This window comes from Paenibacillus sp. YN15 (assembly GCF_003285005.1).
Lineage (GTDB): Bacteria > Bacillota > Bacilli > Paenibacillales > NBRC-103111 > Paenibacillus_AR.
This window is the reverse complement of sequence record NZ_QMFA01000003.1, coordinates 115,343-173,013: the sequence shown is the minus strand read 5'-3', so window position 1 is coordinate 173,013 and position 57,671 is coordinate 115,343. Positions and strand designations below refer to the sequence as shown.

At 53.1% G+C, this 57,671-nt stretch carries 43 protein-coding genes, 2 pseudogenes and 1 riboswitch (2 of these 46 running past the window's edge); of the genes and pseudogenes, 11 read left to right on the top strand and 34 right to left on the bottom strand.

Annotated elements, in window-relative coordinates; all coding sequences use genetic code 11:
* On the bottom strand, positions 1-746 hold the 5' portion of the coding sequence (locus DQG13_RS04085) for an ABC transporter permease (protein ID WP_113018574.1). The gene continues 121 nt to the left of window position 1, outside the view; 746 of the gene's 867 nt are visible here — the first part of the coding sequence; the start codon lies at positions 744-746; its stop codon lies off the left edge, out of view.
* 470 nt (positions 747-1,216) lie between these two features.
* On the opposite strand from DQG13_RS04085, the gene DQG13_RS04080 reads away from it, so the two are divergent.
* Positions 1,217-3,472 carry an AraC family transcriptional regulator gene (locus tag DQG13_RS04080; protein WP_258525463.1) on the top strand — a complete coding sequence of 752 codons (2,256 nt, stop codon included), beginning with the start codon at positions 1,217-1,219 and terminating at the stop codon, positions 3,470-3,472.
* Here the strand turns inward: DQG13_RS04080 and DQG13_RS04075 are convergent.
* Positions 3,423-4,805, bottom strand: coding sequence for an MATE family efflux transporter (locus tag DQG13_RS04075; RefSeq protein ID WP_113018471.1), 1,383 nt, complete (start codon positions 4,803-4,805; stop codon positions 3,423-3,425). The genes DQG13_RS04080 and DQG13_RS04075 overlap by 50 nt on opposite strands.
* Before the next feature lie 121 nt (positions 4,806-4,926).
* Between DQG13_RS04075 and DQG13_RS04070 the strand changes: the two genes are divergently transcribed.
* Positions 4,927-5,799, top strand: a complete 873-nt coding sequence (locus DQG13_RS04070; protein ID WP_113018470.1) for a helix-turn-helix transcriptional regulator — start codon at positions 4,927-4,929, stop codon at positions 5,797-5,799.
* A gap of 36 nt (positions 5,800-5,835) precedes the next feature.
* Here DQG13_RS04070 and DQG13_RS04065 read toward each other — a convergent pair whose 3' ends face one another.
* Entirely contained in the window at positions 5,836-6,720 is an 885-nt protein-coding gene (locus DQG13_RS04065) for an AraC family transcriptional regulator (protein ID WP_113018469.1), read from the bottom strand.
* 166 nt (positions 6,721-6,886) lie between these two features.
* Between DQG13_RS04065 and DQG13_RS04060 the strand changes: the two genes are divergently transcribed.
* Complete coding sequence (locus DQG13_RS04060; RefSeq protein WP_258525446.1) at positions 6,887-9,532, top strand: alpha-L-rhamnosidase; 2,646 nt, start codon at positions 6,887-6,889, stop codon at positions 9,530-9,532.
* A 50-nt stretch (positions 9,533-9,582) separates the two neighbouring features.
* Here the strand turns inward: DQG13_RS04060 and DQG13_RS04055 are convergent, their stop codons facing one another.
* Positions 9,583-11,913 carry a glycoside hydrolase family 2 TIM barrel-domain containing protein gene (locus tag DQG13_RS04055; protein ID WP_258525444.1) on the bottom strand — a complete coding sequence of 777 codons (2,331 nt, stop codon included), beginning with the start codon at positions 11,911-11,913 and terminating at the stop codon, positions 9,583-9,585.
* Between the two features lie 115 nt (positions 11,914-12,028).
* On the opposite strand from DQG13_RS04055, the gene DQG13_RS04050 reads away from it, so the two are divergent.
* Both DQG13_RS04050 and DQG13_RS04045 read left to right on the top strand, forming a co-directional pair.
* The gene (locus DQG13_RS04050; RefSeq protein WP_113018466.1) at positions 12,029-12,853 is read left to right on the top strand and encodes an AraC family transcriptional regulator; all 825 of its coding nucleotides are present in this window, start codon (positions 12,029-12,031) and stop codon (positions 12,851-12,853) included.
* 91 nt (positions 12,854-12,944) lie between these two features.
* Complete coding sequence (locus tag DQG13_RS04045; protein ID WP_146767098.1) at positions 12,945-13,484, top strand: hypothetical protein; 540 nt, start codon at positions 12,945-12,947, stop codon at positions 13,482-13,484.
* A gap of 25 nt (positions 13,485-13,509) precedes the next feature.
* Here the strand turns inward: DQG13_RS04045 and DQG13_RS04040 are convergent, their stop codons facing one another.
* Complete coding sequence (locus DQG13_RS04040; RefSeq protein WP_258525462.1) at positions 13,510-15,798, bottom strand: GH36-type glycosyl hydrolase domain-containing protein; 2,289 nt, start codon at positions 15,796-15,798, stop codon at positions 13,510-13,512.
* Between the two features lie 155 nt (positions 15,799-15,953).
* Between DQG13_RS04040 and DQG13_RS04035 the strand changes: the two genes are divergently transcribed.
* From DQG13_RS04035 to DQG13_RS04025, 3 genes are all read left to right on the top strand, one after another.
* Positions 15,954-16,838 (top strand): helix-turn-helix transcriptional regulator, encoded by an 885-nt coding sequence (locus DQG13_RS04035; RefSeq protein ID WP_113018463.1) that lies wholly within the window; start codon positions 15,954-15,956, stop codon positions 16,836-16,838.
* 78 nt (positions 16,839-16,916) lie between these two features.
* A complete protein-coding gene (locus DQG13_RS04030; protein WP_113018462.1) occupies positions 16,917-17,951 on the top strand; it encodes an NADH:flavin oxidoreductase/NADH oxidase in 1,035 nt (344 codons plus the stop codon).
* Entirely contained in the window at positions 17,923-18,411 is a 489-nt protein-coding gene (locus DQG13_RS04025) for a MarR family winged helix-turn-helix transcriptional regulator (protein WP_113018461.1), read from the top strand. Before DQG13_RS04030 ends, DQG13_RS04025 begins: the two co-directional genes overlap by 29 nt.
* Before the next feature lie 113 nt (positions 18,412-18,524).
* Here DQG13_RS04025 and DQG13_RS04020 read toward each other — a convergent pair.
* The 3 genes and pseudogenes from DQG13_RS04020 to DQG13_RS04010 form a co-directional block, all read right to left on the bottom strand.
* A pseudogene (locus tag DQG13_RS04020) lies at positions 18,525-19,604 on the bottom strand (transposase); the annotation flags it as partial.
* Positions 19,605-19,822: 218 nt separating this feature from the next.
* On the bottom strand, positions 19,823-21,838 hold the full coding sequence (locus DQG13_RS04015; protein ID WP_181592560.1) for a discoidin domain-containing protein: 2,016 nt from the start codon (positions 21,836-21,838) through the stop codon (positions 19,823-19,825).
* A gap of 90 nt (positions 21,839-21,928) precedes the next feature.
* Positions 21,929-26,353, bottom strand: coding sequence for an S-layer homology domain-containing protein (locus DQG13_RS04010; protein WP_113018458.1), 4,425 nt, complete (start codon positions 26,351-26,353; stop codon positions 21,929-21,931).
* Between the two features lie 533 nt (positions 26,354-26,886).
* Here DQG13_RS04010 and DQG13_RS04000 point away from each other — a divergent pair.
* Positions 26,887-27,381 (top strand): annotated as a pseudogene (locus DQG13_RS04000) (aldo/keto reductase); the annotation flags it as partial.
* A 183-nt stretch (positions 27,382-27,564) separates the two neighbouring features.
* Here the strand turns inward: DQG13_RS04000 and DQG13_RS03995 are convergent.
* The 5 genes from DQG13_RS03995 to DQG13_RS03975 all read right to left on the bottom strand — a co-directional run bounded on the left by DQG13_RS03995 (position 27,565) and on the right by DQG13_RS03975 (position 31,569).
* Positions 27,565-28,341, bottom strand: a complete 777-nt coding sequence (locus tag DQG13_RS03995; protein ID WP_113018457.1) for an alpha/beta fold hydrolase — start codon at positions 28,339-28,341, stop codon at positions 27,565-27,567.
* Between the two features lie 26 nt (positions 28,342-28,367).
* The gene (locus DQG13_RS03990) at positions 28,368-28,883 is read right to left on the bottom strand and encodes a nitroreductase family protein (RefSeq protein ID WP_113018456.1); all 516 of its coding nucleotides are present in this window, start codon (positions 28,881-28,883) and stop codon (positions 28,368-28,370) included.
* A complete protein-coding gene (locus tag DQG13_RS03985) occupies positions 28,880-29,554 on the bottom strand; it encodes a nitroreductase family protein (protein ID WP_181592559.1) in 675 nt (224 codons plus the stop codon). The genes DQG13_RS03990 and DQG13_RS03985 overlap by 4 nt, the downstream gene beginning before the upstream one ends.
* A gap of 160 nt (positions 29,555-29,714) precedes the next feature.
* Positions 29,715-30,716: a hydroxyacid dehydrogenase gene (locus DQG13_RS03980; RefSeq protein ID WP_181592558.1), complete on the bottom strand. Its 1,002-nt coding sequence runs from the start codon at positions 30,714-30,716 to the stop codon at positions 29,715-29,717.
* Between the two features lie 22 nt (positions 30,717-30,738).
* Positions 30,739-31,569 (bottom strand): sugar phosphate isomerase/epimerase family protein, encoded by an 831-nt coding sequence (locus DQG13_RS03975; RefSeq protein ID WP_113018453.1) that lies wholly within the window; start codon positions 31,567-31,569, stop codon positions 30,739-30,741.
* Between the two features lie 174 nt (positions 31,570-31,743).
* On the opposite strand from DQG13_RS03975, the gene DQG13_RS03970 reads away from it, so the two are divergent.
* Complete coding sequence (locus DQG13_RS03970; protein ID WP_113018452.1) at positions 31,744-32,688, top strand: AraC family transcriptional regulator; 945 nt, start codon at positions 31,744-31,746, stop codon at positions 32,686-32,688.
* Between the two features lie 215 nt (positions 32,689-32,903).
* Here DQG13_RS03970 and DQG13_RS03965 read toward each other — a convergent pair whose 3' ends face one another.
* From DQG13_RS03965 to DQG13_RS03880, 19 genes are all read right to left on the bottom strand, one after another.
* On the bottom strand, positions 32,904-33,803 hold the full coding sequence (locus DQG13_RS03965; RefSeq protein WP_181592557.1) for an RpnC/YadD family protein: 900 nt from the start codon (positions 33,801-33,803) through the stop codon (positions 32,904-32,906).
* 114 nt (positions 33,804-33,917) lie between these two features.
* Positions 33,918-34,094 (bottom strand): hypothetical protein, encoded by a 177-nt coding sequence (locus tag DQG13_RS30650; RefSeq protein ID WP_181592556.1) that lies wholly within the window; start codon positions 34,092-34,094, stop codon positions 33,918-33,920.
* Between the two features lie 30 nt (positions 34,095-34,124).
* On the bottom strand, positions 34,125-34,751 hold the full coding sequence (locus DQG13_RS03960) for a TetR/AcrR family transcriptional regulator (RefSeq protein WP_113018450.1): 627 nt from the start codon (positions 34,749-34,751) through the stop codon (positions 34,125-34,127).
* A gap of 83 nt (positions 34,752-34,834) precedes the next feature.
* Positions 34,835-36,466: an ABC transporter permease gene (locus DQG13_RS03955; protein WP_113018449.1), complete on the bottom strand. Its 1,632-nt coding sequence runs from the start codon at positions 36,464-36,466 to the stop codon at positions 34,835-34,837.
* Positions 36,463-37,392: an ABC transporter ATP-binding protein gene (locus DQG13_RS03950; RefSeq protein ID WP_113018448.1), complete on the bottom strand. Its 930-nt coding sequence runs from the start codon at positions 37,390-37,392 to the stop codon at positions 36,463-36,465. Before DQG13_RS03950 ends, DQG13_RS03955 begins: the two co-directional genes overlap by 4 nt.
* A 203-nt stretch (positions 37,393-37,595) precedes the next feature.
* Complete coding sequence (locus DQG13_RS03945) at positions 37,596-38,870, bottom strand: voltage-gated chloride channel family protein (protein WP_397333928.1); 1,275 nt, start codon at positions 38,868-38,870, stop codon at positions 37,596-37,598.
* 121 nt (positions 38,871-38,991) lie between these two features.
* A riboswitch (Fluoride riboswitch) is annotated at positions 38,992-39,051 on the bottom strand.
* 155 nt (positions 39,052-39,206) lie between these two features.
* Positions 39,207-39,464: a hypothetical protein gene (locus DQG13_RS03940; RefSeq protein WP_113018446.1), complete on the bottom strand. Its 258-nt coding sequence runs from the start codon at positions 39,462-39,464 to the stop codon at positions 39,207-39,209.
* A gap of 235 nt (positions 39,465-39,699) precedes the next feature.
* A complete protein-coding gene (locus DQG13_RS03935; protein WP_113018445.1) occupies positions 39,700-41,925 on the bottom strand; it encodes an FAD-dependent oxidoreductase in 2,226 nt (741 codons plus the stop codon).
* A gap of 118 nt (positions 41,926-42,043) precedes the next feature.
* Positions 42,044-42,892, bottom strand: coding sequence for an AraC family transcriptional regulator (locus DQG13_RS03930; RefSeq protein ID WP_113018444.1), 849 nt, complete (start codon positions 42,890-42,892; stop codon positions 42,044-42,046).
* Between the two features lie 96 nt (positions 42,893-42,988).
* Complete coding sequence (locus DQG13_RS03925) at positions 42,989-43,960, bottom strand: alginate lyase family protein (RefSeq protein ID WP_113018443.1); 972 nt, start codon at positions 43,958-43,960, stop codon at positions 42,989-42,991.
* Between the two features lie 4 nt (positions 43,961-43,964).
* The gene (locus tag DQG13_RS03920; protein WP_113018442.1) at positions 43,965-44,174 is read right to left on the bottom strand and encodes a hypothetical protein; all 210 of its coding nucleotides are present in this window, start codon (positions 44,172-44,174) and stop codon (positions 43,965-43,967) included.
* Between the two features lie 27 nt (positions 44,175-44,201).
* Entirely contained in the window at positions 44,202-45,113 is a 912-nt protein-coding gene (locus DQG13_RS03915; protein WP_181592555.1) for an RpnC/YadD family protein, read from the bottom strand.
* Between the two features lie 197 nt (positions 45,114-45,310).
* Positions 45,311-46,072, bottom strand: a complete 762-nt coding sequence (locus DQG13_RS03910; protein WP_113018440.1) for a Cof-type HAD-IIB family hydrolase — start codon at positions 46,070-46,072, stop codon at positions 45,311-45,313.
* Between the two features lie 13 nt (positions 46,073-46,085).
* Entirely contained in the window at positions 46,086-46,778 is a 693-nt protein-coding gene (locus DQG13_RS03905; RefSeq protein ID WP_113018439.1) for an MgtC/SapB family protein, read from the bottom strand.
* Positions 46,779-46,795: 17 nt separating this feature from the next.
* The gene (locus DQG13_RS03900) at positions 46,796-47,746 is read right to left on the bottom strand and encodes an MTP-1 family protein (RefSeq protein WP_113018438.1); all 951 of its coding nucleotides are present in this window, start codon (positions 47,744-47,746) and stop codon (positions 46,796-46,798) included.
* Positions 47,747-47,794: 48 nt separating this feature from the next.
* A complete protein-coding gene (locus DQG13_RS03895; protein ID WP_113018437.1) occupies positions 47,795-49,366 on the bottom strand; it encodes an extracellular solute-binding protein in 1,572 nt (523 codons plus the stop codon).
* Positions 49,367-49,418: 52 nt separating this feature from the next.
* Positions 49,419-50,291, bottom strand: coding sequence for a carbohydrate ABC transporter permease (locus DQG13_RS03890; protein ID WP_397333924.1), 873 nt, complete (start codon positions 50,289-50,291; stop codon positions 49,419-49,421).
* Positions 50,292-50,304: 13 nt separating this feature from the next.
* Positions 50,305-51,240, bottom strand: a complete 936-nt coding sequence (locus DQG13_RS03885; protein ID WP_258525441.1) for an ABC transporter permease — start codon at positions 51,238-51,240, stop codon at positions 50,305-50,307.
* Positions 51,241-51,346: 106 nt separating this feature from the next.
* Positions 51,347-52,171 carry an endonuclease/exonuclease/phosphatase family protein gene (locus DQG13_RS03880; RefSeq protein WP_113018434.1) on the bottom strand — a complete coding sequence of 275 codons (825 nt, stop codon included), beginning with the start codon at positions 52,169-52,171 and terminating at the stop codon, positions 51,347-51,349.
* A 212-nt stretch (positions 52,172-52,383) separates the two neighbouring features.
* Between DQG13_RS03880 and DQG13_RS03875 the strand changes: the two genes are divergently transcribed.
* Positions 52,384-54,714 carry a helix-turn-helix domain-containing protein gene (locus tag DQG13_RS03875; RefSeq protein ID WP_181592554.1) on the top strand — a complete coding sequence of 777 codons (2,331 nt, stop codon included), beginning with the start codon at positions 52,384-52,386 and terminating at the stop codon, positions 54,712-54,714.
* Between the two features lie 75 nt (positions 54,715-54,789).
* Here DQG13_RS03875 and DQG13_RS03870 read toward each other — a convergent pair whose 3' ends face one another.
* Both DQG13_RS03870 and DQG13_RS03865 read right to left on the bottom strand, forming a co-directional pair.
* A complete protein-coding gene (locus DQG13_RS03870; protein WP_113018432.1) occupies positions 54,790-57,279 on the bottom strand; it encodes a hypothetical protein in 2,490 nt (829 codons plus the stop codon).
* A 36-nt stretch (positions 57,280-57,315) separates the two neighbouring features.
* Positions 57,316-57,671 carry the 3' portion of an ABC transporter permease gene (locus DQG13_RS03865; RefSeq protein ID WP_113018431.1) on the bottom strand. It continues 829 nt past the right edge of the window, so 356 of the gene's 1,185 nt are visible here — the last part of the coding sequence; the start codon falls outside the window, past its right edge — the gene reads right to left on this strand; its stop codon occupies positions 57,316-57,318.

Here is a 57,671-nt window from a genome sequence, read left to right as displayed (position 1 = left end):
ACCTTCAGCGAGCGGAACACATACGTATCCAGAATATCGGTGGTGTTGTACAGAAGCCCGTTGTTTCCGATGAGCTGGTAGAAAAGATCGAACTGCCCCTTCATAATGCTGCCCAAGGCAAACAGGAGAAGCAGCACAAAGGTGGATTTCAGCATGGGCACCGTGATGTACCAGATGCGCTGAAAGATGTTGGCCCCGTCAATTTTCGCCGCTTCATAATATTCGTCGCTGATGCCGGTAATCGCCGCCAGATAAATCACCATGCTGTAGCCGATGTTTTTCCACAAATAAAAGATAATGATCAGAAAAATCCAGACCACCGGCTTGCTGTATACATCCACCGGCTCCATCCCGAAGGATTTCAGCAGCGTGTTCCATACCCCGGTCTCATAATTGAAGATGTTGTAAACAATAACGCTCAGGATAACAAAGGAAATGAAATACGGCAGGAACATAATCGATTGGGTCAGCTTCTTGAACCACTTGATTCTTAGCTCGCTGATCATGATGGCAATGGCGACGGCAAAGGTGTTGACAAGAACGATAAAGGCTACGTTGTAGCTCAGCGTATTCAACGTCAGACGCGCCAGAATGCCCGATTTCCATAGGAACTCAAAGTTCTTAAGCCCAACAAAATCGCTTTCAAATAAGCTTTTGTTAAAATCGAATTTGGTAAACGCATAATAGATGCCTACCATTGGAAAATAGCTGTTGATCAGAAAAAAGACCAACGCGGGTAAAATCATGAAAAATAAAATCCGGTTCTTCACCAGTTCATGCCAGAAGCCCCGTCTCTTCTTGATCCCCGCGGCAGCTTGAATATGCTCTCCTCCATTTTGTTGCCCTGCAACCGTTGTGGTTCCTCCTGTGGCGCTCAAGCTCCATCACCTTCCTGGTTTTCTGTGTTTTCAGCGTTTCCGCTTGTAATTCAGATTATAGGGACGGCCTGGCGGGCCGGGTAGTGAAACATTGCGCAGTTTATGCAATCGGCAAACTTTCGGCATGTAGACATTTCATCACAGATTGCACAAAGGCATACTCCGCAAAAAAGCCGGGGCTCTATAACCGCTCCCCGGCGCGTGTTCACAAAAGTATGATTTGTACACTCACATCTTGTTTTTCTACTAGCGAAACCGGAAGCCTCTGTAGTATGATGTGCACTGTACCGCCTCCGGCAGGCAGAGCGACCATAGAGAGGAGACAAGATCCTTTGAAGATGCCGAGAATCCGAAAACCGATGAAGCTCTATACCGCGTTTGTGATGAGCATTACCCTAAGCATCGTTGCAACCGTGCTGATTTCTTCATATATTTATTACCGCAACTACACCCATGCCGCCCTGAACCAAACCTTTCTTGGCGACCTCGACCTTCTGACTCGCACCAGCAAGGATGTAAACAGCATGAAGGACAGCGCCCAATCCCTGTCCTTCCAGATCTACCGCAACAGCGCCATCTCCAAGCTGCTCAATTATTCGTCCCCCGATGTGTATGATGTGGCGGCCGGCATGAATGAGCTGTCCAATACGTTAAACTCCATGCCCTTTATCGATTCCATCATGGTGTACAATTCGGCGTCCAATACCTTCTACATCGCCGCCATGTCCGGCCAGAACGGAATCTACGCCAAGGAGGAGCTGGTGGACAGGGACATTATCCGCACCCTGGACCGCTTCAAAGACTATAAGCCGTTCACCCCCATACCACGGGTGTATAATAATCATCCTGACACGGTAACGCCGGTAAGCGTATACACATATCTTTGTTACGACGCCATCAACACCAGCCAAACCATCAACTCCGCTGTTGCCGTCAATATATCCGCCTCCTGGATCAACCGGAGCATTGCCTTGAAGGAAGGCCAGCTGCCTGGACAAACCTTCATTATCGATGACCAGGACCGGATTCTATCCACGGAAACTCTGCTGCCCGCCGAATTGACCAAAGCCGAGGAGCAGCTTATCCGCCAATCGGTGATGAATCAGGAAACCGGCTATCTGATCCGCGATTTTCACAATGTGAAATCCTTAATCACCTTTACCCGGAAGGATTCGCTCGGTTGGCAATATGTCAAGATTACCCCGTACCATACTCTGGTGGACAGCGTGGGGGCCATCCGCAACACCTCTCTGACCATTGCAGGCGCCATTCTGGCGGCGGGCCTTATTATTTCGTGGCTTCTGTCCGGTTTCCTGTACCGCCCGGTGCGCCGGATTTCCGCCAAGCTGAATGTGCTGGAAACGGAAAGGCGGAACAATTCCCAAACCATCCGGCAAAATACGCTGCGGGATCTTCTGCTTGGCGTCCGCACCCTCACCAGCGAGCAGAAGCTGGAAAGGCTGAAGCACGCGGGGATAACCTTTCAGTTTCAACAGGATTACCGGGTCATTCTGCTCCGGATTGACCGTTTCCAGGAGTTTCTTGCCAAACGCGGCAGCGATCTGGCCACCTACAAATATGCCATCCTGAACATCAGCTCGGAGATTATGTCCCAGACCTATCCGGTGGAAGCCGTAACCATGGATGACGACAGTCTGGTGCTCCTTGTCAATAGCGGATCGACCGAAGCGCCGGAGACGGCCGATGATGAGACCGTCTTCCTGGAGCGGCTGGAGCAGGTGAAGCAGGCCATCCTTGATTTTCTGTCCATCAGTATTTCGGTGACATACAGTCCGGTGACCAACCATCCCCTCCATCTGCATCCTCTGTACGAGCAGGTGAAGGAGGCCTCCCTCCACCGGATGTTTTACGGGCACGGCTCCACTATTGATTCCGACGCCATTCTTGCCCTGAAGTCCAAGGAATACATTTACCCCATGGACAAGGAAAAGCGGTTATCCGAAGCGGTCAAGCTGGGGAGAACCCCGGAGGTGATGGACATTCTCCATGAGATTCTTGGGGAAACGGCGCAATATCCCATCCAGGTATTGCGGCTGGCCATTTCCCATCTTACGATGACCATCAATAATCTGATCTACAGCATCCAGAAGAACAGCGCCATGGATTTGTCCGGCAGCGCCAGTGTGTATATGCCGTCCCTGGACAGTGTGGAAACTCTGGAGGAGTTTATTGCAGCCTTCCGCTTATTTCTGGAGGAGGTCCAAAGCAAGCTGACGGAGAAACGGAGCATGAAACAGGGAGATTTGGTAAGAAGCATCAGCAGCCTGATTGAAAAGCACTACGCCGATCCGGACCTGAGCGTGAACTGGATTGCCGACCAATTTGATATGTCTTCGTTATATATCAGCAGAATCTATAAGCAGCAGACCCTCCGCGCCTTGGGGGACGCCATCAGCGAATACCGGATGGAGCAGGCCAAGCAGCTGCTGGAGCAAACGCAAATTCCCATTGCCCAAATCGCCGACCGGGTAGGCTACACCAGCAGCACCTACTTCCACCGGATTTTCAAAAAGCATTACGGCGTTACGCCGACGGAATTCCGCAAGGCCGTGACCCGTCAGCCGAATGAGTAGCTTCCGCCCGGAGCAGCCTTTGCCCCCGCCAGCGCCACAGCACCAGTATGCCGCGGACCAACTCGTCGGCAATCATGCACAGATAAATGCCAAGCAATCCATAGCCCAGGGCGATGCCCGCCAGATAGGCGCCGCCCACTCCAATAAGAGACATGGATATCAGAGAGGTGGCCATGGTATAGGCGGTATCGCCGATGGCATTAAGGGAATTGCCTATGGCCATGTTGATCATTTTGGCAGGCTGCAAAAGCAGATTGAGGCCCAAGAGGGAGTAGGCCAGCTTCAGAATCCCCTCATCCGCGGTAAACAAGCCGAGAAGCTGCCGCCCGCACAAATAAATGACCAGCATGTTGGCTGTCACCACGGCAAGGCCGATCCCCATGGTGCGGTAAGCTCCCGTATACGCCTCCCGCATCCTTCCCGCCCCAAAAAGATGGGCTGTCCGGATCTGTCCCGCCATGGCAATGGCATAGCCCAGGGTGAAACAGAAGGATTCCAGGGTATTCAAATAGGTGCGGGCCGCCAGCGCTTCCCCGCCCAGCCGGGCCAGGAAGGTATAAACCAGCAGCTGGGAGAACACCCAGCTGAAGGAATTGATGCCAAGGGGCCAGGCAATCCGCAGAATTCCCCTAAGCAGCTTGCCGTCAAAGGAGATGAAATCCTTTGGAGTGATGGAGGGAACAAAGGATTTGCGGAACAGGAAAAGCAGAATGATGACGCCGAAAACCCGGCTGATGCCCGTGGACAGCGCAACTCCCGGCAATCCCATTTCGGGGAAGCCCAACGCGCCGAAGATAAAGACATAGTTAAGCAGGATGTGAAGCACATTGACGGCAACCCCTGTATACATAGGGCCTTTCGTATTGCCCATGTTGCGTATGGCTGTGCCGAGGGCGATGCTTAGGCCAACCAGAAACAGGCTGCCGCCGGCATATCCGATATAGATTCCCCCAAGCTCCTTAAGCTCCGGGGGAATCCCCAGCATACGCCCGAATATGTCCGGGACCGCCAACAGAACCGCGCTGACGGAAACCCCCAGAAGCAAGCTTACGGACACCCCCTGAACGGCCAGCTCCCTTGCTTCCTCCGTTTTGCCGGAGCCCATGCGTTGGGCAATCAGAATGCCCGCGCCGCCTGCAAAAGCGGTGAACAGCGTGATCAGGGCGCCAAAAAGCTGGTTGGATATCCCGACCACAGCTACAGCTCCATCGGAAATCCGGCTTACCATCAGGGTATCCACCATTCCCAGAAGGGTTTGAAGCAGCAGCTCCAGAAAAATCGGCCATGCCAGCGGCCACAGACTGATGGGGGAATATGCTTTTGATGCTGTCATAGATATGTTTCCTCTCCAGTTGTATTCTGTTGAGGAAAGTATAGAGGATTGCAGAGGGAGAAAATATCATATTTCCAACCTGAATTTATTTATTCCCAACTTATCGACCAGAAGGAGCGCCATGAACATTCTGCATCTTGCCGCACCTCCCATGCCCTATTACATTGCCAGCGGCTGCCACTTTTTCGCCCCGGGCCAACGGCATGTAAGCCGCAAACGCATCCGGGTATTCGATCTGCTGCATGTCAGCACCGGCTGCCTTTATATTGGAGAAGAAACCCAAAGCTTTACGGTTAAGGCGGGGGAAACCCTTATTCTGCTGCCTGACCGCCATCATTCCGGCCTTCGGGACTGCACCGAGGAAACCCGCTATCACTGGCTCCATTTTGCAACCCAGGGAGCCTGGCATGTGACAAGCAGGGACTCCGTTTATCCCGATGAAGCCAACGGACGGGATCTCCTGTCGCCCGAGTTTGACGCCCATCCCTTTTACATCAGCCTTCTGCAGCAGAGCAGCGTCCTTCCCGCCTCCAAGCTGGAGGCCCTCCTGCTCCAACTGGAGGGTCTGCTCCCCCAGGCCCATCTTCCCGCAACACCGCTGCACCAGCAGATGCTGTTCCAGCAGATTCTCCTGCTCTTGAGCAGCTCCCTGAACAACAGCAGGCTTTCCCCCTCCACGGAATGCGCCGAGAAGGCAGCCTCCTACCTGCGGATTCATTACCGCGAGCCGGTTACCGCCGCCTTGCTGGGAGAAGCCCTCCGCTTTCATCCGGTTTACATCGCCCGCTGCATGCAGCGGGAATACGGCTCTTCTCCCATGGGTTATCTTCAACGGTACCGGATTGAGCAAAGCAAGCTTCTGCTGATGCAGACCGGCGCTTCCGTCGCCAGGATCGCAGAAGAGGTGGGGTTTCATAGCGTTCCTTATTTCAGTTCAATCTTCTGCAGGCTTGAAGGAATGACTCCCAGCCAGTACCGCAAGCAATTCTTGTAAACGTGCGGATTGGGCCACGGCGGCACAGACTGTCCGTCACCGCCGCAGCTTCTCCCCTTCCCCCGCCGCTGCGGCGCGGTATTGGCCAGGGGTTAATCCGGTGGTCCGTTTGAACAGCCGGTGGAAGAACTTCATATCCGTATACCCCACGGATGATGCAATGGATGAAACCGTATCGGCGGAGGCCTTCAGCAGACGGCAGGCGGCCTCTATCCGCAGATGGTGCAGATAAGCCAGATAGCTCATCCCCGTCTGCTTCTGAAACAGGCGGCTGAACTGGCGTTCGCTGAGCTTGGACACCTCCGCCAGCTTCTCCAGGGAAAGCTCCTTGGAGCGGTAATGGGCCTCCATGTGGGCAATAGCCTGATGAACCGGACTCCAAGCCCCGCCCTCCGCGCCGTCTGTGCTGGCCCTGCGGTACAAGCCGATGAAAATCCGCACCACCAGCACCGTCAATAAGGAGCGGTAGCCCGGCGGTTTGCCTGCGTATTCCCGGTACAGCTCCATAAACAGCGGCAGAAAATCCCCTGTATCCCGGGCTTGCAGCCAAGTGGCGGAGGAGCCGGAGAACATGGCCAGAATATCTGCCGACTCGGGGAAGGCTCCCGGCAGCCCGGCCATAAACCTGACATCCAGCACACAATTGTACACGATCAGCTGCCGCTCCTTCCGAAGGGTGGACGGACGGAACACATGGGACACCCCCACGGGAAGAAAAAACACATCCCCCCGCGAGACGGCAATGGCCTCCCCGTTGATATAATGCACCCCGCTGCCTTCAAAGACATAGGTCAGCTCCACAAAGTCATGGCGGTGCTCCACCACCTCGAAGGTTTCCACGGCGCGGTTCACGTAAATCAAGCTGTCCGGCTCAAAGAAATAAGACCCGTAAAGCTCTCCGATAGACCGTTTTACAGTCATGGTCTCCCCCCTCACTTCTCTTGATTCAATTCTAGTTCATCCCTCTGTAAAATGTCCAGATCAGCCTATTATCTTGTCTATTCCGGCCGATAAAAAATGTCCCGTTCCCTTATATACTGAAGGTGCCGGGTGAACCGCAAACCGGAAATTGATAAAGGACGGGATCATGATGAAAATCGGCAATATGACATGCAACCGGATTGAGAATCCGCTTGGGTTTTTCTTGGGCAAGCCGCGTTTGAGCTGGATTACGGAGGGTGAGGAAGCGACCGTCCAAACCGCCTGCCAGGTGCAGGTTGCCTATGATGAGGCTTTCCTGGACATCCTCCATGACAGCGGCAAACGCGAGGATATTGACAGCATCGGTTATACCCTGGATCTCCGCCTTAAGCCCCGCACCCGGTATTACTGGAGAGTCCGGGTGTGGACGGAATGCGGCGAGGTCATGAGCCCTGCCGCCTGGTTTGAAACCTCCAAGCTGGAGGAGCCCTGGTCCGGCATGTGGATCACACCCGGCTGGGAGGACAAGAGCGTTCATCCCCTGCTGAGAAAAAGCTTTACCCTGGACCGGGAGATTGCCCAAGCCCGGCTTTATATCTGCGGGCTGGGGCTTTATATGGCGGAGATTAACGGCGCGCGGGTAGGAGACGAGTACCTGACTCCCTACTGCAACAGCTATAACCACTGGCTGCAATATCAGACCTTTGATGTGACAGACCTGGTGGGCAAAGGCGAGAATGCCCTTGGCGTGATGCTGGGCAACGGGTGGTACAAGGGGCGCTTCGGCTTCCAGGGCCGTCCGGACGGGTATTACGGCGACGATTTCACATTGCTGTGCGAGCTTGCGGTAACCTTTGCCGACGGCAGCACGGCAACGGTCTCCTCTGACGGCAGCTGGAAAGCGCTCCCCGCCCCTGTGCTGGAGAGCAATATTTACGACGGCGAGGTCCAGGATGCCAACCGGACAGTGGACGGATGGTCGTCCTCCGGGCTGGATGACGGCGGCTGGTCGGAGGTGCTCCCCTTTGAAGTGGACTTCAAGCTGCTGGAGCCCCGCAGAAGCATTCCGGTGCGGATCAAGGAAACCTTAACACCTGTGCGGGTCATTCATACCCCCAAGGGGGAAACGGTTCTGGACATGGGCCAGAACATGGTGGGCTGGCTCCGCTTCCAGGCGTCCGCCCCCAAGGGCAGCCATATCCGGCTGCAATACGGCGAGGAGCTGCAGGACGGCTGCTTCTACCGGGAGAATCTGCGCACCGCCAAGGCGGAATTCACCTATATCTCCGACGGCAAGCCGACCCTGGTGCAGCCTTATTTCACCTTCTACGGCTTCCGCTATGTGAAGGTGGAGGGCTGGACCGGAGAGCTCAATGTCGCAGATTTCACCGGCTGTGTTGTCTACTCCGACATGCGGCGGACGGGAAATATTGAAACCTCCAGCCCCTTAGTCAACCGGCTGTTCCAAAATGCCCTGTGGGGGCAAAAGGGCAATTTCCTGGATGTGCCCACGGACTGCCCGCAGCGCGACGAGCGGATGGGCTGGACCGGGGATGCGCAGATGTTCTCCGGGACCGCCTGCTTCAATATGGATGCCGATGCCTTCTTCCACAAATATCTGTATGATCTGGCCAAGGATCAGGCCGCCTTGGACGGAGTCGTCCCCCATGTAGTGCCGGCCTTCGGCGCAGGTCAAGCCGGCGACGAAAACGGAAAAGGCTCCAGCGCCTGGTCGGAAGCGGCCACGGTCATTCCCTGGAATCTGTATCTCCATTATGGCGACCGGGCTATTCTGGAGCAGCAGCTGGACAGCATGAAGGCTTATGTGGATTCCATCCGCAGGCAGGATGACGGCAGCAGGCTGTGGAATACGGGCTTCCACTATGGAGATTGGCTGGCTCTGGACGGACAAGGGGAATTTGCCGTTTTCGGAGGCACGCCCACGGATTTGATTTCCACCGCTTATTACGCCTATTCCGCGGAATTGGTGGCGAAGGCCGCCAAGGTGCTGGGACGGGAGGAAGTGGCTGAGGAGTACGGCCGGCTGGCCGCCGAGGTGCGGAAGGCGTTTACGGAGGAGTTCATTTCGCCCCGGGGACGGCTGGCCGTGGATACCCAAACCGCCTATATTCTGGCGCTGTTTATGGACCTGGCGCCGGAGGAGTTCCGCCTCCGAATTCTTGATTCCCTGAAGCAAAATTTAGAGAAGAACAAAAACTACTTAAAAACGGGCTTTGTCGGCACCCCCTACTTCTGCCGGGTGCTCTCGGAAAACGGCTGCAACGATCTGGCCTACAAGCTCCTCCTGAACGAGGAATTTCCAAGCTGGCTGTATGCCGTGAAGCTGGGAGCCACCACCATCTGGGAGCGGTGGAATTCCCTTCTGCCCGACGGAAAGTTCGGGGAGCTGGGCATGAACTCCCTGAACCACTATACCTACGGCTCCATTGCGGAGTGGATGTACCGGAACATGTGCGGCATTCAGCCCCTGGAGGATTGCCCGGGCTTCCGGAGAATCCGGCTGGCTCCCCAGCCCAATCGGCAGTTGGAATATGCCAAGGCGGTTTTGGACACCGCCGCGGGCCGCTATGAAAGCGGCTGGAGCTATGAGGGGAATAGCCTGCGCTACCATTTCCGCATTCCGTTCCACGCCCAAGCCGAGCTGGCGCTTCCTGATGCGGCTGCGGAGGACATTACGGTAAACGGAGCAGCGCTGGCAGACTCCAAGCTTGAATACAAGGAGGCCGACGGCAAGCTGACCATCCGGCTGACAACTGGCCGTTACGAGCTTACCCATCCGGCGCAGGGGTAACCCTTCCGCAAAAACGGCAAAAGAGGCCCGGTGCGGGCCTCTTTTGTTGTTTATTTCACATGGATGATCAGTTGGGCCGGATACATACCCTCCGCTTCCGCCGACAGGACCACCCGCCCCGTCTCTCCCGTAAACCGCAGAACCGTGCTGACCTGTCCGCGGTACAGATGCATCCATGTTCTGTCATACGGCTCGCTGGAGGACAGGTCGCCATTGTCCACACCGGCAATTCCGGCCGGCCCGGCCACGCGGAACGTGACCTTGGCGCTTTCCCGGAACACGGGAACCCCTTCCGCATCCTTGGCCCGGGCGGTAAACAGCTTATGGACCACATCCGCGGCATTGACACTGATTTCCTCCGCATCAAACGCCAGCTGCACCGCCGGTCCCGCCGTCTGCAGCGTATAGCGGCATACCTCCTGTCCCCCGATCCATCCCTTGACCACCACCGTTCCCGGCAGATAAGGAAGATAGCCGGTAATCATCCGGTTGGGGAAATCGGAGGGTTTCTTGATGTGAAGCAGCTTGCCGTTCAGCTCCATCGTCGCTTCCTCACAATTGGTGGCGATCATATAAGGAAGCACCGTTTTGTGGAATTGCGGGAAATTCCAGTGGCTGGCATAACGCGGCGCATCCCAATGCTCCTTCACGCCTTCATCGGCCAGAGAATAGTCCAGCACCGCCATATAGACCATGGGCTTGTCGGACCAGTAGCTTTCGTAGAGATAGGACAGAGGCTTGCGCTCATTGTTGGTCCAGAACAAGGAACCCGCCCAGCCCTTGGCCGGGTACCCCATGGATTCCCCCAGGTAATCGATTCCCGTCCACAGCATCCCCCCGATGACGTAATCATGCTTCTCCACATCCATCCAGGGAACATCCTCGCTGAAGTTCTGCATCTGGTCGGGATGCCCCCGGAAATACTGGTAGGTTTCCGTCCCCAGAATCAATTTGCCGGGAACGGCCTCATGGATGGCGGGATACCATTGCTCCTGGTAATTGCAGCTGATCACATCGACAATTTCGGCAATGCGCCGGATGCGCTCGATCCGGTCCTCCAGCTTATAAATTTCCGTATCGCTGACCTCGTCCACAAACTGCTGGATATCCTTCACCTTGGACAAATCCGCATTGCTCTCATACTTGAAATGCGGGTTCATGGCGTACGAAACCGGCCGGGTATCATCCAGAGTAAGCAAATGTTCTTTAAGCATCCGCAGAATGGCCAGCATGGATTCCTGCCCCTGGTTCTCAACCTCATTGCCTACACCCCACATGAAGATACAAGCGCGGTTCCGGTCCCGTTTCACCATACATTCCAGGTCCTTTTGCCATTCCGTCTCAAAATACCTGCGGTACAGGCCGCCGACCCACTTGTCAAACGGCTCCTCGTACACCAGCAGCCCCAGCTCATCGCAGATATCGAGAATTTCCGGAGCGAACATGTGATGGGCGGTGCGGATGGCATTGCAGCCGATCTCCTTGAACTTGACCAGCCGGTCTCTCCAGATTTCCGGCGTGACGGCAACGCCCAGACAGCCTGCATCCTGATGAATACACAGGCCCTTAATCTTCACCGGCTTGCCGTTGATGAACATTCCCTTGTCCGGAATCAGCTCAATCTCGCGGATGCCGATCTGCAAGCTGTACGTGTCCGCGATTTTCCCTCCCTCATAGAGGGACAACTCCACCCGGTATAAATGGGGCGTTTCAGGACTCCACAGCTTCACGTCCGGGATTTCCACCCGGATCACGCCGTTGTCGGCTTCCCCGGCGAAACAGACCTGTTCATTTGACACCGTTGCCTTTACCAAGGATGCCACCCCTGTGGCAATGGTCACAGTGGCATGATTGCCCTCAATGGCCGTTTTCACCTGAATCTCCTCCGGCTTCAGATGGCTGCGGTTTAATTCAACCAGCTTCACCGTCCGGTAGATGCCCGCTCCGGAATACCAGCGGTCCGCCGGGAACGAGGTATTGTCCACCTTCACCAGAATCAGATTCTCCCCTTCATGAATCAGGTCGGTAATATCCAGTGTAAACGGGGAATAGCCGTATTTGCGGCCGCCGGCCTCCACGCCGTTCACCCAGACGGTGCTGTTTTCATATACGCCGTCAAAGTGCAGATGGTACACATGCCCTTCCGTAATCGCCGGAATCGCAAGCCTCTTCCGGTACCAGCCGACTCCCCATCTGTCCCGGAAACCTTGCGCCTCTCCCTGCTTCATATCTTTATTAATAGGCGCGTAAATCGCCCAATCATGGGGCAAATGGACAGGCGAAAAATGCTGGTCCAGCGGCTCCTTTAACGTAAATTCCCAATCCGTCATAATGGCGGTTTCCCTGCGGGTCATCCCCGATCCCTTCCTCTCGCGCTCCATTTTTCCCATCCCCTTGCGTCCTCATTAACTTTGTTATATTTTGATTATATACAAAGCTTAATTAGCCAACAATCTGAGGATATTAAGCATAATATTAAAATATTAAGGGGTAATCATGATGAAAAGATACATACCTGTGATTACCGAATCCGACAGGGAGCTTCCTTATTATCTGGTGGATGCGGGACATCAATGGAACCAGGAGCATATTGTCCGGCCCAACGGATATTTGTACCAATGGATTCAATGCGTCCAGGGCGAGGGAGAGCTGATTACCGGAGGCAAAACCTACCGGGTGAAGGAAGGCACGGGAATGCTTTTGTTCAAGGGGGCTCCTCATGAGTATTACGCCATTACTTCCACATGGATTACGGACTGGATTGTCTTCGACGGGCATCAGGCAGGCCCCTTCCTGCAGCACACGGCAGGCTTTCCCGGCTCGGCCGTATTATATGTGTCCAGACCGGAGATTCTGCTGGCCCGGGTCCGGCAGCTTCTGGACATCGGCCACTCCGACGCCGCCCTCAAAAGCCTCAAAAGCTCCGCCGTGATCTATTCCCTTCTCACCGATATCATGCAGCATACATCCGTCCATCCCAACAGCAGCGCCACCCATCTCAACTACAAGCTGAAGCCGCTGTTTCAATATATTGAGGATAACCTCCACAGCCCGCTTACCCTGGAGGCCATGGCGGACATTGCGGGAATGACGCCGCAGCATCTGTGCACCGTTTTCAAAAAAACAACCGGCATCCGGATTTTCCAATACATCAATTCCGTCCGGATCAAAAAAAGCAAGGAGCTTCTGCTCCAGCACCCCCACCTGCAAGTAAAAGAAATTGCCGGCTTGTCCGGCTTCGAGGACGCCAATTACTTCTGCTCCGTCTTTAAGAAGCAGGAGCAGCTCACCCCCAACCAATTCAGGAGGATACATCATTAAGACGCGTTGGAAAGCAGTTTGCTTTTATTGGCGGAATATTGCCCGGAGTAATAATTACAGAATAAGGTTATATTAAGGAAAAAGTCCGAGGGTGATGCAAATGGAATATTGGTCGCAAGTTGTACAACGCCTGGACCTTCCAGCCAAGGGAGCTTGGCTGGTATACGGCCTGGGAACATTACTGGTTCTGCTTGCCCTTCTCCTGAGAAGAAAGCTTACCTGGAGGGAGTATTACGTAACCTTCGGAATTATGGCTACGGCGGGGTGGCTGGGGAATATCGTCTTATTCTTTCAGTTGGACCTGCTGGACTCCGGCGACCCTTCCATCGGAGGGATTGCCGATATTATTGTGTTTACCCTGGCTCCGTCGAGTATCGCGTTGCTTTATTTGAATTTTTACAAACCGAATATAAAATGGATCATCAGTCTTATCTTCACGGGGATGGCCTTTGTAATGGAATACTGCCTGACAGCACTTGGCTTTTTTACCCAGAAGGGCTGGCATGTATGGTATTCCATCCCCTTGTATTTTGTGCTTTTCTTCTTCTTTCTGCCGTGGCACTTGCGTTATGTGCGGGGCAAAACCGAAGTCCACGTGAATTACGTAGCCAAGCCCCCGCGGGGAAAATAAGGCGGGGGCAGGGCGGCTTCCGGAGCTATTCCAGCCAAACCTTTACTTCATACTGCCCGTTCTCCTCGTAAGGCAATAGCGGGGACGGGTGCGGCTTTCCGTTTACGATAATCTCGGCTATCTTCAGGCAGCCGTTTCCGTGCCGCTGCTCGTAGGAGATTCGGTATTCCGCGCTCCTGAAGCGTTTGCGGATCGAACATGTCTTCCATGACGGCGGCAAGCAGGGGTCAAGCCGCAAGCCGTCCATTTCAGGCTGGAGCCCGAAGATATATTGAACGAGTGATTTGGCCAGCCATGCGCCCGTTGCCGTTCTCCAGCTCTGTCCCGGAGTTGCGTAGCGGTAGCCGGTTTCCTCGGAAAAGTAAGAATTGCACATGATATAGGGCTCGCACTTCTTTTCCACCCATGTATGATCAAATGGAAGGATCTTCTCCAGACCGGTCTGAATTTTGCCGGGACGCTTCAGCATGCTGTCCACCGCAAGCTTCCAAACGGAAGGATGCAGGTAAACCCCTCCGTTTTCATGGACACCGGGAGGCTTTTGGGTCATGGAGCCGATAGACGGGTTATTCCGGGTAAAAGCCGGCCAGGAAACCAGTGTCCCCAGCTCCCGTTCCAGATACCGGTCAATGGCGTCCATGGCTTGAAGCTCCTTGCCATCCTTGGAAATTCCGGACAGCACCGCCCACAGCTGCGGAAGAACAAATATTTTCCCCTCCTCATTCTCCTTGGAGCCAAGCCGCACTCCCTCATCCGTATAAGCGGTGATATAGTATTCCCCATCCCACCCGTATCGGTCCACCAGCTCCTTCATTTCCTCTGCCTGACGGTCAGCCTCTTCCGCATCGGCAGTCGCCCCCTTCAGGCGGGCAATTTCGGCAAACTGGCGGTTGGCTCTGTACCAGGCAATGGAGAGCCATACACTGACGCCCTGCCCCTTCAGTCCGGCGGCGTTCAGGCAATCGTTCCAATCGCCGCCCCACAGCTTAATGAGCCCATGCTGGCTGCGGAAATTCCAGAGGAACCGGATGGAGCGCTGAATATGCTCGTATACGGTGCCCTCAGTGCCATCGTTAAAAGGAACGGTCTCCTCCAGCAGCTCCAGGCGGCCAAGCTCCTTCAGCGCATGATAAACGGCAAAGGTCAGCCACACGGTATTATCGGCAAAATTATGGTCGAGGATGGAACCGTTCAGGAATGTGCGCGGAGCGTACCCGTTGCTGTATTGATAGGAAAGCACCCGCTTGATCCTTGTCCAGGCCAGCTCCGGATTAATGGAGCCCAAACATTCGGAATCGCTGGTCATATCCCGGTAGCCATTGTGGCGGACACGGGCCCAGCGGCTGCCAAGATTGGTCTGGTGCTTCAGCCACGTGTTGAACAGGCAGTTCAAGTTTTCATCCGGGGTATCTATGGCAACACCGTCAATTTGGGAGCGGAACCGGGAGACCGCATTTTCCCATTCGCTGTCAATTGCGCCCGGCGTGAAGAAACGGGCCCGCTCGCGGCCCAACTCCTCCGTGCTGAAGGCAATACCGGCGACAAAATGAAGCTCCAGCTTTTGGCCCCTTTCAAGCTCCACTGTATTTTCCAGCGCAAAAACCAGCTTTTCCGCCACGCAATCGCTATTGGTGCAGCCTCCTCCGGCGCTCAGTGAGGCGGGTCTTTCCTCATGGCCATAGGTGCCGATAAATGCCGTTTTCCGGCTGTCGTAGCCGGTGGCCGGCAACTGCGAGGTTAAATATGCGAAGATCTCCTTGGAAACCGGCGAATCGAATGCGGCGAAGCTTCTTCCAATCACGGCCTGCTGCTCCGGGAGAAAATATCCGGTGGCGGTATTGTAGCCCTGCGGCTTATAATGACCGTCCAAATCCGTTCCAAAATAGGGTATAACCTTTACACGGCATTTTTCGGGGCGGAGATTTTGCAGCGTAACGGTCCATATCTCGCATAAACCATCCTCGGGTATAAACACCCGGTATGAAGAGGCGATCTGGTTGCAGGCCAGCGAGATTTGGCTGTATCCCAAGCCGTGACGGCATGAATAATCCGTGTAGCTCCGCTCTGAAGGAAGTCCGTTGGCATGCCAAAAATCGCCTGTTTCGCAATCCGCTACATACACCTGCCGGCTGGCTGCAAGCGGTATGCGGCGGCCCAGGTCATCCTGGGCAAAGCTTTCGCCGAAGCCCACCTGGGAGGCAAACCCGATAAAGCGGTCATTCCAGAAATAGTTATACCAGTGCCGCGGAGGATCGGATCTTGTTACAACAAACTCCTCCCCTTCCCCCGAGAAATGGCCGTAAGGACTGACCATTAAAATCACAACCCTTCCATTCTTATTAAAGCCCGGTATAAAAGCGGAACCCATTGAGTGTTTTCAAGGCATAGTATAAAATATTGGGAGAGTGATTACGATTCAGTATCTTGCCCTCCTCTATCAAAATCTTGCTTTAAAGCAAAGGATCTCCCATGGATAAAATTTCTCCTGTCGTTATCCGCAGCTCGGTCCTGCTGAATGGTATGAGCTATCCCCCCGGCCACAGGTTTACGCATCGGGTGGTTCAGGATTACGAGTTGGAATTGTATACGGAAAGCAGCGGCTTTATGATGCTGGACGATCACCTCTATCCCCTCCGGAAAGGGGATATTGCCTTCCGCAGACCGGGGCAGGTTACTCAAGGAATCCTGCCGTATAATTGTTTTTTAATCTGTTTGGACCTGCTGGGGAATACAGGAAAAAAGCCGAAGGGATATAACTTTCTGGCTCCCCAGGACCTTCAGGCCCATTATCCAAATCCGGTATTGGACAGCATTCCTTCGGTTATCCATCCGCCTTCTCCGGAACAGTATGAGCGGCTGTTTTCCCTGGTTCTCCGGGAATTTATCCGCTCCTCGCCCCCCTCTCCCCTTCTCTTGAAATCCTATGTGCTCCAGATTCTGGCGCATTTGAGCGAAGACGCCGCCCGGATGCCCAGTCAGGGAAAGAGAGACGCCACTGTCCAGGAGCGGCTGATTGAGAAGCTTTGCGATCACATGCAGCTTCATCTGAATAAAAGGCTGACTCTGGAAGCTCTTGGCCACATAGCCAATATGAGCCCCTATTATCTGCACCGGATATTTACCAAGCTGAAAGGAGCAACCCCCGCAGAGCATCTGGCAAAGCTCCGCATTGACAAAGCCAAAGAGCTGCTGGTGACCACTGGGCTGCCCGTTAAGGCGGTGGCGCTGGAATGCGGCTTTGAGCAGATCCCCTATTTCAGCCAGGTGTTTAAGAAACGCGAGGGATGTACGCCAAGCGAATTCCGGAGAAAGCACGGTTATGCAAATGCCTCCTATTTCTCCGCGCCTTACTGAGGAGTTGCACAAGCAAAAGCAAAGGACTATAATACATGCATGTGCATACATATTTCAAAGATGGAGGAGAGAATCGACATGTTAGATCTGTTTACACCTTACAAATTAAAGAACCTGGAGCTGAAGAACCGGGTCGTGATGCCGCCGATGTGCCAATACTCGGTACCGGCAAAGGATGGCATCGCTACCGAATGGCATTACCTGCATTATGTTAGCCGTGCTGTAGGCGGCGCCGGTCTGATCATTATCGAGATGACCGACGTGGAGCCGGACGGCCGTATTACGGATTACGACCTTGGATTATGGTCGGATGAGCAGATAGCCCCGCTCGCCCGCATTGTTGATGCTTGCCACTCTTACGGAGCAAAAGTCGGCATCCAGATTGCCCATGCCGGCCGGAAAGCGGAAGACGCGCCGGTTCCAGTGGCTCCGTCACCGCTTGCCTTCAGTGACCAGTCCAAGACGCCGCGTGAACTGACCACCGAAGAGGTTAAGGGGCTGGTCGAGAAATTCCGGCTTGCTGTTCGCCGGGCCGTTCAAGCCGGTTTCGACACGATTGAGCTGCACGGGGCGCACGGCTATCTGATCCATCAGTTTCATTCACCGCTCACCAACCGGAGAATGGACGAGTATGGCCAGGAGCTAACCCGTTTCGGCGTAGAAGTGATTCGGGCAGCCAAAGCAGAAATGCCCTCCGACATGCCGCTTATCCTGCGCATCTCCGCCCAGGAATATGTCGACGGCGGATACGGCATTGCGGATGCCATCGCCTTCTCCCGGGTGTACCGGGACGCCGGTGTTGATCTGTTCCATGTTTCTTCCGGCGGCGAGGGACCGATTGGCGGATCAGGCCGCCCCGGCACACATGTCGGTTATCAAGTTCCGCTGGCCCGCAAGCTGAAGGAAGCATTGGACGTTCCGGTCATCGCCGTTGGCCGTCTGGATGATGCTGCTTTGGCCAATGCTGTTATCGGCAATGAAGACGCCGCTCTCGTCGCTGTGGGCCGCGGTATGCTGAAGGATGCCTATTGGACGCTGGCTGCGGCAAAAATCTTAAACAAGAACGCTGAGGTGCCTAAACAATATGAATTCGGGTTTGCCCTTCGAAAATAATATAAACACATGGACAAACGGGCTGCTGGATGGCTGGATGGCCCTCTCCCAGCTCCAGTCGGAAGTGGCGGCCAAATTGGAGCAGGAGTTGAAAGCACGCCACAATTGGTCGCTGAACGATTTTTACCTGCTCTATTTCCTGTCCGTCGCACCGGAAAAAAAGCTGCGGCTGCAGCAGCTCGAAGCAATGCTGGGGCTCAGCCAAAGCGCTGTATCCCGGTTGGTCAGCCGGTTCGAGGCGAGAGGATGCGGGGCGCTGCGCCGGCATATCTGTGAGGAGGACCGCCGCAGCATCTATACCGGCTTAACCGAGCTGGGCGAGGGCAAGGTGCAGGAGGCGCTGGCTACATTCCTCGCGGTACTGGGAGAGACGTTATCTGCGGAAACCCTTATGCAAGCTGTCGCGCTGCTGAAACCAAACGGCCAACTTAACGAAGGAGGAAAATCCAATGACCTTTAAAAGTCTGGTGAAAAATTAGCTTTTGGCCAAATCCAACGGTTACAGAAATCCCTACATCCGCGGCTTAACCTGCCAATTGAGATCGTTGTCCGTTCTTGGGCAGTATCCGCAACCGGATTCGCGCATATTAAACTACCGGCTACAGGCCGATTTTTCTTAAATCGGCAGAGTCGTTTCAAATTCTGGACAATGCCTGTCCACGTTGCCTGTTCTTGCATGCGATCCAATCCACGACTATTGGCGCGGTCCATCCCATGGACATTCTTCGCCTCTGCAAATCCATGTTCACAACGGACCCTCATCCTCTGAACGTGACGGTATCCGCCATGGATTTGCTTCGCCGCGTTAGAGATTTGGATCAGTCGGATCTTGTTTGCCCGTTGGGCTTGGATTCTGGGGTTGTGGCTCTTCCGCTTGTACACCGGTTCATCGTCCAACTCCAGACTCTTCAAACTAACAAGCGGCGTGATGCCCAAATCCTTCAGGCTGGCCAAATATTCCTTGCTGCCGTATGCTTTGTCCGCAGATAAGGTGCGGATGGTAATGGACGGATGCCGAAATCGAATCGCGGCCAATTGTTGCAGACTGACTTCTCGTTCTGCGGTACCCGAAGCTCGACTCGCACGACGATCCAGAATCACACCCGTTCGAACATCCACAAGATCATGGACAAGGAACCGAGGATGGGCCTCTTGTCCGGCACTCTTTTTGTAAAGACGGGAATCCGGATCGCTGGTGCTTCGGTGACTTTCGTTTGAGAAGGTTTTTCCATGAAAGTCCTCATGGACTGCCTGTTCCATCAAGCCGGACGCGCCACGTGCTGAAGGTGGGGGCGGATCTGGGTCATCCTTGGATGACGATTCCTGCTCGTGGCCTTTATCTTCGACGGCTTGCCGAGCCAGATAGGCCTCGATGGATTCCACGGGAGCCAATTGGATTTCTTCCAAGCCATGAATCGAAACGTTCGCTCGAACCTGGGTGCCATCAACAGCGGCATCGACAGCGGCATCGACATTCGTTTTCACAAGGCCGGCAGCCAGGCATTGATCCACAACGTGTTTCATGAGCTTGTCGAGAACGCCGTGTTCCCGCCAGAGCTTGCGTGTCTTCACAAGGGTCGTTCGATCAGGTAATCAAAGGTCGGCCGTATCCGGGTGCTGAACAGACTCAAAGTCCAAGCCGCAGAACCAGAGGTTGTTTGTATTAGTTTACCATATTCGCGTCAGGTCTCTTCATAGAGATTGACTTTTTCACCAGACTTTTAAGCCATATCGGCGCATTTTTGTATTTCGAAAACTGTCATTTGCTTTCACAATTCATCCATTCGACTTATAAAAGCGATAAAAAACATTCATTTTATAGGAAAGAGGGCTCCAAATGAGTGGAACCCTCCCGCCTGATTTCATATTTGTTAATAAATACGTAAGGAAGATGTTTTGTCGTTCCAGCCATATGGACTTAGCGATGTCTGGTCCGCAGTCAATGTCAGCTTGGAACCTTGAAAATTATTATCCCAATATAGTTCTACCGTCGCTCCTCCGTATATTCTCAAGGAGGTAATATCGTCGTTCCGGATCCCGGCCTCCTGGAGCTCGGCAAGCGTATATTTCCCTTTGGGCAGGCTGACCGCATATCCGCCATAGCTTCCGTCCTTGTAGAATGTCGCGCCCTGTTGCTGCCCGTATACCCCAAGTTCGTAGATGCGGGCCGAGTTATCCCCGTTCCTGGCTGTACTATCCGTAACGAGCAATCGAACATATCTACCGAATGTGTTCACTTGGTGCGTGGTTGCATTGGCCTTGTTGTTCGCGACATTCACTTCGCTGGTCCAATCGGTGCCATTGTCGCTTACTTGAATTTGGTAGGCCACCGTATTGTAATCAGCATTCTCACCGCCCGCTGCGGCATGCAGTATGACAAATTGTGTGAAGTTGTGACGGACACCCAAATCCAATTGCAACCAATGTGGCTCGGACCCGACAGAGCACCATTTGCTATTTCCAACGGTTGTTCCATCCACGGCTTTTTCCGGCGTTTCCCCGCTGCGATAGCCGTCCGCACTTACGGCTGCATTTCGAGCGACATTCACGTAATCAAACAATTGCAGCTCAGACAGTTGTAGAGCAGAGCCGCCGTTGCTCGTTATCTCTAGCCGGATATATTCGAAGCCGGTAGCATTGTTGAACGTATATTCCTTCGTCTGAAAACGCAATTCAAAACTTTGATTGGATCTGGTGTCGAGAGTGACCCAATTCACGCCGTCATTCGAACCCTTGACCGTCCAATTTTTCGGATCACGAGTCGTCTGGTTGTCATTCGCTGAGGAGATGCGATACCGATTCACGACAAACTGGCTTTCGTTCGCGAATCGAAACTGAATCCACGCTGTGCCGTGCGGCGTGTAGTATTTAGTTAATTTGTTGTGATCGAACGCCTTTGTTATATCCTCGCCGGCCGGACTGTCTGTATATTGTGACGACGGGCTTCCGAAGTTCGTACGATCCGGGGCCGGGTCTCCTGTCAGCGGTATGTCTACCACCAATTGAACCGGGTAATGATCGGAAGGATAATGCCCGTTCTCGTTGTATCTGTTAATTTGGATCGATTGGATCTGGCGAACATTTCGTTGGAAAATCCAATCGATATGACCTGTCGTCGTAGACCCGTCGAAGTTGCTATAGGTTCCATCATCATCCGTATAAGAGTGACCCGCATCCGCCCACGTATCATTCAGGTCTGAATTCTGAAGCGCAAGGAAGGCGTTGCTTGTTTCCTGTACGTTCAGATCTCCTCCGAGAAGTACCGGCGCGTTAGGTGAAATCGCATATTTAGCGATCCGATCCAAGATAACGTAAGCTGCCTGCTCTTGTGCGCCTTCCGTCAATCCAAAATGAGTGTTGAAGTAATAAAACTCGGCTTTATTGTTATCCTTGGACCTAAACTTGGCCCAGGTGCAAATGCGAGGCCAAGCCGTATCATACGGACTCTTGCTGCCGACGATATCCGGCGTATCGCTTAACCAGAATTGTCCCGATTCTACCACTTCGAACTTGTCCGATCGATACATGATGTTGTTGTATTCATTGGTTGTATTGCCGAAGCGCGAGATTCCAATCGAAGCGTACGGTCCGTTCAAGTGACCCAACAAGTAGTCAATCTGAAATTGATAGCCTTCCTGCATTCCCAATACGTCAGGGCCGAACGAATCGATCGCGTTGACGACCCTGTCTTTACGAACGTCCCAGGCTTGGTCGCCACTTCCCGATCCCCCGTTGCGAATATTGAAAGTCATAATCTTAAGGTTGTACGGGCTCAATTCCGCGGCTGTTGCTCTTGAGACTGGTTGTACGCCAAGGCCGAATCCGGTAAAGGCGACCACGATTGCCAGTATCATAATAAAGCGCTTTCTTATATTTGCAAACATCATTATCACTCCTTGCTTTATAATGCAAACATAACGCAGAAGCATCATAATGAGTTTTCTGCGTTATGTTTGTCAAACTATTAAATTGAGAATCTATTTGTCAAGCATATTCAGCAGCAAGGTCACGGCTTCCGCGCGGGTCGCCGAATCGTTCGGAGCGAATATATCCCCTCCTCGTCCGCTGATGATGCCGAGCCCTGTGAGAGCCTTGACCGCCGATTTGGCCCATTGCGGAATCTTCTCGTCGTCGACGAAACCCGTATCCGTTGCCTGATCCGCTGGCAACTGAAGCGCCTTGGCGATCATGACTGCCATCTCCGATCGCGTGATGATTGTATTCGGGCGGAAATTGCCGTCCTCATAACCGCTGACGATACCAGCTTCGACGGCTTGGGCGACCGCTTTTGCCGCCCACTCACCGATCTTATCGCGGTCCTTGAACGTTAGCACTGTGTCAGTAGTCTCCTTCTTCAGCGCATTCATCAGCATGATCGTAAACTCGGCGCGTGTGACAGACTTGTTCGGCTTGAACGTGCCATCAGGATAACCGACAACCAGCTTCTTGGCCACTGCGCTGATGATGGAGCTATTCGCCCAATGCCCTTCAATATCCGAAAATGTCGGCAATGACGGGCTCGGTTCGCCATCGGCCTGCTCTACCGCCAGTACCGCGAATTTAGTGAAGTGGTTTACCTCGGCTGTGATACGATCTCCTTCAATCTTGCCGCCAATTTCAACCCAAACTTTTTTGGCTTCGTCATAGTAGAAGATCGCAGCTCTTTGACCTGCCTTCATCGCAGTCTGATCGAACTTCAGCGAGATCGTGACCGGTTTTTTGAAGTTGCCGGAGACATTCTTCAGCATCTCGAACACATGGCTGACGATGTCACCCTGATCCGTCTTCCATGGCGTCGCGTCAAGCAGCTTCTCTATTGTGATGCGCAACTCTTGTTCGGCTGCGCCTGCGGGAACCTTGACGAGAGCTGCATCTTCAAGGCCAACCTCACCGGCTTTCCCGGCAGGTATGACGATGCTGCCGCTGGTCGATTTGACAGGGTTGTCGGTGACTGGGGTATTACCGTTATCCGAGGGTGTCGACGGTTCTGACGGTTCAGATGGTAACACGACAGCCGGTTCTACCCGTAGTTCGCTAACTTTGAGCGATTTACCCACACCGATTGCGAACACCTTGATGATGAAATCTTTATTGCCGTCCCAACTTGTTATTTTCCTCAAGTCGAAGGTGAATACACCCGTTTCATCAGTGTCACCTTGTATTGTGATATCTCCTCCACTTTGATGAGGTTCCGTATGAAGCTTGAGCGCCCATTTCGCCCCATCGTCCAGGCTATCAATTTTGACTCGAAGAATGGGAAGATCGGTAAGATTGTAAGACACAGGAATCCCTGCATATCCGAAACTTCTATCCTTATAAATAGTTCCGTCATAGTTCATTTCATTTACGCTAATCGTACCGACACCGTCAGTCGCTGTTACTTTGCCGTATCTTAAGTCCGTCCAATCCGAAACATCGGAAAAATCCTCGATTTGCAAAGGTTGAACACCAGCTGTCGGCAACACGTCCTTGGAGTACGCTGTGGATTGGAACCCGAGAATCCGGGTGTACACGAGGATCGCTGCCGCTCCACTTGGTACCGTTTTTTTGTCAAAAGTGTAATTTACGTCTTCCATGTTGCCCACCGGAATTGTTGCGATTGGAACCTCTGACAGTTTCCCGCTTGCATTTCCCCAAAACAGGGCGTATTCCTGGTCGTCAACCGGGTTATTCGTTGGCGTGATGGTTATTTTGCCGCTTACCAAATGGTCCGACGAAACAGCAGCTGCCAGATACGGCAAGCCAAGTTCCTCATTCGCCAATTCGTAGATCGGCTTGGAAGGATTCGATTGGGCGGATTCGCCGACCGCATTTACAGCCGACACTGTAAACGTGTATTCGCCATCCTTATCCAGCCCTGTGACGGAAATTGGGCTTGCGTCCCCTTTCACCGTCTTGACGGGAATGCCGCCCTGCAATACCGTAACCTTATAATTCAGAACCTCACTGCCTCCATCGTCTCTAGATGGAACGAAGAGCACTTTGGCCGATCCCTCATCAGAGGCGGCATATACATCGTGAGGCGCACCAGGAACAGTTGCCCCCACGCGGCCGGTTAATGGAATTTCCACGACCAATTCAACTGGATAATGATCGGAAGGATAGACACCACCTTCATTGTAATGATTGATCTTGATCGATTGAATTTTGTTTACATTGCGTTCGAAAATCCAATCAATGTGTCCCTCGTTAAGCAAGCCTTCAAAATTGCCGTAGGTGCCATCATCCGTATAGGAATGTCCCGCTTCTGTCCAGGTATCGTTGAGGCTGGAATTCTCAAGCAATTTAAAAGCGGCATTGTCTGTGTCGGCATTTAAATCGCCCCCCAGAAATACGGGTACATCTGGCGAGTATACAATTTGGTCCATCTGATCCAGAATAACAGAGGAACCTTGCTTCTTGGCCTCATCTTTCGTTGAAAAATGGGTGTTAAAGTAATAAAACTCGGCTTGCGGGTTATCGATTACCTTGAACTTAGCCCAGGTGGCTATACGAGGATATTGCGGATCAAATAAGCTCTTACTTCCCACAAGATTCGGTGTATCGCTTAACCAGAATGTTCCCGAATCCACCACTTCGAATTTGTCAGAGCGATACAAGATGTTATTATATTCTTCTTCCGTATTGCCATAGCGCGAGACTCCAATTGAGGCGTACTGTTCGTCCAAGTTATCAATCAAATAATTAATAAGCTCGTTATGGGCTTCCTGCATGCCAAACACGTCTGGAGCAAAATCATTAATGATTTTGGTAAATATTCTTTTGCGAGTGTTCCATAATTCTGCATCAACACCTGATCCATCCTTGATATTGAACGTCATTAAATTCAGTTTGTATGTTGGAATCGGTGCCGCGATTGCCACCGCTGAATAATCACTCTCCCCTTCAGCGTTCTTAGCCTTTACCGCAAATGCGTATTCCTTACCGATCGTTAGGCCTGTCGCCGTGAACGTAGCGTCCGGTACGTCTGTTCCTACGCGCTCCCAATCAGCAGGATTTTCCGGTGCAGTCGAACCCTCATATTGGTATATATCGTAACGATCCTCTACCCCGTAACCACTCGCATCTACTATATCATTCCATGATAAGGTCGCCCATGAATTCCCGACTGTTGCAACGAGATCGTTTGGTGCCGCTGGTGCTGCTGCCGGCTCCGCCCACAGTTCGCTGATTCTGAAGGATTTGTTCCCAGTGCCGCTCGGGTACACGAGTCTGATTGTGAAGTTCTTTAAACCAGCCATCCCCCATGACTTATCTGCCTTACGCAGATCGAAGGCAAATTCGCCAGTTTTGACAGTGTCAGTTACTACTGTTAATTCCCCATCACTTGTTTTAAGTTTTAATGCCCATGTTATTCCTTCGTCAACGCCGTCAATCTTGATACGAAGGATGGGAAGATCTGTGACGTTGTAAGTCACCGGAATGCCTACATTTCCCCATTTATCTTCAGTATGAGTGATCACCCCAGCACCGTTGATTTCTTCTATCGTCCCCCTTACCAAGTCTGTCCAATTCGAAACATCGCCATCGCTGAAGTCTTCAAGCCGCAGCGGTTCAATCTCATGTTTGGAACCATCCGCTTCGGGCCTTGCGATTGCAGTTCCTGAATAATCACTCGCGCCTAGTGCGTTCGTTGCCTTTACCGCGAATGTGTAGCTTGTACCATTCGTAAGTCCTTTCACGGTGTACGCAGGATCTGTCACAACTTCTCCCACAAGCTTCCAGTCTGCAGGATTCACCGGTGCAACCATGCCCTCATATTGGTATACATTGTAACTGACCGTCCCTGCCGAAGCATTCCACATCAAGGTCGCCGATGAATCGCCGGCCGATGCTACAAGACCGCTTGGCGTCGATGGCGCTCCTGGCTCCGCCCATAGTTCGCTGATTCTGTATGACTTATTTTTCGTGTTACTCCCGAACATCAATCTGAGTTCAAATTTTTTTACACCGCTCCAGTTCTTTGTATTCTCATTTTTCCTCAAATCAAAGGCAACTTCTCCAGTTACATTCGTATCTCCTTGTATCGTTTTATCTCCGTCGCCTGCATTCAGCTTTAACGCCCACAGACCTCCCTCGTCAACGCTGTCTATCTTTAGGTGTAGAATCGGCAGCTCGGAAACATTGTAGGTCACTGATTTCCCTACATATCCATAACTGTCACTATTTGAAGTCATCACCCCAACGCCTTCGATTGCTTCAAACGTACCGCGGCTTTTGTAGACGTCCGTCCAATCTGAAACATCGATGAAGTCCTCAAGCAGCAAAGGCGCAATATCACCTGAGGAACCAACCGCCGCTTCTGCCCTAGGGACTGTCTGTGTACCAAGACCCAATCCCGCAAAGACCAACAAGCCTGTTAGAAACAAGATAAAGCGCTTTCTTATTTTTAAACCGGCCATTATTCCATTCACTCCCTTAACACAATTATTGTTTGCCTTATAAGGTTAGCAAGCGCTTGCAATATACGTCTATTTCGAAAACTGGATACGGCTTTAAATGTGCCGTATCCTGCTTTCAAAATCCGGCATTCGCCTTCACTTTTAAGCATTTCTATACTCAATAAGGGTCATCTGCTTTATAGTGAAACAAATAGGGCAACAAGAGCCTTCGTCAAACAGCGGGAGGAATTCATTCATGAAGGGCACTTTAAGCCGACTCATCCGATATAAAGCATGAGTTCTGTTAACCGAATATAGCGTTGAACTTGCCTTCCACTTTCACCGGCGTCTCGCCCTACAACTTCTGCGCTTTCCGACTCCCGACAACTTGTCGGGAAATTAGATCTGTTCGTTAACCCTGCCGATTTATCGCCGCCAGCTTCATCCGATAGGCAAACGCTTTTTCGCTCGGTGAGATATATTCCCGTTGCAGGTTGCTATCCACCATGATAATCGTAGCTTGGTCGTCGTCCAGTTCGCGAACGAGACAAGGAGCTATCGGCGTGTCGAATTTCTCTATCGATCAGCTGTGGGAAGCGAACAAGGATGGTTATGTGGATGTACTGCAATCCCACTATAATCTGCTGCACCGCAAGGCCGAGCAGGATTTGCTTCCCTATACCCGCGAGCATGGGATTTCCTTTGTGCCGTATTTCCCGCTTGGGTCGGGGCTTCTTGGCGGCAAGTATCGGCCGTGGGATACGTTTAGGACTTCCGCAAAAACAACCCGTTGTTCCAGGGCGAGACCTTCGCGCGCAATCTTGATAAGGTAGAACAGGTACGCCGCATTGCGGAAGCCAAAGGGGCGGAGGTAGCGCATACTGGCGTGGTATTTAACCGTGGATGGAATTGATGCTCTGATTCCCGGCGCAAAACGGCCCGAGCAGGTGCTTTCCAATCTGGAGCCCCTCAAGGTGGAGTTGACGGAAGAAGAGATCCGCAGATTGACGCGATTTTTGCTTCATGATGCGTTCATAGATCACTGTTAAGGTAAGAACAACAGCCAGACGGTGAATGCAACACTTCGCCCGTCTGGCTGTCTTCGATAATTGCAACAACTGCAAATCCTCTCTCCATCATGTTTAACCGAATTACCGGGCAATCTCCCAAGCAATTTCGTGACAATCATGAAAAAACGCATTACATCACTTAACGCGAAACCAGCCGAATCGCTACCTCTGGACGGCACGGCTGTTAGCTTTATCCCAAAACCTCAACGCCCGTGAAATCCATTCCTGCGGACGGTGCACACTCAGCTCTCCATGGCGGTACTCCGGAAGAATTTCCACCCGGCAATCGTGCATGACCTCTTGAAGGAGCGTAGCCGATCTGCGGATGGGAGCCGGGTCCTTGCCGGCCACCAGACAAAGCAGCGGCACCTCGCAAACGCGAAGCTCCTCTCTCAGAACATAAGCGTTATGCGAAACGAACAAGGCATCGATGCTGTCCTTATGAAATGCCGACATTTCCTGAATGCAGGCATCCATGGAAGCGCGGTCCAGTTGAAAATGCCGGGGCAGCCTGCGGTTGGACAATTTGGCCATCACGCCTCCTGTCATGAAGCGAAATAAGCCGCGGTGGATAAGCGTATATTTCAACAAATGCGGCTGCGGGATACAAAGCGCCCCTTCAACGATGGCATACTTTGCCAGCTTCCTCCGTTGGGTCAGCATTTCCAGCGCAATCTGCCCGCCAAGCGACACGCCGGCCAGGGCAAACAGCTTCCCTCCCCATACTTCATCGATATAGGCAAGCAATTCATTGGCCGACTGGACGGTTGAGCCATAACGCTGCGTTGCATCATTGCCATACCCGTCCAAGACGGGAACAACGACGCAGTAGCGGTCCTTCAGCTGCTCCGCATGTCTGACAAAGGTCCGCGACCAGCCGGCTCCATGAATCAGCATCACAACGGGCAGGTGTTTTTCCCCAAAAACCAAGAACTCCATAACAAGTCTCCTTCGTGCCCCGTGCTTCAGACAATGTCGATCCGCAGCGACTTTTCCCCGGGCTCCTTTGCCGGTTCGTCCTTAAAATAGCCAAGCCCCAGCACGCCGGCAATCCGTTCATGCTGCTGAAGTCCTGCGGCAGTGCAGAAAGCCCGGCATTCCTCCCGCAACGGCAAATGCCACTCCATGCCCAACCCGCTGGCTGAAGCGAGAATCTGCAGATTCTGAATCAGGCAGCAGGCGGCGGCAAAATCTTCCCCAGCTTCCCGGGCATCCTCGGGAACGGGAGCCACTACAATCAGGCAAGCCGGCGCCTCCATGATCATCCCCTGGATGGCTGCATGGGTGGGCAAGTCGAATAAATCCGCCAGCTTGGCGCGGTAATCCCCGGCCACCCAAATAAACCGCCAAGGCTCGCGCAAATGATGATTCGGCGCCCACACCGCTTCCTCCAGAAGCGCCTGTACTTGCCCCTCCGTCACCGGATGCCCGTCGAACTGTTCGCGGCCTCCGATCCGCTTCATTATCGGCTGGATACTCATGCTTCTCCTCCTTGTCCCGTGTCCCCTCCCAGCACAGTCCACTTTTCCGCGGCAGGGGTGCGGCTTTTTCCTTTTGGCAGCTTGTCGTATGCTCCAACATACAGCAGGCAAACAAGACGCTCGTCTCCGGCAAGTCCGAGCCCGGCCTTCAGCAGCTCATGCTCAATAACCAGCTCCGTATTCCATACCAGCCCGATTTGGCGCTCCCAGGCAAGCAGCGTAAAGCTATGAATAATCCCGCTGGCCGCGGCTATTTGCCGGTCATTATAGGAAGGATTGCCGCATTCCCGGACAATAACAGCCGCAATCAGCGGGATTTTGGCCACTTGTCCGGCCATAGCCTGCACAACCTTGCCCGGCATCCAACGGTATAAGCCCTGACCGCTGTAAGCGGCCATAATGGCTTGACCCGCCTTGCGCTTCCCTTCGTCGCTGGCAAAAAAAATAAACCGCAGCCCATCCGGGTCATACTCCAAGGCAACCGTGTCCGCCGCCAGCTTGAGCATAGCTGCCAGCTCCTGCACCGGCACAGCTTGTTTGGCGAATCTGCGGATGGTTCTTCGCTCGCGAATCAAGCGGGCTGCCTCTCTGCAAGAATCAGGCAGAACAGATTGCGCTGTCCGGCGGCCCGCTTCGGGAGGGTCTCCCCCCGCCGCGCGGTTATTCGCCATTTTCAACTCCTCCATTGCCTCAGCCCCTCCGTATTTGATCTATACTGATTATATCGATAATGATAATCATTTTCAATTGATAAACTGCCTTTTTCCGCCAGCACAAAAAAAGCAACCCATCTCGCTTGATGAGTTACTTTTTTATAGAGCGTAATCGGCATTATCTCGGAGTTAACCGTTTGTACACATCCCGCGTTATGATTCCTTTCGGTTGGGCGCCGGATAATAACCGCTTCAAATCCTCAATAACGAAATTCCCCATCTCCGGCTTGAGCCTGCTGTGAAACCCGCCGATATGCGGCAGACACCATACATTCGGCAAATGAAGAAGCGGATTGTCCGCAGGCAGCGGCTCCCGTTCATATACATCCAATACCGCTTGAAATCTTCCCGTGGACAGCTCGCTTATCAGCATTTGCTCGTCGATGATAGCGCCCCGCGCTGTGTTTACAAGGAGAGCGCCGTCGCGTATTTTCCGCAGCTGCTCGGAGCCGATCATTTTTTCGGTAGCCGGCGTCCATGTGTTATGCAGTGAAATAATATCCGAACGCGACAACAACGAATCCAGCGAGCATAGCTCAACCCCCAGGGAGGCGGCTTCCGTCTCGCTGCAATAGCGGGAATATAAAAGAAGCTTCGGGCGAAAAGGCTTCAGCAGCCGGATCACATGGCGGGAGATTTCTCCGTAACCGATAAGTCCCACCGTACAATAGGATAAGCCGGGAACCGTTTCCACATTATTATTTGACCACATGCCGGCTCTTAAGGACTCGCCATAGCTCCGGAGCTTCCATGCCCCCGCCAGCATATAGGCAACTGCTGCCTCGGCGGTGGACTGGGCCAACAGCGGATTGGCATTCGTCACGGTGATGGGGGTATCAAAAACATCCTCATTCACCACAGAAACCACTGAGCCGGCCGCATGCCCGATAAATTTCAGGCGGTCGGCGTGGCGCAGCACCTCATAGCCCAGCTTCGGCGATCCCCATGAGGTAATGCACGCATCATACTCCCTCACAAGGGAGGCCAGCTCTTGCTCTGTATAAGCCCGTCCTTCCTCCAGCCAGCCCACTTCCGAAAAAGCCTCCAACCGTTTAACCGTTTCCGGACGGAACAACAATTGCCTGAGATCATGATTGGTCACGGTAATTAATGTTTTCACTGAAATCCCTCCATTGCCGCGATTATGATAAATTCTCCATATATTGAATATAAGAAGGGAATACCTCTGCCGGCTCCTTCTTCATAGCCTGCAGCTCCTTGCGCCACTTCGACTCCCATTCCAGCGAAAAATAACCCTTATACCCGCTCTCCTCCAACAGGCGGACGATACGCGCAATGGGTACCTTGCCCTCGCCGGGCCAGGTATATTTCCAGTCATGTGCCAGAGGATCGTCGAAGGGTTCGCCGTCCTTGATATGAACGTGAACACAGGCTTCCCCCAGAAGCAACAGCGTCTGCTCCGGCTCCTCCCCATCCTCCAGCGGATGGATCACATCATAAATAACGCGGCAGTTCTCCCGATCCACTTCATCCAACAGCTGCCGCAATGTTTTTCCGGTGGCATATTCATTGTGGGTCTCGATCCAAATGGCAGCCCCATGGGCGGCAACCAAATCGCAGGCCGCCTGCAGCCACTTTACAATGCCCGGATGATCAACAGGCTCCACCGGCGCATCATACCGTTGGGCAAAATTGCCCAGAAATATCCGGATGCCCTTGCAGCCGAATACCGCTGCCATCTCCGCCAACCGCCTCAATTGGGGCAGTTGGCCGTTTCCGTGGGCTTCATTTCGTACACAGATGCCGGAGCCGATATTCGTAACCTGTATACCCGCTTCTCTAAATACGGCCGCTGTCCGCTGCCATTGCTCCCTTGAATCCTGGGCAGCGATTACTGAGCCCGGTCCCTCGCGCAGCTCCACCCCTGCAAATCCGTATGCTTTACAAGCGTCGGCAATTTCCCCGGCGCTCCATCCTTCGCATGGCAGCGTACTGAAGGCATATTGGCGCATTTCAATCCCTCCATCCTTCCTGTCTCCTTCCTCTTTACTTTACAAGGTTCAGCTTATCGAATGCCTATTCTAATTTTAGAATTGCTTTGCATTTTTTCCGAATTTCAAATCATGGTATAGTTAGTCTGAGCAAAGAATGGCGGCGATCGTAAAGTGAAGGAAGGAGGCTGCTGCATGTCCTTTCCTGTTTATGGGCAGCGGGAATTTTTGCCCGAGGAGGATTTTCCCTTCAAAATAGAAGTCCGGTCTCAGGACGAGTACAACCCGGTGCTGCACGCCCATGAGCATCTTCAATTATGCTACGTGACCTACGGGACATGCATTCACAAGCTGGGCAATATGGAGGCCGTTGTAGTGCAGGGCAACTTTTTTTCGGTTCCTCCCTTTCTTGAGCATCAGATCATACCGATAAAGCTTACCCCCTTCGAAATCATCCAGATTGACTTCATTCCGCATTTTATTCATGAAAGCTTGCGTGATTTGTCCAGCTTCGGCAGCTTTATGGATTTTGCCTATATCCAGCCCCTGATCGAAAAAAGCGGGCTTCCGGCGCCCAAAATGAGCTTCAGCATCGAGGACAAGCTGGAAGCGGAAACACGGATTGCATCGATGAGAAAAGAGCTTGCAAACAAGGAGGAAGGATACAGGCTGGCCATCAAGGCAGACCTGTTGAAGCTTCTTGTCCTGGCCGGCAGGGCTTTCCGGTATAATCGCCGGAGCCCCCAAGACCACAAGGCGTTCACCATGTACCGGCAGTCCTTCCACCAGGCGATTTCCCATATGGAGAAGCATTTTGCAGAGGATCTCCGCCTTGAAGAAATGGCTGAACTGGCTCACATGTCGCCTACTTATTTCAGCAGTGTATTTAAGCTGGTGAAAGGAATGGGCTTCAGCGATTATTTGAACTATTTGCGTATTTTGAAGGCTACTCAACTATTGGTTGAAACCGATAAAAGCGTGACGGAGATCGTTTTTGAAGCCGGTTATAACAATGTGGCCCATTTTAATAAAACCTTTAAGAAGCTGGTGGGCATTACGCCAACAGAATACCGGAAAAGCGGCTCAAAGAAGCCCGGCGGCGGCAAATTCCCCGACATTCCCGCCGGGAAGCGACTGTGAGTGCAGTTAAAATGAAAAGTCAAAAAGAGAAGCCGCCCATAAGCGGCTTCTCCCGTTATTCAGCTTGCCGGCGATTATAATCTTCCCCACCGCTTGGCTAGTGGTTAGCCACGACCAGCCCCCACAGCGGTCTTCCGCCGCCTAGGTCATCGCCATGCATGGCGCACTACAAGCACAACCGTCCGCAGATGATCCGTGGACGGTTGTAATGATTTCTAATTGACCTCAACTGCCCCACCGCTCTCCCCGTCCTGCAGCGCTGCCCCTTTCTCTTTGCCTTTCAGCGCTGCCAGCTTCGCCGCGGTTAACCCTGTGGCGGTTTCAATCACTTTCGGCTCCACTCCCAGCTTGAGCAGCTTGACCGCTACTTCTTCCTTGCCTTCTTTCCTGCCTCGTTTCTCCGCATACTTCTCGAACGTCGTCTTCCACTCCATGACCTCTTCCCCTGCCTTTCCATAAACTTGTTCGATCTCCCGCCATACCTGCTGCTCTTCTTTCTCCTTCAATGGCAGGTACGTATCGAAGAACACCGCCAGCAAGTGCATCTTCGCCGGGTTCAGTTCCAGCCGCGTCATCATCCGTACAAACTCTACCTTCATCTGTACCTTGTCACTCTCATTATAATCCATGCTGCTCAACAATGCAGCTGCCACCGGATTATTCGAGTGCATAAAGTCCCGCCACTTGTACCTGCGCAGCTGCAGCCGGTAATACCGGAACTGCATCACCTCCAGGAACGGCAGACTCCAGCCAAACTTCTCCGGCTCCGGTTTCTTCCGCTTGTAGCTCAAGATGGCGATAGGCAACACCGGCAGCCGATGCTTCTCATACAGCCGCGCCGCATAGAGGAACATCCGCTCCGGAAACGCCTTCTCATAGTAAGCCTGCGGTTCCTTATGCACCAGAATATAGGCTTTTTTCCCCTTCAATCGGGTCTTGATCAGAATATCCAGCCGCTTCCTGGTTCCTCCTTTGATATCCACCACGATCTCCTCCGACAGAAACTCGGTGTAGGTAAAGTCGATCCATCTCGCCGCCTCCGGGAAAAATAATTCCATAAATTCCTTGAAGAATGTCTTCAGCAATTCCTTGTACAACCCGTCATGATCCGTCAATCGTATACCCCTTCCCTTCTCCTGACACAGCCGTCAAAGCAGCCCTCTGGACAACAAAAAAAGCACATCCCGCCAGTCCTTGTCGCAACAAGGATTCTGGCAGAGTGTGCTTCACTACTGCTTCATATAGCTGAATTGTATCACGGCCTCAGGACGATAACAAGCCTGCTGTGAAATCACCTGCATCAGCAGGGAATTGGGGGTCAGAACAGTCTGATCCGCTCTCCTATAAAAGTAAATCGAGTCGATCCGAATGATCTGAGTGGTATAGATCAGATTGCGCAGCAGCACCTACGGCTCATGATTCCATCAACCCCTTTTTCATCCAGGCTCAGTGTTATCGCTCTCCTTGCGTCCCATAATGCCGTAGAGATAGATATCCCACAGCTTGGATGAAAACTCCTTCAGCTCCATCCCTTCCGGCAGCAGCATCCAGTTCTGGGCTACGGCGCGGCGAAGCATCACTGTATAGACCAGAAGCATCTCTGTGTCCACATCCATCCGGACAATGCCGTCAATTTTGGCGGCACGGATGAAATCGCGGAAAATCGGCAGCACAATGCCGATTAATTTATTGATCGACCGCATCACTACATGGGGATAGTCATTCATAATATCCTCAATGAAATGAGTTTGGAAAAAGCGGTCGTAGTCATTCACATCGAAGAAGCCAATAAAATTTTCTTTGGTCATTCTCTCCTGTTTGGCCCGCTGCACAAGCTGCTTCAGACGCTCAACGAGCACATCCGACACCACATCCAAAACAGCCTCTACAAGAGCCTCCTTGCCGGAAAAATATTTATAGAAGGTGGCTTTGCTTACACCCGCTTCCCCCACCACCTCTTCCACCGTAACGGCATGCACCCCTTTTTCGAAGAAGAGACGTTCCGCCGTCGTGAGCAATGCTTCTTTTTTGCCGGATTTTCGCCGGACTACTTCCTTTGCCATAGCCAGTCCTCCTGCATTAAGGGGATCATCTCGTTGACCATACTAAGAAACGATTGTCTCCCTATTATAGCAGGTAATGAACTCTACAGGCTAAGGCTGCGGCGGCGAAAGGCCAAGAGACCCGCCGCCGTCAGCACCACCGCAACGGCCAGCATCCACAGAAGCGGTCCGGCCGTTACATCCTCCGCGGGATAGGCGGCCACATGGGTAAACGGAGAAATATTCTTCGCCCATTGGGGCAGCTGGAGCAGTTCCGCGACCATGGGACCTGCCAGCAAACTTGCGCCCAGCCCCGCCCAGGCGATGATCTGGGAAAGCCGGGGGGCCAATCCGAAGGCGAAGGAGGCAATGCCGCCCAGAATCAGCACAGGGGGAGCCTGCAGAAGAGCGGCAACGGGCAGCTCATACAAGTGTACTCCCTTGCCGGTTACCAAAAATGCGGTCAAGCCGGTAACAAGCCCCAGCAGAAGGAGCAAGCCCAAGGCGCCTGTAACGGCGCATGCCATATAGCCCAGCTTCCAGCGGTAACGGCTCATTGCCGTGCCCAGCACCGGCTCAAGCGTCCCCCTCTCTTCCTCGCTTCTCATGCGGAGCATGGCCGAAACGAGATAAACCGCCAGGACGCAGCCCATAATGCCCATAGCCATGGCAAAGAAGGTATCGAGCAAACCTGCGGTCCCGCCTAACTGCTCCAACAGTCCCATCACCTTCTCATTCTCCCTTAGCATATCCTCCAATTCATTGCTGATGCCGCCGAACACGGCGCCGAATACGGCAGTTCCGACGGCCCAGCCGATCCAACTGCTGCGCTGCAGTCTCCAGGCCAACCCGAAGGGTTTGGCCAAAGCGGGATGGGCGGTGGGAGAACCCTTGCGGGCGGGAAGCAGCCCCGCTCCCAAGTCTCTGGCGGAAGCAAACCACAGCGCCAGGGCCGATAGCACGACGAAAGCCGCCGCGAATAACGCGAGAGTCCACCAGTTGTTGTCATGAAAGGCCCGCATTTGGCCGCCCCAGCCCAGGGGCGACAGCCAAGCCGGCCAGGCGCTTTCGACGCGGAGCCCGTTCTCCGTGGCCTTGCCCAGCATGTTACCTGTGGCGCTGAGCAGGAAGGAGAGGCCAAGGCCGGCTGCCGCCAGGCTGTTGGCTCCCCTAGAGGTTTCCGACAGCTGCGACATCAGAGCGGCCAAACCGGCAAACGCCAGGCCGATGCCGCCAAAAGCCGCCGCGGCTGCGAAGGAGCCTTCCGCAGGGAGGCCGTTTACCGTGAGCGCCAGGGCGAAGAGCGGAACAAGGGCAAGGCTGGCTCCCGCCGCCACGATCAGCCCAGCCGCCAGACCGGCAAACCGTCCCACTGACGCCGAGCCGATCATCTCGGATCTTCCTGTTTCCTCATTCTGCCGGGTATGGCGGACGACGGTCTGCGCAGCCATCAGCGCCACCAGCACGGCAATGAATGTATACATCTCCAGCATAGTGAAGCCGCCGAGACTGGCCCCCGAAACCGGAGGATCAAACAGGCGCATGACCGGGCTGGAGGTCCGGACCGCAACCATATCGATCATTTCCTGCTCCGAAGCGAAAAAGCCGTCATAGGTAGCCGCCAGAGAGAACAGCAGCGCCGTCAGGCCAACCAGCCATACGGCAAGCTTGATCCGGTCCCGGCGCAAGGCCAGCCGGACCAGCGGCGCGGTTCCTGCAAAAAGGTTGGATTTCATTTTTTGCTCAGCTCCTTCTTTGTCCCGGAAGCGGAAAGGCTGGAGGCTTCATCCCCGTAATGGCGCATAAACAGCTCCTCCAAAGAGGGCGGAGTGCTGGTCAAGGTTTTGATGCCAAATCCGTAGAGGTGATTCAGGGCGGCCCCCAGCTCCCGGTTGTCTACCCTGAACTCGAAATGTGCTCCCAATGCGTGCAGTTCTGTGATGCCCTGCAGCCGTTCCAAGCCGGTGACAGGACGCTCCGTTTCTCCCGAAACCTTGGTCAGGGATACAAGCCGCATATCCCGCAAGGTTCCCGATTCGACAATTTTGCCTTTGCGGATGATGCTGATCCGGTCGCACAGGGTTTCCACCTCAGCCAGAATGTGGCTGGACAGCAGAACTGTATGGCCGGATGCCTTGGCCTCGGCTACGCATTCCTGAAAGACGGCCTCCATCAACGGATCAAGCCCGGAGGTGGGCTCATCAAGAATGAACAGCTCCGCTTCGGAGGCAAAAGCGGCCACAAGCGCCACCTTTTGCCGATTCCCCTTGGAATAGGTGCCGCATTTTTTCGTCGGATCAAGATCAAAGCGTTCCAGCAATTGCGCGCGGCGCTTGGAATCCAGCCTGCCCCGCAGCCTGCCGAACAGATCCACAACCTCGCCTCCGGTCAGATTGGGCCACAGATGCACATCCCCCGGCACGTAAGCCAGGCGGCGGTGAAGCTTCACGGCATCCTTCCACGGGTCCTTGCCGAAGAGCCGCATCTCTCCCCCGTCCCTGCGCAGCAATCCGAGGAGAATCCGGATGGTGGTGGATTTTCCCGCGCCGTTGGGGCCGATAAAGCCCAGCACTTCTCCTTTTCCCACCTGCAAACTCACATCCTGCAAAGCTTGAAATTTGCCGAATGATTTTTGCACACGATTCATATGAATGACTGACAAGCTCAACACCTCCAAAATAGATAAAACCTATTAAATGAACGATTTATAGTTTTTCGTTCATATAACAGATATACGTTCGATAAAAATATACGTTTCAAATGTTTTTTGTTTATTTATTGCGAAACTTCTCTGCTGAAGCCCCAAAAAAATAAAGAGACAGGCGACAATCGCCTATCTCCTTATTTATCCAATAACCCCTATTTTCATCTGCCCGCCTGTCGCCTGCCTTCAGTTCCACTCCATTTCTCAAGTGTAGTGCCTTCCGGGATAAGGATCGATGGGACTTTGGAAACCCCTATTTTCTGGGAGGTATAGATGCCCGTATGGCCGGAAGCCAAATAGCTGACAACACAAGCGATAAACAAATACTGGGCTCCACTCGAACCGAACAATTCGATGCCCATAATGAAGCAGGCAATCGGCGTGTTGGTGGCCCCGCAAAAAACCGCGATAAACCCAAGCGCGGCCAGGAACGGCGCGTATAAGCCGAACAGCTCCGCCAAGGTATGGCCCAAAGTCGCGCCGATCCCGAACAGCGGTGTCACCTCTCCCCCCTGAAAGCCGGCGCCAAGCGTAACCGAGGTGAACAGAAGCTTCCACATAAAGGCCAGCGGCGGGACATCGCCATCGAAGGAATGCTGAATCAAGGGGATGCTCAGCCCCAAATAATCCCTCGTGCCAAGGGCATACACCAGACCAATGACAATGAAGCCGCCAACGGCCGATTTAAGCATGGGGTTTTTGAATATCCGGGCATACAGCTTCTTCAGAAAATGTGTCAGCTTGCTGAAGACGAGACTTGTCAGGCCAAACAGAACCGAAGCCGCCACAACCTTGAGCAGAACGATGAGCGAAAAATCAGGCACCGCTCCCATATTGTAATGAATATGATGCACACCCCAGAATGAACCTGTGACGGCATTGCCTACCATACTTGCGATGAAAGCAGGAATCAACGCTTCGTGGGAGATCAGTCCAATGGCCAATACTTCCAGTCCAAACAGAGTTCCGGCCAGCGGCGTGCCGAAGATGGAGCCAAAACCGCCGCTGATTCCGCAGATCAGCAGTATCCTGCGATCCCGGGCATTCACCTTGAAGAGCCGCCCGAATGCCTCGGCCAGGCTGCCGCCCATCTGTACGGCGGTGCCCTCCCGCCCGGCGGAGCCGCCGAACAAATGCGTAACTAACGTGCCAAACAGAACAAGCGGTGCCATCCTTAAGGGAATCGTCCCATTTCCCTCATGAATTTGTTCCAGGATTAAATTATTTCCCTTTGAGCAGCTTCCGCCAAACTTCCGGTATAAGCAGCTGACAAGCGCGCCGCCCAGCGGCAGTCCAAACAACAGCCACGGATGAAGATTGCGGAGGCCCGTAACATAGTCCAGACTCTCCAGAAAAAAGGCCGAAGCTGTCCCGGCTAATATGCCTACGCCTCCCCCAAGCAGTATCCATTTGATAAAGGTTAACACCACCGCCATAGATATGGATTGTTTCGTAAAGCCTCTGCGTTTCAGCCTGATTCTGATCATTTGCTGTGAATTGCACCCTCTCAGAGCTTTATTTTGGAGAAAAAAATAGACTCCTACCAGGGATATATCATCTCTGGTAGGAGTCATTAGCCTTGCGGCGGTTATGGCGAACTCCATCGCCTATTCAACTTATCTGTATAATAGTTCTTTCTCCAGAGGGAGTCAAGACGAAATTTCCCCTGGACTCCCTGCGTCACGCGTCTCATTGCGCGGACTGTGGTTCCGTTACCTGGATCAGGCCTGTCACTCTATTTTGAGGCCACCTCCATTTTCAGCTTTAACCGCTCACTGATGCCGGATGGTCAATCCATTCAAGATAATGTCCGTTTCGGATCGGATCGGCTCACAGCAGGTCATCAAGTGCAAAGCGACACGGTATACCCGGCAAGGGTTTATGGAAACGACTGGCGCGCAGTCGTCCAGAAGCCCGTTTTTGCCCAGAAAAGTCAGCACTCCGTCCAAGCTCCACCGGACCTGCTCATAAATCCAATCCGTTTTGTCCCAGAACGGCTTGGTTTCCTTCAACAGGCAATATTGGGCCACGATCAGCGAGATATTCGCGTACCGCCTTGTTCGTTGCCGTCGCAGAAGCTTTTGCCGATATAGCGGAAAGCGCCGTCCATCGTTCTGGCGCCGTCCCACATGACCGCGCACAGTCTACTCGGCTTGATCGGCTCATACAGTACGCAATCATGCTATTTTGTACACGATTGCAGCAGATAGCCGACAAAAAAGGACTGTCCCGTTGCTTGCGGTCCAGCCCTTTTTCACTCATATGCTATTCATTATACGCTCTGATCTCGTAGACACCTGCGTACGGCGTCCCCCAGGTGGAGAGGAAGGAAATGCGGACTGCATCCGCCTCAACCGTCTCAAACCGGTGGACGCGAAACCGCTGGTAGTTGCCGCTGACTTCGGCCAGCTGCCTCCATTCGCCGCCCACCTTGGCCTCGATTGCATAATCCATCACGCAGTTGACGATGACATGGAACGGATACGGCACCCACTGGTTCTTCAGTTCTTTATCCAGATCCGAATCGAAGGCCAGCTGGAGACGGTTCAGCCGGACTGCGCTCTGCCACTTGAGCGTCAGCGTCTCCGGTTCGGTAAAATCCGTTCGGGCGGATACCCACAGGTTCGGCTCATGATACGGCCGGGAATAGCCGTTGGCCACTTTATCCGCTGTATAAAGCGCCGGCTCCGGCTCGATGCGCATGTAGGGCGCTCCCACCTCATCCAGCCTTGGCCACCGGGAGTAAACTCTCCGTCCGCGGGGATAGTATTTCATCACCCGGAAGCCTGGAAGCCGGTCCGGAGAAGCCCAAAGCGCAAGCCCGGCACCCTTCACATGAAGAAAATACCAGCCGTCCGGCAAATCTTCCATCTGCAAGGGCAAGACGGTCCATCCGCGGGCGCCGTCATTCTTCACCTCAACAGTAAACTTGCCGATGCTGACCGCAGGGTAAAAGTTGCGCTTCTTGTCGCACTGCCACAGCTCGGCCTCCAATACGCCCGCACCCTCCATGAGCAGTCTGACCTCGTCTAGACGGCCGGTCAGCACAGGAAACATGATGTCGTTGCCGTCGCCGTCCAGCTCCAGCCGAAGAGCTCGCTCCGGTTCGAAATCTTCGGCTCCCTGGCCCGCATGAACGGAGGAGGCGGAGATTTGAGCCTGACGGGCCAGATCGTCCGGATCAGCGCCCTGCACGCCCACGATATAGTGGTCCTCCTTCAGCAGGCTTTGTTGAATGCGGCCGATCTGCTCCCCGGTTAATCCTGCCGGGAAGGAGCCCGACTTCAGACATTCCTGCACGGCGGCGCCTACCGCCTGCCCCATCTGGGCAGCTGTCAGCATAACGCGGGTCGAGCACATCGCCACATGGGTTGCGCTGATATCCCTGCCTGCGAAGAACAGATTCTCCACATTGACGGCGTACAAGGAGCGCAGCGGAATGTTGTAAAGCCCATTATGATGAAAATGGCGGGAAGGCTCGCGCTCCTTGTCCCAGAAGCCGCCGGGAGGATGATGGTCCAGACTCCACCCGCCGTATGCAACCGCATCGGGAAATTCGGTCTGGTTCATAATGTCCTGTTCCGTCAGCTTGTGCGGGCCGGCCAATCTTCTGGATTCCCGCTTGCCGGGAATCGTCCCCACCCATTCCAGCTCCAGGTTCCGGGTTTCCGGCCGGTGCTCAGGGTCGTTCTTCAGATGGTCCCAGATGCCATAGACAATCCGCCACAGCTCATGCTTGATCTTCTCGTTTTCGTGAATGGTGTCGCTTTCGCCGCCGTATTCAATCCACCAGAAATAAATGCCGGACTGCCTGTGGGTATGCTCCCGGTGCTGCAGATCCTTCTCCTCGAAGCGGTATGCCCAGGAAGGCCGCTTAAACTCCACCGGATGCCCGGCGTCCTTGGCCAGAAACATAATGGTGTTGCCCAAGGTGCCGGGATCATATTGCGCCGGCGCCAGAGATTCGCCGTACTCCTCCCGGCTCTCCTGTCCGACGGAATACGGCACCCCCGCCAAATAACCGATGGTTCCGTCTCCTGTGGAATCCAGGAAGAAGGGGGCGGTAAAGGTGGTCCATATTTCCGAGGCCAGCGTAAAGCCTTTTACGCTTTGGATGCGGCTTCCGTCCATCTTCAATTCGGTGACGACTGTATTGAGGTACAGATCCAGGCGCTTCTCTTCCATCACCATCGTGTGAAGGATGACATGCCATGGCTCCGCTTCGCCGTCCGGATTCCAGTACAAATTTTCCAGCCTCAGTTCTTCCATCAGGCCCGTTTCACGAAAATAGGCATTATTGCCGCCGCCGTCGCCGCCAAGCAGCCATAAGCGCACTTCCTTGCTGGCATTCCCCCCTAGAACAGGGCGGTCCTGGATAAGGGCGGTTCGCAGACCTCTGCGCGAAGCGGTTACCGCCGCCGCTATGCCGGCCATCCCGCCGCCGATCACAACAAAATCGTAACATAGAGTTCTTTCCTGAAATTTGTTCATTCCACGGCCTCCTGCTTGGATCTCCTTCCTTGCCCAAGATCATCCTAGCAAAAAGCCGAACTCTGTTACAGAACCGCCACCGATTATTGCTAGCACAAACCGCTTATCCCAAAGAGCGTCAGCCTTCCGCCCCCCAAATCCGAAACTGCCGCCTGTACTCCGTAGGCGTGCAGCCGGTTTTGGCTTTGAACAGCCGCGCAAAATAATTCGGCTCCGCAAATCCCAACCCCGCTGCAATCTCCGAAATCCGGCGGTCGTTCTCCGCCAGCTCCCGCTTGGCCTGCTCAATCTTGACATAATGGATGTAATGGGCAGGCGACAGCCCCGTATACTGCCGGAACAGCTTGCGAAGATGGGATTCGCTTACATCCGCGATCTGTGCCAGCTCCTGCACCTCGGGAATCCGGCTGCTCCGGGTAAAGATATAATCGGCAGCCCGCCGGACCCGCATGTCTCCGCAATCCTTCATCTGTTCGCTTCTCTCGGCGACGCCTTCCCTGATCAGCCCGGCCAACAGGTGAAGCAAGTCCCCCTGCAGCGTTATTCTGCGGCTGATCCCGCTTTCCTCGCGGTGCGACAGCATGCGGCCAAAAGCCTCCTTTACCTCCACGGACGCACGCGATTGAACCGGGATTCCGAATAGCTCAAGCCAGTTTCCTGTTCCGAACAAAGGCACATTTCCGTCAAAATTGATGCTGATTACCCGGTTGGGGCCGGTTATTGTCCGGTTGTAAACTGTCATGCCGGCGGGAAAAACGAATAAATCGCCGCTTTGCCCCCGGTATGTCTGCCCGTCCGCCTCCACATGCAGCGCGCTGTCCTCCAGGTACCACATGACGCAATGCTTCAGCCGTACCGGAGTCATGACATAATACTCGGAGATATGGTATCGGGTAATGTGCAGGAATCGGACCTGCAGAGAATCGATGTAGGGCTGAAGCCAATGCAAGCGCAGCACCTCGCTCACTTTTTCTTTCTATTGTAGGCGATAAGCGGCAGCCGCGGCTACGGCGTATCGAAGACAAAAACCCGGCGCCAATTCCTTCGAGCCGGGCTAAATATGCTATTTTCCCTCACCCGCAAACCAGGTTGGATAAATCCAGGCGTGGGACACATAAAAGCCGCTGTTGCTGTTCTTGTGGCCCGCAATGGGCCGGCAGGGAGAGACCAGCCGCTCATATTCCGGGTCCCGGTACACACCGGCCATGGCTTCATACAGGTCCAACGGCCAGGCATGAGGAGCCAGCGGCTTGGGGAAATTCTGATCCGCCTCGAAGGGCCACTGGTCCACACGCCCGTCGATGAAATAGAATAAGGTGTCGAGAGCCAGCTTGAGGCTTTTGCCTCCGGGCGAGATCCAATGGAACAGGTCTTCGCCGGTGGTGTCAAGCACCAGCTTGGCTGCCGCCGTTAAGGGAGCCAAGGCGAAATAATGGTACCATATGCCGTTTTTCCCTCTTACGGTTTCTTCCGGAAGGAAGCCGTCCGCGGCAATGGAGGAGTCGATCTGCTCCTTCAGGTTGGCGGCTTCCTCCGCAAAGCGGGCGCTGTCGCCCATGAACTGAAACAGCGTCAGTTGGGCGTATAAGCTCCAGCTCCACCAGTTATTGCGTCCGGGAATGCCGTCCCAGCCGGGCAGGAAAATCGCGGTCAGCCAATGGATAAACTGCTCCCGGTCCCGGCCGCTCCAGCCGGAGTAGCCCTTCACCAGCTCCGCCGCCTTGATCAGCCCCACTCCCAGATAAGCGGAAACCAGCGGGCCGTCATGATCCGCGACCTCCCGGTTGACCGCCGCCCAGCCGTTAAGCAGCTCCACGGTTTTGTCCGCATAGGCGGGCTTTCCCGTTATCCGGTAGGCAAGGGCAGCCGCGTAGGCATTCTGGGCATCCTCCTCCATCAGCCGTTTGGCCGCGGTATGGCCGGCGGCATCCAGATAATAGCCGGGAATGCTCCAAACCGGAACAGCATGGCAGGGCGCCGCCATTCCTGCCTCCGCTTCCCGAAGCACCAATTGAACAGCCGCTGAACTATTCATGGCGCTATTCGACCTTCATGCTGTAGATATCCTTGCTGAACACCCATTTGTCCTTGTTTTCCTGATACCATTTCTTATACCAATCCTCCAGTGCCTTGCCGCCGGTTTTGCTCCACGAGCTTTGCGCCTCGCTGATGGCCTGGTCCACCGTATAGGAGCTTCCGCTGACAATGGCTTTATTGCATATATAAGAGTTTTCCGCCTGCAGAATCATAATATTTTTGATAAGAGACTCCGTCCTTCACTCCTTCTCCTGGGGAGACGGAGAGTGGACGATATTCCTCAGCGCCGCCAGCTCCGCCGCGGATAGGCCTGTAGCCGCCTCAATAACCTCAGGCTCCAGTCCCAGGTTCAGCAGCTTTACAGCCACTTCCTGCTTGGCTTCCTTTTCCCCCTCCTGCCTGCCCTCTCTTTTCCCCTCCTGTTTACCTTTCTTTTCAGCCAGCTTCTCAAATGAGGTTTTCCATTCCATGATCTCTTCCCCTTTTTCACCGTAGATTCGTTCGACCTCCTGCCAGACTTGCCGTTCCTCTTCCTCTTTCAGCGGCAGATATGTCTCTAAAAACACCGTCAACAGCTCCATGCGCGCCGGATCAAGCTGCATTCGTGTTATCATGCGCACAAACTCCAGCTTCAATTGAATCTTATCCTCTTCATTATAACTCATGCTGCTGAGCAATGCAGCAGCTACCGGATTATCCGAGTGGATATAGTCCCGCCAGTTAAACCTGCGCAGCTGCAGCCGGTAATACCGGAACTGCAACACATTCAGAAACGGCAGACTCCAGCCAAAGGTATCCGGCTCGTCAACCTGCTGATCATGGCTCAACACAGCGATAGGCAGCACGCGAAGCCGATGCTTCTCATACAGCCGAGCCGCATAAATAAACATCCGCTCGGGATACTCCTGCTGATAATAGGACTGGGGCTCCTGATGCACCAGGATAAAGGCCTCTTCTCCTTTCAACCGGGTCTTAACCAGAATATCCAGCCGCTTCTTCGTCCCTCCGGCAATGTCCACCACTACCTCCTCCGACAAAAACTCCACATAGCCAAAATCAATCATCTCCGCTGCCTCGGGGAAGAACAATTCCATAAACTCCCGGAAATAGGTACGCAGCAATTCCTTATACAGTCCATCATGATCAATCAACCTAACGTCCCCTTTCTCACTTGAGGTCACAGGCAAGCCGATACGATTGCAACAAAAAAAAGCGCGCCCCATCCGCCCCTTTCCATAGAAAGCGAGCAGACAGTGCGTGCTTCGCAACCGTCTCAACCATATGTCAGAAGCATATCACAGATGCAGGCGCTGCACAACCACCTGTTGAAATCCTGCTGCAGGATTTCCTACGGGGTTTCCGGGAAATCAAGGAGATAAGTCCGGATGGCCTGGGCCACTCCATCCTCTTCATTGGTGCCGGTTACGGCGTCGGCAGCCTGCTTCACCGCCTCCTGGGCATTGCCCATGGCGATGCCCAGTCCTGCCGCACGAATCATTTCCAGATCATTCAGGCTGTCGCCGCAGGCCGCCACCTCCTCCATGCGGATGCCAAGCAAACGGCATACCTCCCGCAGGCCGCTGGCCTTATTGATCCCCAGCGGGTTCACCTCAATATTGCGCGGACTGGAGTTGGTCAGCTCATACCGGCAGGTCTTAGCCAGAATGTCCCGGATATCCGCAAGCACGGCAGGATCATCCGAATGAAGACCGAACTTCAGCCACGGATCATCAGCGGGCCGGCGCACATGCTCGGGCCAGTTTCGGGTGGTAAACACGTCATTCACCGTGTAGGCCCAATACCGGCAATGCCGCCCGGAGGCCAAGGCATAAAGCTCGGCTATCCATTCATCCTGAAGCACATGCCGCATCATAATTTGCCCCGGGGCGGACCATACCTCGCTGCCGTTAACCGTCACCAGCGGGGAGTTTAGACCCAACTTGCGGATATACCCCTCGATGCTCTGAACCTCCCGGCCCGTGGCGAACATGACGGTGATTCCGCTTGCAACAGCCTGCCCGATCCACTGGCAGGTGGTGTCGGTTATTTCATGGGCGGCATTCAGCACCGTTCCATCCATATCAAGAGCAAGCAGCTTGTATGATGACAATATAACCACTCCACTACATCTTAATTTCCGCCTGCCGCACATGGGAATCGGCGCGGACCGCCAGCTTCGAGATTCGCTGCTTCCATTCCGTCTGTTTGTTGGACAGGACGAAATGAAGCTGCACCGTCCCCTCCTCCAGCATGTTCATCTTCAACGACTTGACGCGGACCCCCTCATCCCGGAAAAAGTCCAGAAAGATTCCCGGATTTCCTTCCTTCGCAAGGGTGACTGTGTAAGCTTCTGTTTTGTTGGAGGCGAACAGCCGCTTCTCCAGCCTGGGCAATACCAGGAGACTGACCAGCACGCAGACAAGGGTAAGCAATGCCCCGTAATAAAACCCTGCCCCGACAGCGATACCCATAGCGGCCACCACCCACAGGGAGGCGGCGGTGGTCAGGCCGGAGATAGCATTGCCGTTGCGCATGATGGTGCCTGCCCCCAAAAAGCCAATCCCGCTGATAATCTGCGCAGCAATGCGGCCAGGGTCCATCCGCACGCTGGGTTCATCGACAAACTGGCTAAACCCGTAGATAGAGATCAGCGTAATCAGCGTTGAGCCCAGGCAGACCAGAATATGGGTGCGGAACCCGGCGTGATGCTGCCCCCGCTCCCGCTCCAGTCCCACAAGACCGCCAACCAGGAGAGCCATCCCAATGCGGATGCTGATTTCCATATAGTCAATTTGCCATACACCAAGACCGGCCATTAGCTCCTTCACCTGCCTTACACGATCTTTCCATGTCCCGCAAACGGATAGTCGATGGTGAGCCTTCCCGTTTGGCAATCTCCGATGCCGCTGTAAAGATCGGCCTTGCCGTCCGCCCGCATGACAATGCCGGAGGTAAAGGCGCAATCGGCCAGATCCGGCTTTTTGGCCGGTCCGGGGGGATAGCAGGTGCGGGTTCCAATCAGGCGCAGGTCTGCCGCCAGCCGTGTTTGCGGATCGAATATCAAGGACATATTCATATAAACCTTCAGCTCACCGCCGTCATGATCCTGACCTCGATAGCAAATATGACCGATAATTCCAATTTCACCACTGTCCAACAGGTAAGCCTGGTTGACTCCGCCCCATTCGCCATGGCCAAAAATGTCGGAGATGTATGGGGCATGGGCAATTGTCTCCGATGTCAGCTCATCCAGGCTGTTGATCACCGTAAAGCCGATCATGGATTCGCTCCCATACTTCCCCTTCACCTCCTCCCCACGCGGTCGGGAGAAGACTCCGATCCGCCCGTCGGCCAGCTGCACCAGGCGGATATCCTTCATTTTCCTGGGGCCGGTGGCAAAATATCTTAAATCCTGCAAATCCGAACCGCGAAAGAAATATCCGAAATAGGTGCTGACTTTTCCCGCCTCATACTGGACACTGGTTCCGCCAAGGACAACCTCATGATTGATGATGCTGACAAAAGGGTCCTCCAGGGTATAGATCATGCTGTCCGGCGCCAGCGTCCATTCATCCTTGCCCGTTTCCTCAAACAGGCGCACCCAGGACCGGGCCCACTCCTCACGGCGTTCCACCCTTCCAAACAAAAAACGTTTGCCGTTCCACTGAAAAGGAATGGAGCAATTGTAGACATCAAAGCCATCCACACCGCGGAAGGCAAGCAGCGCACTTTCATAAATATTCTTGTTCAGCTCAAATGCAGCTCTTCGTTCAAGCAGACTCATTTCCGTTCACTCCCATATGTGATATTTCCAGCCTGTCGCAGCCCGGCCTTATTTCCCTTGTTTGGCCTGATACTCCTTAAATTGCCGCTGATATTCGGCTACTACCTTGTCAAGCCCTGCCTTCTTCATCTTATCGAGAGCGGCCGGGAAGGCTTTGTCGTATTCCAGAACCCCCATGTAAATGGGAATAATGCTGGCTGCGGCTTCCGATGCGATATTGGTGTATTCTGTCCGGACACTGGTGGGATCAAATACAAAGTTGGCGGCGATGCTGTTCACTGCTTTGGTATTAGCCTCGTACAAAACCTTGTTGTTCTCCGGGATGCTGCTCTCCAGATCGAAGCGCATGAAGCTCACATTGCCGTTTTGGGATTCCGATCCTTTGTAGCCGGGTTTATTGTTGTTGGCCGGATCATTGATGGCCTTCATGCCTTTGTCCCCGTCCTTGGTATAATGCTTGCCTTCAATCCCGTACTGGAACAGGTCGTAATTGTCCTGGCTGGCCAAAATCCAGTCGAGAAGCTGGACAGCCTCCTCCGGATGTTTGCTGTTCACCGGCACGGCATTGCCGTTCTTAAAGGTCAGCGGACGCAAGTATACCCTCTCCGGGTTAAACCAGACGACCCCGATATCGTTCACAGTGGCATCCGGATTGTTCTTCTTTAAGGCGCTTAAGCTGCCGCCTGTGCCCAAATTGACAAACCAGTCCCCGCTGTCAAGCTGGGCCTTGACCTGCTCCTGCTTCAGGACGAGAATATCCGGATTGGTAATGCCTTTGGTGTACAGCTTGCGCATAAATTCCGCGTCCTTCTTAAACTCCTCCGTCTCGATCCATGACTTCACCGTGCCGTTTTGATTCACATAAAAGAACTTGTCCTTGACGGTAAACGGAAACGTGTCATAGGTCCGGTGCAGAATGGTAGTATGCAGGCTGACGGGATCAAAGTCCGCCTTGGAGGCAAAATAGGGCTTGCTGCTTCCTTTCCAGTTCTTCATTACCGTCTCCCAGACGCTGATCAGCTCATCGGGAGTGGCGGGTTCCTTCAGATTGTTCTGCTTCAGAATATCCCGGCGGATGTTGAATTCCCCTTCACTGGCCATCTCCACCCAATAAGAAGGCACGGCGAAATATTTGCCGTCGATTTTGGCCCCGTCGAAGATGTCGTCGGGGATATGCTTCCGCAGATTCTTCCCGTATTTCTCAATGGCTCCGGTAATATCGGCCAAGGCGCCGCGGTTGTAGTAGCTGGAGAAGGGGGTGCGGTCCTGCATAATATGGAACAGATCGAAGTCCTCGCCGGTAGAGAGCATCAGATTAAGCTTCTGATCCCAGGCGTCGCTGGGGATATACACCTTCTCCAGCTCAATATTTAGCCCGTCCTCCTGCAGCTTCTTGTTAATGGCTGCCATCACTTCCTTGTAATCCTTAGGCTCCGTGCCGGGCGCAATGTACTTCAGCTTGACCAATTGCGCCGGTTTCGCTGTGGCGCCGCTTGAATTTGCAGCGGAAGACGGTTTGGCCGTTCCCTCTTGGGTGCTGCCGGTGGACTTGGCGCTGCATCCGGCAATGGAGCTGGCTGCAAGAAGACCTGCAAGGGCAAGTGCGAAGCTTTTTTTCATGTAGAATCGACTCCTTTTCTCATTCTATATATAAACCCGGCCGGGATTTATATCAACCTTTTACTGAACCGATTACAAGGCCCTTCACGAAATATTTTTGCAGATAGGGGTAAAAGAAGACGATGGGACCGATGGTAACTACAGCAGTAGCCATTTTCACCGATTCCGCCGGAAGGGTAACATCATCCGCCCCGGCCAGCATGGTCATTTCATTGAGCATACTGATCTCGGACTTCAGCCGCAGCAGCATGAATTGCAGCGGATACAGACTTTTGTCGTCAATGAGCATAATGGCGTTCCACCAGTTGTTCCAGTAATCCAGCCCGTAGAAGAGGGCAATGGTGGCCAGAACCGGCGTGCTAAGGGGAAAATAAATCCGGAAGGCAATCGCCAGATCATTGGCTCCGTCGATGGTAGCGGATTCCCGCAGGGAATCTGGAACGCCCCCCATAAAATTGCGCACCAGAAACAGATTGAACGGGCTGAACAGAAGGGAAGGAATGATCAACGCCAGAATATTGTTGGTAAGCCCCAGGGAGCGGTTCATCAAATACCACGGAACAATGCCTGCGCTGAAGATCATGGTGATGAAAAAATAAAGGGCCAGCCCATTGCGGTACCGCACACTCTTATTGGCCAGCGTGTAGCCGGCCATGGCCGTAATCAGAACCGCCGCTATCGTCCCCGCAAGGGTAACAAAAATGGAGATCAGATAACTGCGCATTACCTGTGATCCGCCGGTAAAAATGACCTGGTACGCATACAAGGAAAATTTCTCCGGAAAAAGGCTGTATCCGTTGCGCAAAATGGCATCCTCGTCGGTGATGGAAATCATCAAGACAAGAAGCATGGGAAGAAGACATAAGGCGGAATAAACGGCAATGCTCACATACATGACTGCTCTGCTGACAGAAAGCTTCCTCACTTTCATTCCTCCTTCAATAAAGGGCGCCGTCCTTGAAGAACGTGCGAGTGATCCAGTTGGTGCCGAAGACCAGGATAAAACCGACTGCGGATTGGAATAATCCCACAGCCATGGCCTCCGAAGGATCGCCGACCTGCCTCAAGGAGCGGAATACATAGGTGTCAATGATATCTGTTGTGGGATAGAGGGTGCCGTTATCTCCCACCAAGGCGTAAATCATTCCGAAATCCCCATACATAATCTTGCCGATGGACAGCAGCATCAGAATCACCACGGTAGGCATCATCAACGGGATGGTAATCCGCAAGCACATCTGCCAGCGGTTTGCTCCGTCAATCTGGGCCGCCTCATACAAGGTATCATCAATCCCGGTGATGGTGGCCAGATAGATCACGGCGCTCATTCCCGCTCCTTTCCACACATGCATCACAGTCAGAATGACCGGCCATACCCCAGGCTGGGTATACCAGTTAACGGCGTCAAGATGCAGCTTAACCAGCAGTTGGTTGACAATCCCCATATCCATGGAAAAAAACGCGTACAGCACATAGCTGATGACAATCCAGGAGATAAAGTTGGGAAAAAGCATAATCGATTGGCTGAGCTTCACAAAAAGCTTCTTGCGCAGCTCATTCAGGACCAGCGCGATGGTCAGCGCCGTCAGCGTGCCGAAGAAAATAAAGAGCATATTCAGAAATATGGTATTGAAGGTAACAGTAAAGGCTTTGTTGGAGCGGAAGAAAAATTCGAAGTTCTTCAACCCCACCCATTCACTGTTCCATATTCCTTTTTTGTAATTGAACCGCTGAAAGGCAATCATCATGTAGGGATAGGTCATATATCCGAAAATAAAGGTGTACAGCATGGCCGGAAATACCAGCACATACGATGTCGGATTTTTCAGGATATCGGATAGAAGCCCCTTCCTCCGGCGAAGATGTGTATTCACGCTCAAGTCCTCCCATTCAAATGTCATGCAGCCGTGTTGTTCGCTGTGAAGCTAACTTTACGGCATCTCCAAGCCTTTTGTATATTTCAAATCCCGGCTTTTGCTTTCATAATGCGGCTGCCGGCTTGCAGGGCGCGGGAATATCGATAACCAACTGCACCGGATAATGGTCGGAGGGGTACTTCCCCTGTTGGTGATACCGGTTGATTTCGATGGAACGGATTCCAAGGGCATTTCTCTGAAATATCCAATCAATATGCTCCTTATCGGGGGAACCTTCAAAGTGGTGGACGGTTCCATCCCCGTCAAACGGGCAGCCAGCGCCGGTCCAGGTATCCTGCAAGCCGGAGCTTTCGATCTGCCTGAATAAAGGATGGGTTTCCTCCAGATTGAAATCGCCGCCAAGAAAAACCGGAATCCGCGGTGAGGAAACGATCTGGCCGATCCGTTCCAGGATGACATGGACGCCTTGGACCTTGGCCTCCTCCGCCAGCCCAAGATGCGTATTAAAGTAATAGAAGGCGGCGGCTGAAGCATCATCAAGAAGCGCAAATTGGGCCCAGGTGCAGATTCGCGGATACTTGGCCTCGCATCTGTTCTTGCTGCCTGCCGTGTCCGGCGTATCGCTGAGCCAGAATTGCCCCCATTCCAATACCCGATATTTGTCCGCACGATACAGAATGTTGTTGTATTCATCCTCCGTATTCCCGTAGCGGGATACGCCAATGGATTGATAGGAAGGGCCCAGCCCGGCAAGAAGGTCTTGAATCTGGCTTTCATATCCCTCCTGCAGCCCTGCCAGATCGGGTCCGAAGGACCGGATGGCCCGGACGGCCAGCCTCCTGCGGTTATCCCACCCCATATCTCCCGAGCCTGAAGGGTTGCGGATGTTAAAGGTCATCAGCTTTACCTGCAAAGCGCCTGCATTCATGTTTATCCCTCCGGTTTATCGCAGTTCCCCCTCATCATAGGCGGCGCCTCCGGGAATGTCTATTTTAAAAACCGGCTTTCCCCTTCAGATTGCGGCCAAGGGGTTTCAAAATGAGGGAATCGCTTTCATTTTTCGGCAATCGGGTATCGGTTTTGGTGAATATGCCCTATAGTAGAAGTAGCATTCCAGCAGCAAATGGGAGGAACACCGCCATGAGACGCATCCTGGGCCGCCTGGTCCGCTACAAAACCTTTCAAAAGCTGGCCATTTCTTATTTCCTGCTCGTTCTGCTTACCTTGAGCGTGCTTTCGGCTGTGCTGTTTTCTCTCTTTTCCAACAGCGCCGTGAAGGAAATTGACCGCAACTCCAAAATCATGCTGACTCAAATCAGCTATGCCTCCGATGTGGTGTACAATCAGGTCATGACCATCGGCAACGCTCTGATCAACGAACCCCAGATGGTTTCCTTTCTGAATGCCGCCCAAGAAGACAAAACGCAAAATTATTCGGTTTTCAGGCAGCTTGCCCAGATCAAAAACGCCTATCCCTCCTTGTACAGCATCGGCATCTACCGGCCTTCCACAGGAACCAATGTGGATACGTCAGGGTTGCCTTTTGACAAATCCCTTTATGGGATCAACGCCAAGCAATATATGGAGTTCTACCCACGGGAGCTGACAGCCAGCGGCATCAACAACAGTCAACCGGTTAAGCTTCTGACCTTTCTGCTTTTTCCCAATTATTCGCTGCGCTCCTCGGCCAATCCGCTGATCTATATCAACGTGGAAGAAAATACCATTCTGAATACCATCAACAAGATTGACAAGGGAAATTCCATGAACAATGTGTTTGTCATGAATCAGGAGGGGCGAGTGCTGTCCCATACCGACTCCAATCTGTTTATGAAGGATCTTTCCTCGGAGCAGTATATCCAGCAGATTCTTCTGGAGAACAAGCCCGAGCACAGCTTCCAAACCACCATCGAAAACGAAAAGCATCTGGTTACCTATGTAAAATCCGCCTCGATGAATTGGTATTTTGTCAGCGTCACTCCCTACAAGAAGATGATCTCCAATATCCGGGAGCTGCGGACGGTCACTCTGGTTACTGCCGCGGGGTTGGCGCTGGCGGGATTCCTGCTTTCCATCCTGCTGACAAGGAATATGTATAAGCCCATGTCCTCCCTGTTTGATCTTGTAAAACCCCGGTCGGCGCCGTCATCCTCGCCGGTCATTGACGAGTATCAGGTGCTGACGGAGATGTTTCTGTCCCTGGAGGAAAATGAACGCTCCATGCAGTTTGTGATCAACCGTTCCGCGCGGACGGTCCGGGAGCATTATTTGCAGGCTTTGCTGAAGGGCAGCACACGGAATATGGACGCTCCCGAAGAAATCATCGCCATGATTGACAAACAACTGACCGGACCTTATTTTTACACCGTGGTGTTTAAAATGGATGACATGAGCGGAATGGCAGACCGGAGCGGCACCGAGCAGTCCTTGCTCCGGTTTGCCCTCTGCAATATTGGCAAGGAAATTCTGGAGCCCTACGGCGCTTCCGACATTCTGATTACGGAAGAGAATGAATCGGTGGCCGTCATCCAGAGCAGCTCCGGCGAGCTTCCGGCCGGGCTGAAGGATGCGCTGCGCTCTGTCCAGCATTTTATGAACCGCTACTTCAAATTGACGGTTTCCGCCGGCATCGGGGACCGGTTCAGCGGCCGGAGGAATATCCAGTATTCCTATTCCTCTGCGCAGCAATATGTCAAGTACCGGATGATTTACGGCAAGGAATCCATTCTCGATCAGGGGGAAATCCGCTCCCATTTCATGACCGTACTGAACTATCCCACTGCCACCGAGAAAAAACTGACCGAGCTGATCCAATCGGGAAAACCGGAGGACATCCAAGAGCAGGCGGAGCATTTTGTCCGGCATGTTTCGGCGGCAACCTGCAATCAGGCTGTCACCTATTGCCTGCAGCTTCTCCTGTCGCAGTATAAGCATTTTGAATACCTGGGAACCAACGAGGCTTCCTTCTTTAACAAATATCTGGATGCGGCGGCCGCCATTGAAGCGGCGGAGAGTCTGGAGGAGATCAAGGGGATTATTCAGGAGTTCTGCTTCGGCATCCGCAGCTTGATCCGGGAGAAGAGCCAGTGGCTCAATGCCCAGAAGCATAACAGTGTAATTGAAACGGTCCAGGCATATGTTCATGACCATTACGCCGAAGCCAATCTGTCCCTGGAGACGGTCTCCCAATTCGCAGGCCTGTCCTCCAGCTACCTGGGCAAGCTGTTCAAGAGCACGATGGGCATGTCCTTCAGCGAATATCTGAGCCATACCCGCCTGGAAAAAGCCCGGGAGCTGCTCCTGACTACCGAGGAGACCGCATTCCGGATCAGCGAATCGGTGGGCATGTACAATGTTTCCTATTTCACCACCCTGTTCAAAAAGAAATACGGCGTCACCCCCTCCATGTACCGGGAGCAAGCCGTCCTAAAAAGGATCACCGGCAGCAAAACGGAGCTTTCCGGGGAGTGATTGGCAAACACGTTTTGTTTAAAAATTAGGGGCTGTCCCTCAGTCATGTTCAGACATTTGGGACAGCCCTTTCTGTTAATGAAAATCGATACTTCCCAATAGCCTATCATAACCTTCGAAGCGCTCATAAACCTGTAAGGTATTTTTAGAAAAGAAGAACCAATCGACTGTTGTAATCGTTACCGTTTTCTTCAAGTTCGTGCCAAGTGCCAACGCTTCATCATTTGCTGAAGAGGCAGTTTCCATTACAAATTCTTTTTGTGCAACGGGGTCAAAATCAATTAGCTTCAATACCAGCTTCCGCTCTCCGCCGACCGCTTCAAGTGAAGAATTTTTCTCTAAATCGTAGCGGAAGATAAAGTCTATCTTGTAGCCTGTGGCCTGATTGTAGGTATAACTCAGATCCATATCGTAAATTGAAAAATGGTAAGGCTCACTATCCACTTCCAAGGCAGCAGCGGTTTTTAATTTTATAGCCGTTTCAGCCTTGGGGAGTACCATACTGGCAGACTTGGTGAACGCATCCGGCACTTCTCCCGCCTTCGTCAAACGGGTTCCCGTTATTCCCTCACCAACCACTAATTCCAGGTGATCATTTGAATACCTCTTTGGTATAAGCGCCCAAAAGCCAACCCGTGCATGGCCTTGCGGGCTAATCTTCTGGGTGAAGCTTGAAAGCTTTGCTGCAAAGTAAACATTGTCCTTTGTCTTGAATTGTCCGCTCCATTCTCCTGGAGTGATAAACCGGTTCTCCATATTTTGAATATTAACCTCTGCATAAACAAGATTCATTGTCGAACCCTCATATACTTTAACTGCCGCGGGTTTCATCATCATCTGACTTCCAACTTCACCGATGCTTAAACCCTCAGATCCGGATGAGGGCACCGTCCACATATCAGATTCTGACTGGAAGGAAAGACGATCGCCAGAATCCGAATCTTTCAACACCACTGAGATCTTGTTAACTTGCTGGTAATAAGGAATTTTAGTCAGCAGAACTACACTTCGCTTTTCTCCCGGCGCCAGACTGTTGACCTCTCCCAGATCTGCTGTCCGCACCTGCTCAGCATCTACCGGTATACCGTCAAGCTGAATATCGCCATTTATTTTAGGATTCGCAATGGTATCCGTTCCCACATTAGTAATTGTGGCATCAATAGAAATGATGTCCTGCTCCTCCCAAGGCAATCGCTGAACTTTATTTACTTGCAGCTGATAAGGATTCCCCGCCGAATCTTGTAATTCACCTGCAACCCCCGCATCCGTCACCGCAGATGGCGTTACATTCTTCAGCTTGAACATAGCCAATGGAGGAGCGGCAATTTCAGTTGTAGACACATTGGAGTCATAAATCTCCAAACGCAAGTCCTCCAGAGATGCCGACTTAGGAATTCCTGTTGCGCTTAGCGCCAGATTCAAATGGGATTGAGGAAGAATATTTCCTGCAGAGGAAGCACTTAATGGATAAGCTGCCCCATCCGAAGTTCGAAGCAGATAGGCATAGGACGGCAAAGCAACATTTGCATATCCATGATTCTCCCAAATTAGATTGAGATCAGCAGCGTATTTATCGTATTGGATATCCACGTTGGCCCGGGTTAAGGCCACTCGCATAGACTGGTCGGAAACCGTAAGCTCTACAGCCTCCTGCTCTTCCGCTATCCTGACACTATTGGACTGGGGAAGCTCAAACTCGGCCACAGGAATTTCGACACTTTTTTCGCCCTGGAAGCTCTCGGTTATCAGCAATTTCGACTTCTGAACCGAAACAGCTTTAGGAAGCTTTCCGGTCAGCGTCAGTTCTTTCATCTCCAGTGCGTCAATACTTAAGCTTTCCGATTTGTCCGCTGCCAGCGGATATGTAAGACCATCTTCGCTTTGAAGGGCATATGAATAGGCAGGAATTTTTACATTATGCGAACCCGCATTTTGGAATGCCAATTTGACTTGAACCAGTCGGTCGGAGTTATCCTCCAAGTCACTTACTTGCAATGCTTGCATTTTTACAGGAGCTCCTGCAACTTGGACCAAGGAAACGGAACCTGCCGGAACAGCAGGGGAATACCCCGGACTAACAGAAACCTGGCCCATTTGTCTCTCTAAGCCTGGTAAAGAAAAATCCCATTTCATAACCTTAAAGATGAGATCCTGCACCTCAATCGTCTCGGGAAGCTCGGCGTAATACCGGAATTGGGATGTGCTTCCTGGAGCAATGCTTGTCTGACTTCTGCTTTCAGGCAGTAATATCGGTGTTAAACTCTTGCCTGAACGTGATTCGAGATGAATAAAGAAGTCACGGATGGAAAGGCTTTTTTGATCTCCGTTGTAAACAGTGAAAGAGAAGGAAGCTCGCCTGGCTCCCTCTTTATTCAGCACCAGAACTTCTTTAAGCTGCATATAGCTTGAGCCAGTCAAATTTACAGAAGGGAATTCCGGCAATTGGTAAATTGAAGCGGACTCAATAGATGCAGCACTTGCATACGACGGAATTTCTAGTGTCGGGATCAGCAAAGCCGCCGCTAACAACGCAGTCCTGGCGGTATGTATCCATGGTTTATTCATGAAAAGCAATCTCCTTTTGGCTAAATAATGAGTTGATTAGTCCATTCTTAATGCTTCAATTGGCTTCAGTTTGGCCGCCTTATTGGCTGGGAATAGACCGAAGGATACACCAACAGCTACGGAAAAAATAAAAGCAAAGCCCGCTGTTCCAAGAGAAACGGAAACATCAATGCCCATTAATTTTCCCAAAGATACTGCACCGCTGCCACCGAGAACCAAACCGATTATTCCTCCGATTCCACCCAAAAGAATGGATTCAATCAAAAATTGGATGAGGATGTCCCTTCTCTTGGCTCCGATAGCCTTCCGAATCCCAATTTCACGTGTTCTTTCACTAACGGAAACCAGCATAATGTTCATAATGCCGATCCCGCCTACCAATAAAGAGATCC

What these genes read in the sequence shown, in the direction of transcription:
- DQG13_RS03960 (WP_113018450.1), bottom strand. Translation starts at nt 34,751, where the DNA reads ATGGCAAAGGAAGTAGTCCGGCGAAAATCCGGCAAAAAAGAAGCATTG.
- DQG13_RS04015 (WP_181592560.1), bottom strand. Translation starts at nt 21,838, where the DNA reads ATGATGTTTGCAAATATAAGAAAGCGCTTTATTATGATACTGGCAATC.
- DQG13_RS03985 (WP_181592559.1), bottom strand. Translation starts at nt 29,554, where the DNA reads ATGGCGAATAACCGCGCGGCGGGGGGAGACCCTCCCGAAGCGGGCCGC.
- DQG13_RS03880 (WP_113018434.1), bottom strand. Translation starts at nt 52,171, where the DNA reads ATGAATGCAGGCGCTTTGCAGGTAAAGCTGATGACCTTTAACATCCGC.
- DQG13_RS03895 (WP_113018437.1), bottom strand. Translation starts at nt 49,366, where the DNA reads ATGAAAAAAAGCTTCGCACTTGCCCTTGCAGGTCTTCTTGCAGCCAGC.
- DQG13_RS04070 (WP_113018470.1), top strand. Translation starts at nt 4,927, where the DNA reads ATGAACATTCTGCATCTTGCCGCACCTCCCATGCCCTATTACATTGCC.
- DQG13_RS03925 (WP_113018443.1), bottom strand. Translation starts at nt 43,960, where the DNA reads ATGAATAGTTCAGCGGCTGTTCAATTGGTGCTTCGGGAAGCGGAGGCA.
- DQG13_RS04010 (WP_113018458.1), bottom strand. Translation starts at nt 26,353, where the DNA reads ATGGCCGGTTTAAAAATAAGAAAGCGCTTTATCTTGTTTCTAACAGGC.
- DQG13_RS04030 (WP_113018462.1), top strand. Translation starts at nt 16,917, where the DNA reads ATGTTAGATCTGTTTACACCTTACAAATTAAAGAACCTGGAGCTGAAG.
- DQG13_RS03975 (WP_113018453.1), bottom strand. Translation starts at nt 31,569, where the DNA reads ATGCGCCAATATGCCTTCAGTACGCTGCCATGCGAAGGATGGAGCGCC.
- DQG13_RS03870 (WP_113018432.1), bottom strand. Translation starts at nt 57,279, where the DNA reads ATGAATAAACCATGGATACATACCGCCAGGACTGCGTTGTTAGCGGCG.
- DQG13_RS03920 (WP_113018442.1), bottom strand. Translation starts at nt 44,174, where the DNA reads ATGATTCTGCAGGCGGAAAACTCTTATATATGCAATAAAGCCATTGTC.
- DQG13_RS03875 (WP_181592554.1), top strand. Translation starts at nt 52,384, where the DNA reads ATGAGACGCATCCTGGGCCGCCTGGTCCGCTACAAAACCTTTCAAAAG.
- DQG13_RS04065 (WP_113018469.1), bottom strand. Translation starts at nt 6,720, where the DNA reads ATGACTGTAAAACGGTCTATCGGAGAGCTTTACGGGTCTTATTTCTTT.
- DQG13_RS03905 (WP_113018439.1), bottom strand. Translation starts at nt 46,778, where the DNA reads ATGGCCGGTCTTGGTGTATGGCAAATTGACTATATGGAAATCAGCATC.
- DQG13_RS04025 (WP_113018461.1), top strand. Translation starts at nt 17,923, where the DNA reads ATGAATTCGGGTTTGCCCTTCGAAAATAATATAAACACATGGACAAAC.
- DQG13_RS04080 (WP_258525463.1), top strand. Translation starts at nt 1,217, where the DNA reads ATGCCGAGAATCCGAAAACCGATGAAGCTCTATACCGCGTTTGTGATG.
- DQG13_RS03945 (WP_397333928.1), bottom strand. Translation starts at nt 38,870, where the DNA reads ATGGCGGTGGTGTTAACCTTTATCAAATGGATACTGCTTGGGGGAGGC.
- DQG13_RS03995 (WP_113018457.1), bottom strand. Translation starts at nt 28,341, where the DNA reads ATGGAGTTCTTGGTTTTTGGGGAAAAACACCTGCCCGTTGTGATGCTG.
- DQG13_RS04055 (WP_258525444.1), bottom strand. Translation starts at nt 11,913, where the DNA reads ATGGAGCGCGAGAGGAAGGGATCGGGGATGACCCGCAGGGAAACCGCC.
- DQG13_RS04040 (WP_258525462.1), bottom strand. Translation starts at nt 15,798, where the DNA reads ATGGTCAGTCCTTACGGCCATTTCTCGGGGGAAGGGGAGGAGTTTGTT.
- DQG13_RS04075 (WP_113018471.1), bottom strand. Translation starts at nt 4,805, where the DNA reads ATGACAGCATCAAAAGCATATTCCCCCATCAGTCTGTGGCCGCTGGCA.
- DQG13_RS04035 (WP_113018463.1), top strand. Translation starts at nt 15,954, where the DNA reads ATGGATAAAATTTCTCCTGTCGTTATCCGCAGCTCGGTCCTGCTGAAT.
- DQG13_RS04050 (WP_113018466.1), top strand. Translation starts at nt 12,029, where the DNA reads ATGATGAAAAGATACATACCTGTGATTACCGAATCCGACAGGGAGCTT.
- DQG13_RS04060 (WP_258525446.1), top strand. Translation starts at nt 6,887, where the DNA reads ATGATGAAAATCGGCAATATGACATGCAACCGGATTGAGAATCCGCTT.
- DQG13_RS03990 (WP_113018456.1), bottom strand. Translation starts at nt 28,883, where the DNA reads ATGAGTATCCAGCCGATAATGAAGCGGATCGGAGGCCGCGAACAGTTC.
- DQG13_RS03900 (WP_113018438.1), bottom strand. Translation starts at nt 47,746, where the DNA reads ATGAGTCTGCTTGAACGAAGAGCTGCATTTGAGCTGAACAAGAATATT.
- DQG13_RS03970 (WP_113018452.1), top strand. Translation starts at nt 31,744, where the DNA reads ATGTCCTTTCCTGTTTATGGGCAGCGGGAATTTTTGCCCGAGGAGGAT.
- DQG13_RS03955 (WP_113018449.1), bottom strand. Translation starts at nt 36,466, where the DNA reads ATGAAATCCAACCTTTTTGCAGGAACCGCGCCGCTGGTCCGGCTGGCC.
- DQG13_RS03935 (WP_113018445.1), bottom strand. Translation starts at nt 41,925, where the DNA reads ATGAACAAATTTCAGGAAAGAACTCTATGTTACGATTTTGTTGTGATC.